The sequence below is a fragment of the Streptomyces sp. NPDC059255 genome, from assembly GCF_042752355.1.
In the GTDB taxonomy this organism is placed as follows: Bacteria; Actinomycetota; Actinomycetes; order Streptomycetales; family Streptomycetaceae; genus Streptomyces.
Window position 1 is genome coordinate 56,085 of record NZ_JBHYZP010000010.1, and the last position, 56,866, is coordinate 112,950.

The window sequence follows — 56,866 nt, forward strand, 5'->3', positions numbered from 1 at the left end:
GCGGTGACGACCCAGGAGAGGTGCTCCAGACCTCCGAGGTCGCTGACGATGGTCGGCAGGGCGGTGGAGACGATGGTCTGGTCGAGCGCGGCGAGCAGCAGGCCCATGAGCAGGGCGCCGATGGCGACGAGGACGGTGCGCGGGCGCTGGGCCGTTCCGGGGGCCGGGCTCACGGCCGGGGTGGTCACTTCCTGAGCCATGGGACAACTCCTCGGGTCCACGGGGTCCGCTCGGTCCGCGCTCGGGGCCGCGCCCGGTCCGCGCCCGGTCCGCGCCCGGTCCGTCGGCGGACCGCACCGGCCCGTTGTGCGTACGTCGTCGGCCCGCTGGATATCCATCCTGGCCGCTCTGTCCCGTTATGGCCTGCCGAGCGCAGGCCGATGCCGTTCGGGCGCGCGTACGCCCTTCATACGAGGGCTGCATAATCGGCGGCAGTTCAAGGGGAGGGGAACCCAAGGTGTCAGGAGAGCTCTGTCCCGGATGCGGTACGCCGCCGGCCGCGGAGGGCAGACCCGGCTGCGACTGCGCGGAGCCCGCGGCACGTCCGGCCCACGACACGGCGCAGGACACGGAGCCCGCGCGGGGGGCGCGGGACTCCGGGGTGCCGAAGGCCGGAGCAGCCGCCGAAGGCGGCGAAGCCGGCCGGGCCGCGGATCCGGCGGAAGGGCCGGAGCAGGAGCGACCGCCACAGGCGCAACCGCCGCGGACGCAGGCGCAACCGCCACAGGCGCAGGAGCAGGAGCAACCGCCGCAGGAGCAGACTCCACAGGAGCAGACCCAGGAGCAGGCGCCGCGGACGCAACCGCCGCAGGCTCAGACCCGGAGCCCGCAGGACGCCCGGGCGGCGCAGGACGCCGAGATCGCCGAGGCCGAGGACTTCCATCCGCTGCGCGTACGGCCGTACGTGAAGCTCGGCGACAAGGAGGCGGAGTCGGAGGCGGTGCCGGCCGCCTTCCGTACGGCGGGCCCGCTGCCGCCCCTCGCCCCCGTCGCCCCGCCCGGGCCCGCCGAGGTCTCCGCCGAGCCGTCGGCCGTGGGGGCCGCGCCCGCCGCTCCGTCGCGGGGGCGGCGTACGGCGCTGCGGGCCCTGGCGATCGGCACGGCGGCGGTGGCGGTGATCGGTACGGCCGCCTTCGCCGGGGGGCTGTTCTCGGGGGCCGAGCGCGAGGAACACGCGGTGCCGGACAGGATCAGCACATGGCTGCCGTCGGCCGCCGACGAGGCGACGGAGGAGGCACCGTCCCCGTCGGCCTCCCCGTCCCCCACCGCCTCGGCGGCGCCCCCGGCCGCGGTGGAGTCCCCGGCGGCCGAGGCCACGCCCTCGCGGCGGCCGTCGACGAGTGCACCGCCGCCGGAGGCTCCGGAGAAGCCGTCGGCGACGCCGAGCGAGCAGGCCGAGAACTCGGCGTCCGCGGAGCCGGGCGGGGCGACGGGCGGCACGCTGTCGCCGGGCGACTCCGGCGACGAGGTCGTGGAGCTGCAGTTCCGGCTGGCGTGGACCGGTCTGTTCTACGGGCAGCCGAACGGCCGGTACGACCAGAAGGTCGAGGAGGCCGTACGCCGCTTCCAGCAGACGCGGAACGTCCCGGACGACTCCTCGGGCGTCTACGGCCCCCGGACCCGCCTCGCGCTGGAGGCCGAGACCCAGGGGTACGGGCAGGGATACGGACAGGGGTACGGGCGGAGCGGCGGGCAGGGCTCCGGGTCGCGGCGCTGAGAACTCTTTGTACAATGACGAAACAAAGTGGCTTCGCCCGTTCACCTGACCGACGGGTGGAGTCACTTTGTCCGGCCCCCTCCGGCCCGCCACGCCCCGTAACGTCGCGTGCCGTACCGCCCTGTACCGCCCCTTCCGCCCAGCCCGGAGACTCTTGTGAAGCTCGACGCCGTGAAGGCCCTGCTCCTCGACATGGACGGCACCCTCGTCAACTCCGACGCCTCCGTCGAGCGCTGCTGGGGCCGCTGGGCGCGGACCCACGGCCTGGACCCCCAGGAGATCCTCAAGGTCGTCCACGGCCGCCAGGGGTACGCCACCATGGCCGTCCTGCTCCCCGACCGCCCGATGGAGCAGAACCACGCCGACAACCGGTTGATGCTCGCCGAGGAGATCGCGGACACGGAGGGCGTGGTCCCCGTACCGGGCGCCCCGGAGTTCATGGCGGCGCTCGCCACCCTGCCGCACGCCCTGGTGACCTCGGCGAACGTACCGCTGGCCGAGGCCAGGATGACCGCCGCAGGCCTGCCGATGCCGAAGATCCGCGTCACCGCCGAGGACGTCACGGCGAGCAAGCCGGACCCGGAGGGCTTCCTGCTGGGCGCGGCGACGCTCGGCGTGCCCCCGGAGGCGTGCGTGGCGTTCGAGGACTCCGAGGCGGGCATCGCGGCGGCGCGGGCGGCGGGTATGCGCGTGGTCGGCGTGGGACCGCGCGCGGCGGCCATGGCGCCGGACGCCCATGTCGAGGACCTCACGCGGCTTCGGGTGGAGCCCCTGCCGGACGGCTCGCTGGCCCTGCACATCGACCACATCGACCACATCGACGCGTGAGCGGACCCGCCGGGGGGAGGCGCGGCACGCCGTAGCGCCACACGCCGTGGCCCCCGGGGCACGCCACCCACACCTGCGTCCGAGCCCAGGCGCCCCGCTCAGGCGTCCCTGTTCAGCCGCCCCAGCGCCACCAGTTCCAGCACCACGGTCACCGCCACCGCCTGCACCGCCAGCAGCGCGACCAGCACGAAGAGCTGGACCGCCCCCGCCAGCACCGGTGACGCGCCGCCCAGCAGCATCCCCACGAACGCCCCCGGCAGCGTGACGAGCCCCACCGTCCGCGTCTGGTCGAGCCCCGGCAGCAGCGCGTCCGACGCGACCGGTCTCGCCACCTCCATCCGCGCCTCGCGGTCGAGCAGCCCGAGCGCCATGCCCGCCTCGACCTCGCCGCGCCGCGCGTGGAGTTCGTCGAGCGCCCGGCGCCCGCCCAGCACCGTCGCGGTGAGCGCGCCGCCGATGAGGATGCCCGTCGTGGGGATGATGGCGATGCCCTTGGCGGGGACGACCCCGGTGAGCAGCAGCACCGCCATCACCGGCGCCACCCCCGCCCCGATCGGCAGGGCGGCCCACCACCAGGTGCGGTTCGGGGTGACGCGGCGCCCGGCGGTCCGTACGGCGACGGCGTACATCAGGACGACGAAGCCGACCAGCGGCGGTACGGAGCCGATCACCCAGCCGATCACCAGGGAGACCGCGCCGAGTTGGAGCGCGGCCCGCACCCCGGCGACGCCGATCTCGCGGGCCCGCCCGAGCCGGGCGAGTCCGGCCACGGCCACTGCGGCGATCAGCAGCAGACCGAGCACGACTCCGAACGTGATATCGACCCGCAGCAGCACGTGCCCATCCTAGCCGCCACCTAAGTCAACTTTGCCCCTGTAGGCCCGAATTGTTTTTCCATCAGAAACAACCGGATCACACCAACCCCTTGATGTGACGTGTCCATGTCGTCACCCTGTTACCTGAAGCCCACCTGCCGGAAACCCGCCGACGCCACGATGACGACCGGGCCCACCGGCCGAGCCCCCACTCGGCCGCCACCCAGCCCTCAGCTCCGCACGGTCATCTCAGGTTCCACAGGTTCCCCCCACTCCAAGGGAGTTCGCATGTCTGGTGTCTACGCGCGTCGAATGCGCCGCTTCGCCGTTCTCGCGGCGACGGCCGCCATCGCCACCGCCACCACCCTGCTCACCGCCCCCGCCGCGCAGGCCGCCATGCCCACGCCGGTCAGCGCCGCCACGGCCCGCACGTACCTCAGCTCGCTGACCGTGCAGGCGGAAGGTTCCTCCAGCGGTTACAGCCGCGACCTGTTCCCCCACTGGATCACCCAGTCCGGCACCTGCAACACCCGCGAGGTCGTCCTCAAGCGCGACGGCACGAACGTCGTCCAGGACTCCTCCTGTGCCGCCACCAGCGGCAAGTGGTACTCCCCGTACGACGGCGCCACCTGGAGCGCCGCCTCCGACGTCGACATCGACCACATGGTGCCGCTCTCCGAGGCGTGGAAGTCGGGCGCCAGCAGCTGGACCACCGCCCAGCGCCAGGCGTTCGCCAACGACCTGACCCGCCCGCAGCTCATCGCCGTCACGGACAACGTGAACCAGTCCAAGGGCGACAAGGACCCGGCCAACTGGATGCCGCCGCTGGCCTCCTACAAGTGCACGTACGTCCGCGCCTGGGTCCAGGTGAAGTACTACTACAGCCTCAAGGTGGACTCCGCCGAGAAGACCGCGCTCACCAACGCCCTGAGCGGCTGCTGAGCCACGGCCCACCCGGCCGCCGGCCAACCTCTCCCCCCCACCCCCTCCGTCGTTCCGTACGGGGCTTCCGTACCGTACGGGGCGACGGGGGACGGGTGAGGACAGCGGAGAGGACACCTATGACCGGTCTGCGCGTGGGACCACTGCTGCGGTACGTCGACGGGGAGGGCGCGGGGACGGCGACCGTCTGGGTCGAGGCGGACCGGCCGGCCGGGGCCGAGGTCCGGTGCGCCGACGGGGCGGGCGGCGCCTCCCGTACATTTCATGTCGCGGGCCACCACTACGCGTTGATCCCGGTGACCGGCCTCATGCCCGGCACCGAAACCCCGTACGAGGTGTTCTTCGACGGCCGGCGCGTCTGGCCGCCCGAGGACAGCCGGTTCCCGCCGAGCACGATCCGCAGCCCTGCGGCGCCCTCCTCGGAAGCCGGCGCCCCGCCCGCCGAACTGCGTGTCGCCTTCGGCTCCTGCCGCTGGGCGTCGCCCCCGCACGGCGAGCCCGACCCGGTCGGCCCCGACGCGCTCGACACCCTGGCCACCCGCCTCGCCGCCGACCCCGCCGCACCCCGCCCCGACGTCCTGCTGCTCCTGGGCGACCAGGTGTACGCGGACGAGACGTCGAAGGCGACCCGGCGCAGACTGGCCGCGCGCCGGGACCTGAGCGAGGCGCCGGGCGCGGAGGTCGCGGACTACGAGGAGTACACCCACCTCTACGACGAGTCCTGGACGGACCCGGACGTACGGTGGCTGCTCTCCACCGTGCCCAGCTGCATGATCTTCGACGATCACGACCTGATCGACGACTGGAACACCAGCGACTCCTGGCTCGCCGAGATGCGGGAGCTGCCGTGGTGGCAGGAGCGGGTGCTCGGCGGGCTGATGTCGTACTGGGTCTACCAGCACCTCGGCAACCTCTCCCCCGCCGAACTCGCCGCCGACGAGCTGTACGCGGCCGTCCGCGCCGCGCCCGACGCCACCGAGCTGCTGCGGGCGTTCGCCGCCGAGGCGGACCGGGAACCGGCGGGCGTGCGCTGGAGCTACCGGCGCGACTTCGGGCGGACCCGGCTGCTGATGGTCGACTCGCGCGCCGCCCGCGTCCTGGACGAGCGGCGGCGCGCGATGCTCGACGAGGACGAGGCCCGCTGGGTGCGGGAGCAGGCGCTGGCCGGCCGGGGCACGTACGACCATCTCCTCATCGGCACCTCGCTGCCCTGGCTGCTGCCACCCTTCATCCATGACGTGGAGGCCTGGGACGCCGCGCTCTGCCGGGGCGAACGCGGGCCGCGCTGGGCGCGCTTCGGTGAACGGCTGCGCAGGGCGGCGGATCTGGAGCACTGGGCCGCCTTCCCCGACTCCTTCGAGGAGCTGGCCGCGCTGATCGCGGAGGCGGGCGGCGGGGACGAGGCGCCGGCCACCGTGTGCGTGCTCTCCGGGGACGTGCACCACGCCTATGCCGCCGAGCCGTCCTGGCGGGGCGGTACGGGGCCGGGCGCCCGGGTCCTGCAGCTCACCTGCTCCCCCGTGCACAACTCGGTCCCGGCCGTCATACGGCTCGGCTTCCGGTTCGGCTGGAGCCGCGCCGGGCGGTGGCTGGGGCGCGCCGTGGCCCGGCACGGCCGGGTCGGGAAGCCGGGGGTCTCCTGGCGCAGGACGGGCGGGCCGTGGTTCGGCAACCAGCTGATGACGCTCACCCTGCGCGGCCGTACGGCCGGGCTCACCCTGGAGCGGGCCCGCACGAAGGACGACGGGCGGGGGGCGGAGTTGGTGGTCGTCACGGAGCGGGCCTTGACGCCGTAGCCGGGGGACTTCGGTCGTCACCGGCTGTCGAGCTGTCGAGCTGTCGGCGGAGCTCAACGCCGCCGTCCGCGTTCGCGTTCGCGATATGCGTCCGCGATGTGCGATCTCCGCACCATCCCTTCAAATTCCCCACACTATCCGCCCGTTGGGATGTGAGTACCCTTCGCGTGATCATTCCCACAGGACGTGATCCTTCACCCAAGGGTTCGAACTCATCTCACTGCAACGGCATGATGTTGCGGACCATCCGCTTCCCCGCACCCCCCATGCCCCGGGAGTCACCGCTTTGTCCGATGCACGGCAGTACCCGCACCGTTCTCTCGCCGTCGTCGGCGTCGGCCCCCGTGGCACCTCCGTCCTGGAGAGACTCTGCGCGTCCGTGCCCGAACTGGCGCCGGACGTGGCACTGACCGTGCATCTCGTCGACCCCGCGCCGCCGGGCGCGGGCCAGGTCTGGCGTACCGACCAGTCCGCCGAGCTGCTGATGAACACGGTGGCCTCGCAGGTGACCGTGTTCACCGACGAGAGCGTGGAGTGCGCGGGGCCGATACGCCCGGGGCCGAGCCTGTACGAGTGGGCGGCGGGCCGCCCCGCCGAGCGGCTCGGCCCCGACGACTATCCGAGCCGGGCCGCCTACGGCCGCTACCTGGAGTGGGCGTTCCGTACGACGGTGGAGGGTGCGCCCGGCAATGTGACGGCCGTGGTGCACCGGGCGCGTGCGGTGCGTCTGGATGACGACGCCGCCGAAGGGGCCGGCGGGCGGACCGCCCCCGGCGGCGCCCGCGTTTCACCCGTTGTGACCGGTGTGCCCGGTGCGTACGCCCCGGACCGGCCGACGCAGAGTCTCACGCTCGACGATGGCACGACGATTTCCGGTCTCTGTGCGGTGGTGCTCGCGCAGGGCCATCTTCCGGTGGTTTCCGGTCAGACCCAGGCAACGCTGGCGGAGTTCGCCGTCCGTCACCGGCTGCGATATCTGCCGCCGGCCAACCCGGCCGATCTCGACCTGTCCGGGATCGCCGCGGGCGAGCCGGTCCTGCTGCGCGGGCTCGGGCTGAATTTCTTCGACCACATGGCGCTGCTGACGGCCGGCCGCGGCGGAATCTTCGCGCGGGACGCGGGGGGCGTTCTCGTATACCACCCGTCGGGGCGCGAGCCGCAGTTGTACGCCGGGTCCCGGCGCGGGGTGCCGTACCAGGCGCGCGGCGACAACGAGAAGGGGCCTTCGGGCCGGCACGAGCCGCTGATGCTGACGCCGGACGTGATCGCGATGTTCCGCAAGCGCGCGGACGCGGGCGATCCGCCGGACTTCCGCCGGGAGATATGGCCCCTGGTCGCCAAGGAGGTGGAGGCCGTCTTCTACGGTGCCGCCCTCCGGCGGCCGGCCACCGGGCCCGGTTCCCTGCTGGACCGGTTCCTGTCCGCGCCGGGCGGCAGTCCGGAGGAGGCCGCCGTCCTGGACGACGCCGGGATCGCCGCCGCCGACCGCTGGTCGTGGGAGCGGATCTCGCGTCCGTACGGCGACGAGACCTTCCGCGACCCGGCGGACCACCGCGCCTGGCTCCTGGCCCATCTGCGGAGGGACGCGGCCGAGGCGGCGCTCGGCAATGTCGCCGGCCCGGTCAAGGCCGCGCTGGACGTCCTGCGTGATCTCCGTAACGAGCTGCGGCTGATCGTGGACCACGCCGGTCTCTCCGGCATCTCCCGTCGCGACCATCTGGACCGCTGGTACACGCCGCTGAACGCGTTCCTCTCCATCGGGCCGCCGCGCCGCCGTATCGAGGAGATGGCCGCCCTGGTCGAGGCGGGCGTGCTGGATGTGATCGGCCCTCGGACGACCGTACGGGCGGTGGACGGCGCCTTCCTCGCCGAGTCCCCCGACATACCGGGTTCCGCCGTCCGGGCCACCACGCTCGTCGAGGCACGGCTGCCGGAACCGGATCTGCGGCGGAGCTGTGATCCGCTGCTCTCCCGGTTGCTGAAGACCGGTCAGTGCCGGCCACACACACTCGACGGTTACGAGACGGGTGGGATGGATGTAACACGGCGGCCATACCGTCTGATAGATCGTCAAGGGGGCGTGCATTCACGGAGGTTCGCCCTCGGGGTCCCCACGGAGGGTGTGCACTGGGTGACCGCCGCGGGCGCCAGACCGGGGGTCGACTCGGTCATGCTCTCGGACACGGACGCGGTTGCACGTGCCATCTTGCGGGCCGCGACCAGCGACGGCGCACCACACACGACGCGAATTGATCCCCGACAGAATGTTGAACTTGCAAGCATGATGAGGCCTGCCTAACGTTGCGGGGTGTCACTCGTCGGTCCAGACCGCGCCCCCACGCGCGCTGTCCAGACCAAGACCGAAGGAGTACAACCCCCCATGCGCACTCGTCTGAATACAGCTCAGCCCTACGTCCTGGGCCTGTTCCGGATCGTGGTCGGACTGCTCTTCACCTGCCACGGCGCCGGTTCGCTCTTCGGCGCCTTCTCCCGTGAGACGGTCTCCGCCGGCACCTGGCCCGGCTGGTTCGCGGCCGTCATCGAACTCGTCGGCGGCGCGCTGGTGCTGCTGGGTCTCGGCACCCGCCCCGCCGCCTTCGTCTCCTCCGGCGCCATGGCGTACGCGTACTTCACGGTCCACCAGCCCGACGGGCTCTTCCCCATCGCGAACAGCGGCGAGCTGGCCGTGATGTTCTGCTGGTCGTTCCTGCTGATCGTCTTCATGGGCCCCGGCGCGTTCGCCCTGGACCGATTCCTCCCGTCGCGCGGCTCGGCCGCCGCGTCCGAGGAGGAGCGGCACGGCGAGCGCGCGAAGGTCGCCGCCTGACCGAACCAAGTGAGTCCGGGGCGCCGACATGCCGCCCCGGACGAACGCTCCGTACCGCACACGCGTACGCTGTGTGGCTCAGCAGCCGCTGCCGCCCTCCATGCGACATCAACGCGCTGCCACGGTACGGGCGGGGAGTCGGAAAAGTGCTGGAGAGTCTGGGGTCGCTGACCGGCAGCCCATGGATCTACGCCGTCGTGGCCCTCTCCGTGCTGCTGGACGTGTTCCTGCCGGTGCTGCCCAGCGGCGTGCTGGTCATCACGGCGGCCACGGCCGCGGCGGCGGGATCCACGACGGTCGCGGGCGCGGCCGGGAAGGTGGCCCAAGTACCGCAGGAAGTCCCGTCGTTGATCCTGCTGATGCTCTGTGCGTTCACCGCGTCCGTCCTCGGCGACCTGGTCGCGTTCCGGCTCGGGCGGCGCGGCGGCGACCGGCTCGGCCGGGCCATCGCCCGCTCGCGCCGGCTCACCACCGCGCAGGAACGGCTCGGCAGCGCGCTCGGCGGGGGCGGCGGCCTCCTGGTGGTCATCGCCCGCTTCGCGCCCGCGGGACGCTCGGTGGTCTCGCTGGGCGCGGGCGCCGCGCACCGCAAGGTGAAGGAGTTCCTGCCGTGGTCGGCGCTGGCCGGCGTGGCCTGGACGGGGTACAGCGCGGGGCTCGGCTACTTCGGCGCGCAGTGGCTCGGCTCGACCTGGGTCGGTGTGGCCCTCTCCGTCCTGGCGCTGTTCGCGGCGGGCTCGCTGGCCGCGTACGTGATACGCCGCCCGGGTCCCGGCAGGAGCCCGGCCACCGCGTAGGGCGGCGGGCCGGACGGGGTTCGGAGGCGGACGGGTTCGAGTCCGACTCCGGGCGCATCTCGCTCACCAGCGTTGGCCAGTGGAAGCAACTGATTCCCGCTGTTACCCGGTGTGTACTTAGAACTCCTAACGAAATGATCTTCGAGGTGATTGGATCACTCCGGAACTAGTGATCCAGGGCGGAGTGGCGCGGCCGAAGCGGTAAAAGGTTGACGACGAACTGTGGACGGTGATCGAGCCGCTGCTGCCGAAGGTGGAGCGCCGAGCCCGCCATCCCGGGCGGAAGCGGCATCCGGACCGGCTGGTGTTCCAGGGCATCCTGTTCGTGCTCCATACCGGGATCGCCTGGGAACACCTGCCGCAGGAGCTTGGCTTCGGTTCGGGGATGACGTGCTGGAGGCGCCTGGCCCAGTGGACCGAGGCCGGTGTGTGGCCCCGGCTGGACGAGGTCCTCCTCGCCAAGCTTCACAGCGCGGACGCCCTGGATTTCTCCCGGGCCGCAGTCGACGACTCCCATATCCGCGTGCTAAAGGGGGCCCCAAGACAGGACGAAGCCCTGTTGATCGGGGCAGAAGCGGCAGCAAGCACCGCCTGGTTACCGACGCCACCGGCATCCCGCTCGCGGTCACCCTGACCGGCGGCAACCGCAATGACGTCACCCAGCTCTTCCCGCTGCTTCAAGCGGTACCACCCGTGCGCGGCAAGCGCGGTCGACCGCGCCGAAGCCCGGACGTCGTACTCGGAGACCGCGGTTACGACCACGACAAGTACCGCCGGCTCGTCTGGGACCTCGGCGTGAAGCCGGTCATCGCCCGCCGCGGCACCGAGCACGGCTCTGGCCTCGGAACCCAACGCTGGGTCGTGGAGCGCGCGTTCGCCCACCTGCACTGGTTTCGCCGCCTGCGGATCGGCTGGGAGATACGGGACGACATCCACGAGGCTTTCCTCACCCTGGGCTGCGCAATCGTCTGCTGGCGGCGCCTCAAAAGCAGTGCTGATCTGAGCTCTCAGCCCGTACCGGCGACCAGCGCCTCGCCGAGCGGGGTGCGGCGGTAGAGCACGGATCGTCCGGACCGGGCGCGGACGAGCAGCCCCCCGCCTCGCAGGATGGCGAGGTGGTCTCCTACTGCGCCGGGTGTCATGGCGAGGCTTCGGGCGAGGTGGCTGGTACTGGCCGGGGCGTCCAGCGCCAACAGCAGCCGGGCTCGGGACCGGCCGACCAGGGCGGTCAGGGCGTCCGGTCGGGGGACGCTCTCCTGTTCGCCCCACAGGGCGGCGGTGCCACGGGCACGATAGATCAAGGTCCTGGGCCAGGGGTCTTCCAGGTGCGCGGCGATATTCGCGACGAAGACCGAAGGGATCAGCAGGAGCCCGTCGCCGGCGAGGTGGACTGTTCCGACTTGAGGGAAGTGGCCGATCTCGATACCGCCGGCTTGCCAGGCGATGCTCGGGTGCAGGCTCTCGATGGTCGTGACCCATCCGTGTTCGCCGATCACACCCACCCGGTGCACGACGTCGCGCTCACAGATCGCGCGCAGTTGCGGCCAGTCCGTGGCGAGCAGCTCGTGCCAGGCCTGGTCCATCGCCTCGGCGATCCTGGAGACGGCGTCCGTCGAGTCCAGCACTGCGCGGACGCGGGGATCACGGACGGACGGGCCGGTCGCGTTGGTGGCGATTTCGTGGCGGGCCGCTTCCAGCGGTGTGGCCCGGATCATGGCCAGGTCGTCTGCCCAGGTCTGGTTGAGGCCGCGCGGGGGCGGGGCGACGAAGTTCGGTCCGGATTGCGGGGTGTGCAGGGCGAGGGCGGCGTTCAGTTCGCTCTCGCGGCGAAGCCGTTCAAAGGCCGGCAGGAGCCGGGTGGCCCAGGCTCGTGGCAGCGGCCTGTCTTGGCCGGCGAGCGAGCGCAGCAGGAAGCACAGGTCCATCGCGGGCGACAGCGCGAAGCGGCTGCGCAGCAGGTCCTCGACGGAGACTTCGAAGCGGAGCACCGCACCATGCTACCGAGGGGCGTCTGTTCCGATTCGTCCAGCGACGAATCATTGGTGAGTGGCGTGGGCGCACGGCGAGGCTGCGCGTCATGACCCCAACCGCCGAGCCCGCGCAGGGCAACCACCGTGCCACCTACCGGGAGGTGCTGGCCGAGCCGCGATTCCGGCTGCTCTTCTCAACCCGCACCGTCGCGATCACCGCGGACGCGCTGCGGATCACCACGTTCTCGGTGCTGGTCTTCTCGGCCACCGGCTCCGCACTGCTGAGCGCACTGGCCTTCGGCATCGGCTTCATTCCGCAGCTGTTCGGCTCGCTGCTGCTGGGCTCACTGGCCGACCGGCTGCCGCCCCGCGCGCTCATCACCGGCGGCTACGCCTTGACGTGCGCCGCCGCCCTGCTGCTCGCCCTGGTACGGATGCCGATCGTGCCAAGCCTTGGTGTCGTGGCGCTGGTCGCCCTCGCCACACCGGTGTTTCACGGCGCGTCGAGTCGGCTGGTCGCGCAGTCTCTGGAGGGCGACGCCTATGTACTGGGCCGTTCACTGAACAACATCGCTGCCTCCGGCGCGCAATTGTTCGGGCTGGCACTGGGAGGTGCGGTCGTCGCGGTACTCGGCCCGCACCGGGCGCTCGCGGTCAGCGCAGCCCTTTACCTCGGCTGCGCGCTTGCTATCCGCATCCGGCTACCCCGGCTGCAGCCCGGAGAGTTCGGCGACACACCCGGCAGCGCTCGGGGCGATGGCGGCACCGTCCGGGCAAGCCTGCACGGTGCCGGCCTGCTGCTGCGCGGACACACCGTGCGACGACTGATGCTGGCCCAGTGGCTCCCGCCCGCATTCGTCGCGGGCGCGGAAGGCCTGATCGTCGCCTACGCCGGAGGACGCCACTTCGCGCCCGGCTGGTACGCGGTGCTGATGGGCTGTCTGCCGGTCGGCATGCTGGTCGGTGACCTGCTGGTGGGCCGACTCCTACGGCCACTCACCCGGGAGCGTCTGGTAGTCCCGTTGATTGCGCTGATGGGACTGCCGCTGGTCGGCTTCGCTGCCGAGCCCGGAGTGGGCGTCTCGTCCTGTCTGCTGCTGCTCTGCGGCTTCGGATTCGCCTACGGTCTCGGCCTGCAACGGCCGTTCCTGGACGCCCTACCGCCAGATGGCCAGGGCCAGGCCTTCGGCCTGCTCGGCTCCGGCAGCATGACGCTGCAGGGCGTCGGGCCGGCCTGCTTCGGCGCGGTGGCCGCAGGCATCGGAACAGGCGGCGCAATCGCCCTGGCAGGCGGCGCGGCGGCGCTTACCGCCGGCTGGATCCTCACCTGGCACCCGCCCACCTCCCCGGTCCCCGTCCCGAACTGCTCAACGGGATCAGAGAACGGCACCGAACAGCATGCGTGTACCTCTCCTGCGCAGTAACCGTCGCAGGTCGGGTCGGCCGCAAACCGTCACGCCCCCAGCTCCACCCCCATGTCTCCCTGACAGACAGTCATTGCCGATAGTTCATTGTGTTAGGAGTTCTTAGGCGCACCGTGGGCGCACGCTGCCTCTGCGCTCCGTTTACGGCGTACATCGCGAAGCGAAAGAACCGGCTCGGTGTGATCACGAGCTATCAGGTGAAGTGGTATCCGGGCGGCGCGAGAACGGGCGCAGGTCAGGTTGAGCGGTTCGACGACGAGCCGTCGGCCGAGATCTTGGTGAGGGCTGCCGACGAGAACGGGCGGCAATGGCCCTTCGGGCGGATGAAGGCAAGAAGTACATCGACCCAATGGCCGGCATGGCCGACAACGACGCACGGTCGGTCTTCGCGACGTACCCGCGGGAGTCGGTTACCTTCGCCGCCGGATGGAAGGCGAAGCACACACCGCGCACGGACGAAGGCGCCACAAGCGGCGGTCAGAGGAGGCGACCGGCATTCCGGCTCTTGACGTAGTGCTGGTCCGGGGCGGCACACTTACCGTCCTCGTCGGTGTCGGTACCGGCGTGTGGCGGGTCTTGCGGGGCGTTCTTCACCTTGCGCGCAGGGTCGAGGAGTTCATGGATGACTGAGCCGGAGAGGAGGAGCGGCCGGGGATACCGGGGGCACGGGAGAATAGAGCATGCGGGGCGATTGAGAAGCGGTTGAGCTGCGTTGAGCACGAGCTTTATCCCAGCTTGTGGGAGTCGCTGCGGGACGCCGTTGACCTGGTAAATGAGCAGTTGGCTCGGCTCTGCCTGGATCCAGAAGAGGGCACTGCTACGTGCTGCACTGTCGGCGGCCTGGAGCCTCGTCGCCCCCCGTGTCCGGAGCGGCTCCGGAGTGTGCTTCCTGACGATGAAGCGGGGAGGAGTTGGTCAGACCCGGGGGGGGTGTGAACGCCGCACGCAGTTTTCCGCAGGTCCACGCAGTGGCGATGGCCCGGGAGCGAGAGACAACGCCGATGCCTGGCGTTGAGGTTACGGGGCAGCGGGTAGTCGAAGAACCATGGCGTCGTAGAGCGGCGCTTCCTCCCAAGGGTGGGAAACGCCAACCTTTCGGTACCCCCACGCCCGGTAGGCGGACTGGGCAGGAGCAGCCGTCGCCTCCCGCCGCATTGTGAGCGTGACTCGTTCGGCGGAAAGCCCACCGATCAGAGCGGCGTGGAGGCGGGCGGCGACACTGCGGCGACGCCATTCCTTCCGCACCGCAAGTTCAATGATGACGTACGTACGGGTGCCGTCTTCCCGCGTGTAATCCGCGGGCAGCGGCTCCTTTAGGTTGCTCCACCAGCGAGTGTCAGCGGGAAGGAAGTAGCCGAAGGTGAAGCCGATTACCTCGTCGCCCTCGCGAGCGAGGACCAGACGCATGCCGGGGCGCTTTGCCTGGAGCTGGTATCGGTCGATGAACTCGGCGACGTCACGGGGGCCTTCACAGTAAGGGGGCTCGATGTACACCTCTTCGTACGCGGGGAGGAACGCGTCGAGCTGTGCGCTTGCCTCGTGTCCCTCGTACCTCTCGAACGTCACTTCGTGCATCCGCTCTCTCCCTTCGCCCGTACGTATTCCGTCAACTCCCGAGCCGACTCTCGGGCGCAGGTTGCGTCGACGCGGTCGAGGAGGCCTACCGCCTCGGACAGCCGCCGCATGACGCGGCCGGACTCGACCTCTTCGAGGTGTTCCAGGCTTTTTACGGCGTGGGCCGCGCCCTCGTCGACTTCCCCGGCATTGATCAGGCCACGGGCGAGGGTGAGACGATACAGAATCGGGCAAGCGGTACGGCAACGAAACCATCCGCATCACTCCCGACGGGCAGCTCTCCCTCAAGCTTCCCGCTCCGCCGGACGGCGCGCCCAGGGACATTCGGTCCGGCGACGGACGGCACCGCCCCGCAACGACCGGAGTGATCGTTACGGGAATCGGACCGTCCAGGCCCCACCGGCCATCCCCGGGCTTGAGGGACCCCGCCCCCGTATTCCCGGACCATGGACCCGATCCGTGCCGCCCGGACACGGAGCGAACGCGGGCAACCAGAACACCCAACACCGTTCGGGACGTTCGGCTGAACACGAGTCCTGGCAACAGGACTCACTCCCGCTCAGCCTTTAGGAACGGTAGAAATCGTGATCCGGCCAAGATCCGGGTCGTGGAGGCTCGCCGCCCCTGGGGTTCGGAGCCGGACGGGGTCAGGGACCGGGTCAGGAGGCTGCGCGGGTGGCGGCGCCGCGTACCTCCAGGTCCTGGAGGAGCTTCGCGGTCGACGCGGCGATCTCGTCGACGGCCCGGTCGAACGCCTCGCGGTTGTGCGCGGCGGGGGCGCGGAAGCCGGAGACCTTGCGTACGTACTGGAGCGCGGCGGCGCGGATGTCCTCCTCGGTGGCCTCTTCGGGGAGTACGGGCGGGCGGAGGGTCTTGATGCTGCGGCACATGCCTCCAGTGTGGACCCGCTCGCTCAGGGCAGGTCGTATTCCGCCGAGAGATGACGGCCGGGGCCGAGGAAATCGGTGGCGTACTCCGTAACTGCCCCGTCCTCGTCCCAGTAACGATTGGCCATGACCAGGGCGGGGGCGCCCACCTCGACACCCAGGAGTTCCGCGTCACCGGCAGGCACCGGCCGCAGGGACACCACATCGCTTCTGCGGACCGTACGCCTTCCGGTGCGTTCCTCCACCAGCCCGAACGTCATTTTCGGCAACGGCGCCGACTCGACCAGCTCGGGAGCTGCGTCCGCGAACTCCCCCGGAAGCCACGACGTGGACAGCGCCACCACGCCGCCGTCGTCCAGATACCGCCGCCGCCTCGTGACGACACCCGCGCCTTCCTCCAGCCCCAGCGCCTCGGCCACATCGGCGGGCGCCGGAACCACCTCGGCACCGACGATCTCCACCCGCTCACCGGGCCGGAACCCGGTGCCGCCGACCCGCAGCATCTGAAGCCGGTCCGCACCCGTGGTCTGCTTCGCCCCCAGGTCCACGAAGGTCCCCTGGGTCGACGACCGTACGTATCCCTCCGCCTGCAGTTGCTTGATCCCTTTAGCCGCGGTGGCCGTGGCTACGCCCCACTCCTCGGAAATCGCTGCGATGGAAGGGAGCTTCGCCTCGGGCGCGAGTTCCCCATCGATAATCTGCTGTCGAAAATGGTCCGCAATCTGAACGAACGGCGGCGGTTCCCGCCGCACTCGTGGCGCCATGTCCCCTCCAGCATCGCTTGCTAGCTCACGAACAACACTACCGCGCACACTCGGACGGGGTTGATTCACCGAGTTGAGGGCTGGATGGGTTCCGGTCAAGATTTCGACGGAGCCCCTGGGTGAGCGGTCGGCCACCACGGACCTGGTACCGCCGCCTCAGCGGATTCCTCCCCGCATCGACCGGCCGACGTGAACCTGAGCCGCCCAGGCACTGGCAGACGATGGGCAGCGTAAGCTAGCATACGAATGTTACTCGTGAGCTAGTACGCGATGAGGAAGGGTCTCCGTATGCCAGGCCATCCGGTGCCGTACATCACCCAGTGGAGCGCCGAACAGGTCCCCCGCCTGCGCGTCGTCGCAAGGGGCCAAGGCATCGGCTACGCGGACGAGCGGCCCTACGACCGCGACACCGGCGGTGTGCTGTGGACCCGCGTTCCGTGTCTCCCCGGCAAAGGGCGGCCGGAATTCGGCATGGTCCATGCGCTGAGGCAGCTACGGGCAATGCGGGAACTGCTCTGTCAGGTCTGCGGGCAGCCGTCCGACCGTGACGCGAACGGCGTGCTGTGGCTCCTGGGTGAGGACCCTGGCGATCCTGCTCTCCGGACCACCGGGCTCACTACCGCTCACCCGCCCCTGTGCATGCCATGCGCGCTGAAGTCGGTCCGCGTCTGCCCGCACCTGCGCGAGCGATACGTAGCCCTTCGGGCCCGGACCTTCGAACCGGTCGGAGTGCGAGGCGCGCTCTACCGCCCCGGTCATCCAGCACCCACCGTCGCGGACGTGACCGGAGTCGCCTTCGGCGATCCCCGCATCCACTGGATGCGGGCCGGACAACTCCTCATGCGGCTGAACGAATTCACCATCACGCGACTGGAACCGGCGACTCTCCACGAGCCGGCCGGCTGACCCGAAACGAGGACGTATGCCCATCACGACAACACCCCGGCGCCGCACTCCCACCGGGGCGGACAGCCCGCTCCGAAGCCGCCCGGCCGTCCGGAATCTGCTGGAGCCGGGGACCCTGACCCCCGCCGATCTCTCCATGGTGCTGCTCGTCACCACGGAACCCGCCGACAGGCCCATGCCCACGGTGACAGTCCAGCGGATTCCCGCCGTCATGCGTGAGGCCGAAACCCTGGGCATCCGGTCCGTGAAGCTGTTCGCCGAGTCGGCCGACCGTGACACCACGGGGGAGAACTCTCTCGCCCCCGACTCCTTGATGGTTCGTGCCATCCACGCGGCCAAAGACGCGTCACCATCCATCGCCGTCATGACGGAAACATGCCTGTGTTCCTACACCAGCGATGGGCTCTGCTACCTCGCCGGAGCCCACGGGCGGCCGAACGTGACGGCGACGGTGGAGGTGACCGGCAGGCAGGCAGTCGCTCACGCGGAAGCCGGCGCGGACATCGTCGGCCCCGCGTCCATGCTGCTGGGCACCACGGCAGGGGCACGGCGGGCGCTGGACGAGAGCGGGCACGAAGGCGTGTCCGTCATGCCGCATGTGATCTTCTGGTCCAGCTTGTACGACGGGTTCCGGCTGACCATGAGGGCGACCCCGAAATCGGGTACCGACCGGGAGTTCCAGATCCACCCCGGCCGCGCCGATCAATTCGTCGACACCGCGTTACGGTTGGAGGCGGACGGGGCGGACATGCTGCTGTTGGAACCTGCCATGTTCACCGCGGATGTGCTCGCCACACTCCGGACCCTGACCCGGGCACCCCTGTTCCCGTTCTCCGTCTCCGGGGAGTACAACTCGCTGACGTACGTGGATCCGAGCACGGGAAAGCGCGATGTCCGTCGACTGGTGGAACTCTTCACGATGCTCAAGCGTGCGGGAGCGAGCGCAGGCTTGACCTACGCCGCGCTCGATGTCGCCCGTTCGCTCACCTGACCTTGGTCGCAGCACGCGCCGCGTCAAGGATCGTCCGCGCACCCTGGCCGATGAGATCGGCGGCCAGGGCCGCGCCCAGCTTCTCCGGCTCGGCGGACGGGCCGACAGCCTTGCCCGAAACACGCTCCGTTCCGTCCAAGGACGTCACCTGGCCGAACAGCGACAACTTTCCGTCCGGCGAAGTCTCCGCGTACGCGCCCAAAGGAACACTGCACCCGCCGTGCAGTTCCGCGAGCAGTGAGCGTTCCGCCCGCACCTGAGAGTCGACATCGAGATCTCCTGTGGAGGAGAAAACCTCACGTGCGATCGAATTGTCTTCCTGAATCTGGATTCCCAGCGCGCCCTGTCCGGGGCTCGGCGGAAAAAGATCGAGGGGCAGAATTTCCCCGATCGCATCCTCCAAGCCGAGTCGGCGCAACCCCGCGACCGCAAGGACGACCCCGTCCAGGCCCATGGTCTCGATCTTCTTCAGGCGCGGCGGGACGTTGCCCCGGATGGGCACCATCTCGAGGTCGGGGCGTGCGGCGAGGAGCTGGGCGATCCTCCGGGGCGCACCCGTTCCGACCCGCGCGCCCCGCCGCAGGCCGGCGAGGGTCGATCCGCACAGTGCGTCCCGTATGTCCGCACGTCCGGGCGGGGGCAGGAGCCCCAGGCCGGGCGGGTTGGCGGTCGGCAGGTCCTTCAGGGAATGAACGACAACATCCACTTCCCTCCGCGCCAGAGCCGCTTCCTGCGCGGAGCTGAATGCGGAGCCACCGCTGAGCGCCGATACGCCGGGAAGCAGCGATCTTCGATCCCTGTCGCCCCCTTCGAGAATCACCCGATGGGTAAATCGGACATCCGGAAATCGTTCGCGAAGCGGGGCAAGGAATGCGCGCACCTGAGATTTCGCAAGATTACTGGCACGCGAACCGACGACGAAGGTTTTCACTGACGATCGGTCGACTTTCGGAAGCCTGACAAGGTCACCATCAGAGTACGTTCAGCAACCGATCGCTCGTACAGACAGCGGGTCGGTAACAGCGGCTACTCCAATGGCGGGGCCGTGCTGTCCCGCACGACCAGCCGCGTACCGAACTCGATGCGGGTGTCCGCCTGGTCCGCGTGGCCGGTCGGGTCGCCCTGGCCCTGGTCGGCGCGGCGCAGCCGCAGGAGCATCCGGGCCGCCTCCTCCGCCATCTCCACCAGCGGCTGGTTGACGGTGGTGAGCGCCGGGCTCGACCACTGGGCGAGCGGGATGTCGTCGTACCCCACCAGGGAGAAGTCCTGGGGGATCCGCAGGCCGAGCACGCGCGCCGCCTCCAGCACCCCGAGCGCCTGGAGGTCACTGCCCGCGAAGATCGCGGTGGGCCGGTCGGGGCCCTGGAGCAGTTCCACCGCGTGCGCGTGTCCCGAGCGGACGTGGAAGTCGCCGAAGCGCACCAGCGCGGGGTCGACGTCGACGCCCGCCATGCCCATGGCCGAGCGGAAGCCGTCGAGGCGGGCCAGGGAGCAGAGCATGTCCTCGGGGCCGGTGATGACGGCGATCCTGCGGTGGCCGAGGTCGAGCAGGTGGCGGGTGGCGGCGAGGCCGCCGGCCCAGTTGGCGGAGCCGACGGAGGGCACGTCGGGTTCCGGGTCGCCCGCCGGGTCGATGATCACGAAGGGGATGGCCCGGGACCACAGCTTCTTCTTGAGGTCGTCGGGGAGTGTGGAGAAGACGAGGACGACGCCGAGCGGGCGGCGCCGCAGGACGCCCTCGACCCAGTCGGCGCCCGGGGAGTGGCGGGTGCCGGTCTCGGTGAGGACCACGCTCAGACCGGTCTCCTTGGCGACGTTCTGGACGCCCCTGATCAGCTCCATCGACCAGGTGCTGTCCAGTTCGTGGAAGACGATCTCGATGAGCGGGGCCTCGGGGGCGGTGGGGCTGGAGCGGCGGTAGCCGTGGGCCTCCAGCAGTTCCTCGACCCTGCCGCGGGTGGGTGCGGAGACATCAGGTCGCCCATTGAGCACTTTCGAAACTGTCGAAAGAGAAACCCCGGCTTGCGAAGCCACCTGCGCCAGGGTGACCCGGCCTGCGCTTGTCTCGTCTCGCATGGACTGAAGGATAAGGCACCGGAAGTAGGGCGGAAATCGGTAACGGTTTGGCTGAGCGCCGACCGCACTGTTGACCGCTTCGGAGAGGAGTCCTACGGTCACACGCCAGATACTTTCGGCAATGTGGCCGATACTTTCGAGAGGTCTAGAGGTCGACGATGAAGGCGATGAAGACTCGCACGACTCGCGCACGGTTCTCCCGGACCGTCGCCGGCTGCGCGGCGCTCCTCCTGAGCCTGGGCCTCACGGCCTGCGGCGGTGGCGGCAGCTCCTCGGGCGGTGGCGACGAGTTCCACGTACTCGTCTACGGCGACGCCACCAACAAGGTGGAGAAGCAGATCGTCGAGACGTTCAACAAGACCTCGAAGGTCAAGGCGGTCCTGGACACGGTCCCCGGCGCCGACTACCAGAAGAAGCTCCAGACCACCATCAGTACCCCGCAGGCGCCCGATGTCTTCTTCAACTGGGGCGGCGGTTCCATCCAGCCCTTCGTGAAGTCGGGCCTGCTGCTGCCGCTCGACGACCTGGTGGCGAAGGACCCGGGGCTCAAGTCGAACTTCCTGCCGTCCGTGTACGACACGGCGACGATCGACGGCAAGGCGTACGGCGTGCCCATGCGCGGCACCCAGCCGGTGCTGCTCTTCCACAACAAGAAGGTGCTCGCGGACGCGGGCGTCGAGGCGCCGAAGACCTGGGACGACCTGCTCGGCGCGGTCGCCCGGCTCAAGGCGAAGGGTGTCACGCCGATCGCGCTGGGCGGCGGGGACAAGTGGCCGACACTGATGTGGTTCGAGTACCTGTACGACCGGGTGGCGGGCCCGGGTCTCTTCAAGGAGGCGCTGGCCGGCGACAAGAGCGTCTGGGAGAGCCCGGAGAGCAAGCGGGCGCTGGCCATGCTGAAGGAGCTGGTCGACGCGGGCGCGTTCGGCACCAACTACGACTCGGTGAAGTTCACCGACGGCGGCTCCCCGGCCCTGGTGGCGGCCGGCAAGGCCGGCTTCGAGCTGATGGGCTCGTGGGTGTACTCGACCCAGCGGGACGTCAACCCGGAGTTCGCCAGGACCGGCCTGGGGTACACCGCCTTCCCGACGGTCGACGGCGGCAAGGGCGACCCGGCCGATGTCGTCGGCAACACCAACAACTTCTACTCGGTGCTGAAGAAGACCGAACACGCGGACGCGATAGCCGAGTTCCTGAAGCTCATGTACTCGGACGAGTTCGTCAAGGCGCAGCTCGCCATCGGCAACCTGCCGACCACCACGAACACCGAGAAGTTCCTGGACTCGACGGAGGACCCGGCGTACCTGAAGTACCAGTTCGACATGGTCAGCGAGGCGCCCTCGTTCCAGCTCTCGTGGAACCAGGCGTACCCGCCGGCGGCCGACGCCCCGATGATGCAGGCCGTCCAGGAGTTCTTCAACGGCTCGACGGACGCCGACGGCTTCGTCAAGGCCATGCAGGCCCTGTCCACCGACTGAGAGCGACGGACACCGGACATGACCGACACAGCCGACACGGCGGCGGCTCCCACCGGCCGGGGCCCCGCCGGACATACGGTGGCCCGGCCCGGGATCCTCTGGGCGCTGCCCGCCGCCGCCTTCTTCGCCCTGTTCGCGATGGTCCCGCTGGTGCTGGTCGCGGTCCTCTCGTTCGCCGAGTGGAACGGGCTCGAAGCGCCGCGCTTCGCGGGGGCCGACAACTGGACCGCGCTGCTCCACGACCCGGTGATGATCAAGAGCCTGTGGCTGAGCGTGCTGCTGACCGTGCTCGGGGTGGTCACCCAGACCCCGCTGGCGATCCTGCTCGGGGTCTGGGCCGCCGGGCCGCAGCGCAACCGGGCGGTGCTCTCCGCGGTCTTCTTCGTGCCGCTGCTGCTCTCCGCCACGGCGATCTCCGTCCTGTGGCGGGCGCTGCTCGACCCGAACTTCGGGGTGCCGGCGGAGCTGACGTGGCTCTTCGGCGACGGCAATCTGCTGGGCACCAGGACCGGGGCGATCTGTGTGCTCGTGTCCGTGGCGGCCTGGCAGTTCACCCCGTTCCACGCGCTGATCTACCAGGGCGCGGCGCGGGCCGTCCCGCCGGTGCTCTACCAGGCGGCGGCGATCGACGGGGCCGGACGCGTACGCCGGTTCTTCCACATCACGCTGCCGCAGCTCCGTAACTCGATCATCACGTCGGTGATCCTGATGGTGGTCGGCGGCCTCACCACCTTCGACACCGTGCTGATCCTGACCCAGGGCGGCCCCGGCACCGACACCAGCATCAGTGCCTACTACATGTACCAGAAGGGGTTCCGGGAGTTCGACTTCGGCCAGAGCGCGGCCATCGCGCTGCTGCTGGTCGTGGTCGCCACGGTGATCTCGCTGGTCATGGTGCGGATCTCGGGCTACGACAAGATGGCCGGCACCAAGGAGGGAATGTGACGGGCCGTTCCGTGAACGGAGGGCGGGTTTCGGGCCGTTCCGTGACGAAGGGGCGTCCTAACCATCTCGCGGGGCTGGGCGCCCTGCTGTGGCTCGGGCTGGTGGCGCTCCCGCTGTACGTGATGCTCGGGGCGACCGTCCAGAGCCGCGCCGAGTACAGCGCGAACGGCCCGCTCGCCTTTCCGCGCTCCTTCTCCCTCGACAACTACGCGCAGGACTTCTCCAACGGCTTCGGCCGCTACTTCCTCAACACGGTGGCCGTCACGGCGAGCGTGGTGGCGATCGTGCTGCTGCTGGTGCCCCCGCTGGCGTTCTCGATCGTACGGAACCGGGGGCGGGGCACCGTCCGGATCTTCCGGCTCTTCCTTCTCGGGCTCGCCATCCCCGCCCAGGCCGTGATCGTCCCGATGTTCTACGCGATCAGCAAGGCGGGCCTGTACGACAATCTCATCGGGGTCATTCTGCCGACCGCCGCGTTCTGTCTGCCCGTCTGCGCGCTGATCCTCACCGGGACGATGCGCGACATCACCGGCGACCTCTTCGAGGCGATGGCCATCGACGGGGCGAGCACGCGCCGGGTCTTCTTCCAGCTCGTCGTGCCGCTCTCCCGGGGCGGCATCGCGACGATCGTGGTGTTCTCCGCCCTCCAGGCGTGGAACGGCTTCCTCTTCCCGCTCGTGCTGACGCAGTCGGAGGAGACCAAGGTGCTCACCCTCGGGCTGTACAACTTCCAGACCGAGCACGGCGTCGACATCCCCGGTCTGCTGGCGGCCGTGGTGCTGTCCACGCTGCCCGTCCTGTTCGTCTACCTGTTCGCCCGCCGAGCCCTGGTCCAGGGGCTCATGGGGGTCGGAGGAAAGTGATCGACAACGTGAGCACCGAGACCACGGCCGTGCCCGGGTCCGCCCTCCTGTCCGAGGCGCGGGCCCGCCGCGTCGAGGAGCTGATCGCGGCCATGACCACGGAGGAGAAGCTGGCGCAGCTCTACGGGCTGTGGGCGGGCGCCTCCGCCGACGGCGCCGAAGTCGCCCCGCACCAGCACGACATGGACGCCCCGCCCGCCCTGGCCGAGCTGCTGCCGTACGGCCTCGGCCAGCTGACCCGGCCGTTCGGCACCGTACCGGTCGATCCCGCGCTGGGCGCCCTCTCCCTGATGCGTACGCAGGAGCGCGTCGTGGCGGCGAGCCGCTTCGGCGTGCCCGCCATGGCCCACGACGAGTGCCTCGCCGGTTTCGCCGCCTGGGGCGCCACCACGTACCCCGTCCCGCTCTCCTGGGGCGCGTCCTTCGACCCGGAGCTGGTCACGGAGATGGCGGGCGCGATCGGACGGGACATGCGCTCGGTCGGGCTGCACCAGGGGCTCGCGCCGGTGCTCGACGTGGTGCGCGACGCCCGCTGGGGGCGGGTCGAGGAGACCATCGGCGAGGACCCGTATCTGGTCGGCACCGTCGCCACGGCCTATGTGCGGGGCCTGGAGTCGGCGGGCATCGTGGCGACGCTGAAGCACTTCGCCGGGTACGCGGCCTCGCGCGGCGGACGCAATCTGGCCCCCGTGGGCATCGGCCCCAGGGAGCTGGCGGACGTGGTGCTGCCGCCGTTCGAGATGGCCGTGCGGGAGGGCGGCGTACGGTCCGTCATGTCCGCCTACAACGATCTCGACGGGGTGCCGTGCGCGGCGGACGAGCGGCTGCTGACCGGGCTCCTCAGGGACGTCTGGGGGTTCGGGGGCACCGTGGTCGCCGACTACTTCGGGATCGCCTTCCTGGCCACCCTGCACGGGGTGGCGGGCGACCGCGCGGAGGCCGCGACGGCCGCGCTCACGGCGGGCGTCGATGTCGAGCTGCCCACCGTCAACACGTTCGGACGGCCGCTGCGGGACGCGGTCGCCGGCGGGCGGCTGCCGGGCGAGGTGGTCGACCGCGCGGTACGCCGGGTCCTGACCCAGAAGGCCGGGCTCGGGCTGCTCGACCCGGGGTGGAGCGCCCGGCCGGCGGCCCTGGCCGGGCTGGAGCTCGACGGCATCGGCCCGGACGGCACGGAGCGGCTGCGCGGCACGGTCACCCTGGACTCCCCCGCGCACCGGGACATCTCCCGCCGGCTCGCGGAGCGTTCGGTGATCCTGCTGCGCAACGACGGGACGCTGCCGCTCGCCGGCCCGACCGAGGCTGGTTCCATGGGCGTTGGGCGCCCGGTGGCCGGGGCCGCGGGACCGGCGAGGATCGCGCTGATCGGCCCGCAGGCCGAGACCCGTACGGCCGTGCTGGGCTGCTACTCCTTCCCCGTCCATGTCGGCTCCCGGCATCCGGACACCCCCGTCGGCATTGAACTGCCCACGCTGTACGAGGCGTTGGCGGCGGAGTTCCCGCGGAGCGAGATCGTGACGGTGGCGGCCACCGGCATCGACGACCCCGTCGTCCCCGGCGCGGATCTCCCGGACGGCTTCGCGGAGGCGGTACGGGCGGTCCGCGCCGCGGATGTCGCCGTCCTCGCGCTCGGCGACCGCGCGGGACTCTTCGGGCGCGGCACCAGCGGGGAGGGGTGCGACGCCGAGACACTCGATCTGCCGGGCGCACAGGGCCTGTTGCTGGACACCGTGCTCGACGCGGCGCGGGCGGCCGGCACCCGGGTGGTGGTCACCCTGCTCGCCGGCCGGCCGTACGTCCTCGGCCGGGCGGTCACCGAGGCCGGGGCGATCGTGCAGGCGTTCTTCCCGGGGCAGGAGGGCACCCCGGCGGTGGCGGGCGTGCTCAGCGGCCGGATCAACCCCTCCGGCCGGCTCCCGGTGAGCGTCCCCCGGCTGGCGGGCGCGCAGCCGTCCACGTATCTCGCGGCGCCGCTGGCCCGCGCGAGCGACGTCTCCAGCATCGACCCGACACCGGCCTTCGGGTTCGGCCACGGGCTGACGTACACGTCGTTCACCTGGTCGGAGCTGGAGGTCACGACGGAGGGCGCGACCCTGCCCACGGACGGCGCGGCGGAGCTGGCGTTCACCGTCACCAACACGGGCGGGCGCGCGGGCGTCGAGGTGGTCCAGCTCTATCTGCACGACCCGGTCGCCTCGGTCGTCCAGCCCGCGCAGCGCCTGATCGGCTACGTACGGCTCCCGCTGGCGGCGGGCGAGCGGGCCGGGGTCGGCGTCACCGTACCCGCCGATCTGGCGTCGTTCACCGGGCGCGACGGGCGCCGGATCGTCGAACCGGGGGCGCTGGAGCTGCGGTTGGCGGCCTCCAGCACCGATGTGCGGCTGACCGCCGCGCTCACCCTGACCGGGCCCGTACGGTACGTCGACCACACCCGCGCCCTGCACGCCACGTTCACCGTCGGGACGTGAGACCGGCCACGGGAAAACGACGGGATGTGAAGATCCTGTAGCCGCCCGGGGGCCCAGCGGATAGCGTGACGGCACGTCGCCACGGATACGACGCACGCGGTGGAGCGCGGCGGACACGACGGACGCGCATCGGCTCGGGCGGCCGGGTGGGAGACAGATCAGATATGACGCCGACTCAGCTCCGGGCATACGCCGCGGTCGTCCGCCTGGGTTCGGTCAAGGGGGCCGCGGCCGATCTCTCGGTGTCCGAGGCCGCCGTCTCCATGCATGTCGCCCAGCTCCGCAAGGAGTTGGGCGACAAGCTGTTCGCCAGGACGGGCGCGGGCCTCGCGTTCACCCCCGGCGGGCTGCGGCTGGCCAGCCGGGCAACGGAGCTGCTGGGGCTCCAGGACCGGACCATCCTGGAGGTCAGCCAGGCCGGTTCGGGCCGCAGGCTGCTGCGCGTCGCCACGTCGAGCCTCTTCGCGGAGCACGCGGCGCCCGGTCTCATCGAGCTGTTCGCGGGCCGGGCCGACGACCTGGACGTCGAGTTGAGCGTGCACAGCCCGCAGCGGTTCGCCACCCTGCTGCGCAACCGCACCGTGGACGTGGCGATCGGCCCGCGCCCCGCGGTCGTGGACGACGGCATGAAGTGCACGCCGTTCCTCAACTACCAGATGGTGGGCGTCGTCGGACCGGACCACCCGCTCGCCGCCCGGCGTCCGGGACCGGGCGAACTGCGCCGCCAGACCTGGCTGCTCGGCCCGTCGGCCGCGGACCGCGCGGGCCTCGTCCCCTCCGTACTCCAGCAGCTCCAGGTGGACGAGGAGAACCAGCGGATCTTCCAGAGCCACGCGGCGGCCCTGGAGGAGGCGAAGCACGGCAAGGGAGTGGCGCTGGCGCTCTCCTTCTCCGTCACCCGGGCGCTCTCCGGCGGGGAACTCAAACAGCTCCTGAGCCCCGCGCTGCCCGCCAAGGGCTCCTGGAACGCCCTCGCCCTCCCGGGGCGTGACGCGCCGCCCGCGGCCGCCGAGTTGATGCGTTTCGTCACGACGCCGCGCGCCCTTCAGGCGATGCTGCGCGGGGAGGGTGTGACGGCGGGGAGGTTCCGCCCGGCGATCCATGTGACGCTGTGGAGCTGACGGGGCTCCCCGGTACGCCGGCGGGCTTGCGCGCTCAGCCGGGTGCGTTCTGCTTCTCCCTCGCCGCGGCGGAGGCGCCTTCCGGTGGGTTGGCGCCGACCAGGCGGTGTGCGCCGATCCGCTTCAGCAGCGGGCCGGTGAGGACGGTGGTCACCACGGCCATCACCACCATGATCGAGTAGAACTTCTGGTCGATCAGGGCCATTTCCAGGCCGACGGAGACGATGACGATCTCGGTGAGCCCGCGCGTGTTCATCAGGACGGACGCCGTCAGCGCCTGGCCGTGGTCCGCGCCGGCCAGGCGTCCGGCGGCGTAGACCCCGAGCGCCTTGGTGACGATGGCGACGGTGATGACCAGCACGAGGGTGAGGAGGACCCCACCGCCGAATCCGGCGAGGTCGACCTTCATGCCGGCGACGACGAAGTAGAGCGGCAGCAGCAGATAGCCGGTCTGCTGCATCTGGTTCACGACGAGGACGCGCAGCGACTCGGACATCGCGCGGGGCATGATCGCGCCGAAGGCGAACGCGCCGAAGATGAAGTGGATGCCGAGCCACTCGGTGGCGGCACTGGACAGCAGCACGCCGGCGATCAGCACGGGGAAGAGGACCGTGGCCTGCTTGTCGTTGTGTTCGGCGTACTGAACGGTCTTCTTGAGCGCGGGCCGGACCAGGAAGGCCATCGCCAGTACGTAGAGCGGCAGCAGCACGAAGCGCCACTCGCCGGTCGCGCCGGTGAACGCGATGACACCGGCCAGGCAGATCCAGGCGACGATGTCACCGATGGCCGCCGCGACGAGCACGATGGCGCCCGTCGCCGTACGGTTCAGCTCGCGGTCGGACAGGATGCGCGCCAGCACGGGGAAGGCCGTCACGGACATGGCCACACCGACGAAGAGCACGAAGCCGGTGTGACTCTCGGGCGCGTAGGTGGAGGCGAGCGGTATCGCCAGGGCGACTCCGCCCGCGAGCGGGAGCACGACCGAGCCCACCGCGATGCTCAGGGGGATGCGCTTGCGGCCGCGCAGCAGCGCCCCGTCCATCTCGTAACCGACGAGGAACATGAAGGTCGCGAGGCCGACGTTGGCCAGGCCGGAGAAGACGGGCTGCACACTCTCCGGGAAGATCTTCTCGCTCACGGTCGCCGACAGCACCATGGGGCTGACGAGGATGCCGGCGAGGATCTCTCCCACGACGGCGGGCTGTCCGATCCGTCGGAGTGCGGCTCCCAGCAGTTTGGCTGCGGTGATGGCGAGTGTCAGCGCCAGGAAGAAGTCTGATACGGCGTTACCAGTCATCAGTATCGGCCTCTGGTGGGGGGCCGGGCGTGTCGCGGCCGGCCGGGCACGGTGGGTGGACCGGTGGGCCTGCTGTGACCGCAGGCCCACCGCGGTGTGTTCAACACGCGTGCTGCACAGGGGTGGTGCGTGGGACCGCGTGACGGGCGGGCAGTGTGTCCGGCGCCGGTGGTCGCCTCACCCGTGACGCCTCACCCGTGACGCCTCACCCGTGACGCCTCACACCGACAGGAAGTCCTTCGCGGCGATCAGCACGCGCCGGTGGGCCTCCTCGGTCCCCACGGAGATCCGGACACCGTCGCCGGAGTACGACCTGACCCGCACTCCGGCCCGCAGCGCCGCGGCGGCGAAGCGGTCCGAGTCCGGTCCGAGGGGAAGCCAGACGAAGTTGGCCGACGACGGCAGCGGCACCAGCCCCTGCGCGCCGAGATCCGACCGGAGGTCCGCGCGCATGCGCCGTACCGTAGCCAGCCGTTCGGCCAGGTCGCTCCCCTGGGCCAGCGAGATCACGGCCGCCCGCTCGCCGGAGCGTGTGACGGAGAAGGGGATGACCGTCTTACGGGCGCGCACGGCGATCTCCGACGAGGCGAAGGCGTAGCCGACCCGCAGCCCCGCCAGGCCGTACGCCTTGGAGAACGTCCGCAGCAGAACGACGTTCGGGTACTCCCGGATCAGGCCGAGGTCGTGCGGATCCTCCTCCTCGTCGAACTCCATGTACGCCTGGTCGAGAATGGCGACCACGTGGGACGGGAGGCTGTCCAGGAACCCCAGCAGATCACCCGTGGGGATCCGGCGGCCGGTGGGGTTGTGCGGGGAGCACAGGATGACCGCCCTTGTACGGGGGTTCACCCGCTCCAGCAGCCCCGCCAGGTCGTGCTCACCGGTGGTGGTGAGCGGTACCGGTACCCCCTTGGCGCCGGTGACGGCGATCAGCAGGGGGTAGGCGTCGAAGCCCGGCCAGGCGTGGAGGACTTCGTCGCCGCGGCCGGCCAGGACCAGGAGCAGTTGCTGGAGGACGCCGCCGCTGCCGGGGCCGACCACCGTCTCCTCGGTCTCGGCGCCGAAGTGCCGGGCCAGTGTGGTCTTGAGTACGCGGGCGGTGGGGTCGGGGTACAGATTGACCTGGAGGCTGCTCCGGCGCAGCGAGTCCACCACCGCCGGCAGCGGTGGCAGCATGAGTTCGTTGTTGGAGAGGTCCAGGATGTCCTCGGCCCTGCCGGGTTCCGTCGCCTCCGTCGCCTCTGTTCCCTGCGTCGCCTCCGTTCCCAGCGTCGCTTCCGTTCCCTGCGTCGCCTCCGTCGCCTCCGTCCCTTCCGTGGCGCGGTAGGCGGAGAACCTGTCCAGCTCGGACGTCCTGAAGGATGGCTGCGTGACTTGGCGTGCCGTCATCAGTGCCCTGTTTCTGTGAGTAGCGGTTTCGGTCCCGGACCGGGGCCGTGAGACGTGCCGCGGGGAAGGGCGGGGGCTCACGGCCCCGGTTCACACCGGTGTCGGGCGGTTCACGCCGGGTTCAGCCGCGGCTGCTCCGAGCCCCGTAGGCAGGCTCCGAGCCCTGCCGCGCGGGCTCCGAACCCTGTAGCGCGGGCTCCGAGCCCTGCCGCGCGGGCCGCGGTCCGACGCCTCCGTCCAACGGCAGCGGCCAGGCGGCGAAGGAGCGCAGGCCGTACAGCAACGGGGTGCCGTCGGTCTGGGCGATTCTCGCGACCTCACCGAAGACCACGGTGTGATCGCCCACCTCCTGGGTGCCGCTGACCCGGCACTCCGCCACCGCGAACGCGTCCTTGGACAGCCATGGCAGACCCGACCGGCACTGCTTCCACTGCACGCGCGAGAAGCGGTTCGGGTCGGGGCCCGAGAACACCTCCGCCGCGTGCCGTCCACCGTCGTGCAGCAGGTTGACGGCGAACCCGCGGGTGGCCGAGACCGCGTCCAGGGTGGCGCTGCCGTTGCGCAGGCAGACCAGCAGCGTCGGCGGGGACAGGGTGGCGCTGGTGACCGACGAGCAGGTCATGCCGCGCGGCACACCCTGGGCGTCGAGGCTGGTCACCACCGCGATCCCGGTGGGGAAGGCGCTCATCAGATCGCGGTAGTGCTGCTGCGCGGTCGTCACGCCGCCCGCCGCACCCGTCACGACGCACCGTGCAACTGACGCAGCAGGTCGTAGGTCGACGGCAGCGACTCGACCAGGGTGTCCTGCTTGCGCTTGACGTCGGCGAACAGCAACTCGGCCTCCGCGATCGACTGCGGCTTGTAGGCGAGCGCCGGCAGCGGGTTGCGCGGCATCAGGCCCAGCCCGGCGAAGATGCAGTAGTAGCTGCCGTTGGTCCAGAAGTTCCGGAACTCGGCCTCGAAGTTGCCGTAGTAGGTCCCCTCGTCGGTGACCGGCAGGTTGACCGGGAGCCCGGCCCGGTACGTCTCGACCTTGTCCTTGATGGAGTCGGCCAGCTTCAGTTCCTTGTTCGCCTGCCAGAACGGCGTGTCGACGCGCGGCGAGAAGTAGTAGTGCGCCTGGAGGAAGTCCCGGGTGTCGTCGAACATCTCCTCGATCTCCCGGTTGAACCGGTCGACGAGCACCTTGTCGAAGGTCTTGTCGGGGAAGTGCTTGGCCAGCATGTGGATGGCCGCGTAGATGAAGTAGATGCCGCTGGACTCCAGCGGCTCCACGAAGCACGACGCGAGGCCGACGCTGACGCAGTTGCGCACCCAGGCCCTGCGGTTGCGGCCGACCCGGAAGCGGACGTGGTTGAACTCGGTGTTGTCCGGGTCGAGGCCCCACAGCTTCGAGAAGGCCAGGGTGGCCTCGTCCTGGGTGGCGAAGTGGTTGGAGTAGACATGACCGCTGCCGAACCGGCCCAGCATGGGGATCTTCCAGGTCCAGCCGGCCTCCATGGCGATCGAGGAGGTGTACGGCTCGACACCGTTCTTCTCGTCGTCGTGCGGTACGGCCGTGGCGACGGCGCTGTTGCACAGGAGGTGGTCGCTCATGTCGATGAACGGCTCCTCCATGGCCTTGTTGATCAGCAGCCCGCGGAAGCCGGAGCAGTCGACGAAGAGGTCACCGTGCAGGAGCCGCCCCGACTTGGTGCGCAGGGCGGTGATGAAGCCCCGTTCGTCGGTGAGGACCTCGGTCATCTCGTCCTCGACGTGTTCGACCGCCTGCTTGGTGACGGCGAAGTTGCGCAGGAACGCGGCGACCTTGCTGGCGTCGAAGTGCCAGGCGTAGTTGGTCGCCCGCCGCATGTCGAGGAAGCGGGGCGCCTTCTTGGCGTTCATGATCGCGGTGTCGGCGAAACACGCCTCGTCGAAGTTCTCGTCGGTCTCGCCCTGGAGCCGCTTGGCCGCCCAGTAGTGGGACAGCGGTATCTGGTCTGCGGACGGCAGCAGTCCGAAGGGGTGGTGGAAGGTGTCGGTGTGACCGTCGTCGAGCGTCCGGGCATCGGGACTGCCCTCGCCCGGTGTACGCCAGTTGATGAACTTCACCGCCATCTTGTAACTGGCGTTGCACTCGCGCATCCACTCCTCCTCGGGGATGCCGAGGTAGTCGAAGAACGCGCGCTGCAGGTTGGGGACGGTGGCTTCGCCCACACCGATCCGCGGGATGGTGGGCGCCTCCAGGACCACGATCTTCACCGTGTTCTGCAGCGCCTTGCCGAGATACGCCGCAGTCATCCAGCCGGCGGTGCCGCCGCCCAGGATCACGACTGTCTTGATTCGATTGTCCACGTTGTTCTCCTTCAGAGATTCGAGCAAAGTGGGCTTTTCGGTGGTCCGGGCACGCCGCTTCTGCCTCTTGAGGGAGGCGGGTTCTTCGGAAGGGCGAGTTCTCGGGGCCCCGCGGGCGCCTCGGTGGGCGCCCGCGGGTGACGGCGTCAGGCGGAGAGAAGTCCGCGGGCGCGCAGGTCTTCGACGACCGTGTCGGTCAGGCCCGCGGCGCGGGCCTCGGGGAGGGTGAGGGATCCCGGGATGCTCTGTTCGAAGGCGAAGACGTTGTCGGGGTCGTACCGCCTCTTCACGTCCATCAGCCGCGGGAGGCTCCCCCCGTAGTAGGCGTGCAGCCAGTTCCCCAGATCGCGGTCCGGGCTGTTGACGTAGGCTCCGCCCGTCATGAAGGCGTCCATCTCCTCGCGGACGCCGGACAGCCAGCCGAGGTGTTCCCGGTCGTGTTCCGCCCCCTGCCAGTGGCCGAGGTACTCGACGCAGATGGACGCGTCGCGGTGGGCGAACGCCGAGCTGTCCGGCGACACACTGCCGAGCACCTCGCCGCCGAGCCCGTAGAGCCCCGTCTTGACCCCGGTCGGTGCGTCCTTGTGCCAGCGCTCCAGGGTCTTCAGTGCGTCGGCGTCGAGCGGTCCCGCCGAGAGCGCGGGCACGAACTTGGCTCGTATGGAGGGGACTTGCTCACTGAACGTCCCCACGCACTCCATGTAGGGCATGGTGCGTACGAAGGAGTCACGCGGCGGGAACTTCTCGACCAGCGGCTGGAGGATCGACTTCAGCTCGTCGGCCGAACCCTCGAACAGGCCGACCGTCATGACCGTACCGACGGTACTGGAGAAGACGTTGAACCGGGCGTTGACCCGGGAGTCCGCCGAGAGGAGCCAGTGCTGCCAGGCGTCGAGCACCGCCATGCCGCCCTGCCAGTCCCACTCCAGCTTGAAGATCGTCACGTCGGAGATGGGCCGCATCTCGAAGGTGTACGAGGTGGCGATCCCGTAGTTGCCGCCGCCGCCTCCCTTGCAGGCCCAGAAGAGATCCGGGTGGTGGTCCGCGTCGACCTGGAGCCTCTCCCCCCGCGCGTCGACCACGGTGAGGCCCACCAGGTTGTCGATGAGCAGGCCCCGCGAGCGGACGAGCATGCCGATGCCGCCGCCGAGCACGTGCCCGCCGATCCTGATGTCCGGGCAGACCCCGGCAGGGATGGTGCCGCCCACGGACCAGAGGTTCGCGTACACCTCACCGAGCATGACACCGGGGCTGATGACGGCCCGGGTCCGGTCGTTGTTCACGGCGATCGAGCCGAGCTTCGACAGGTCGATGATGATGCCGTCGTCGACCGTGCAGAAACCCTCGCTGTTGTGACCGCCGGAGCGGATACGGAACGGGACCTCGTTGTCCCGCGCGTATCCCAGCGCGGCCGCCGCCTCCGCTTCGTCGCGCGGGTACATGATGGCGCGGGGCCGGCAGTCGAAGCGGTTGTTCCAGATGCGTCGTGCCCGTTCGTAGTCCGGGTCGGCCGGCGAGACCACCGTGCCGGCGTTCCGGGGATACCTGTCCATTCGTCGTCCTCCACCTTCGGCCAGCCTGGGAGTTCCGGTGCGTCACAGCACCTGGCACGTCACGGCATGCGTCGTGCCACGGCATGCGTCACGTCATGGCACCTGGCACGTCATGGCACCTGGCACGTCACTCGGAGCCGACGTGGCCGTGTGCGAAGTGCCTGACGGTGACCTTCCTGGCCCGCCCCGACGGATCGTCGAGGGCGGGCGGACGCCACGCGGCGTACGTATGGGTGATACCGCCGCCCCGGCTCTCCAGGTAGCAGATGATGTTGAGCGGCCAGCCCGCGTTACGGAAGAGGTACTCGTCCATCCGGCTGGGGTTCTCGCTCAGGTTCTCCGTGCCCCGTTCGTGCGCGGGCCCGATGCGGTGCCAGTCCGGGTGCATATGGACCGATCCGAGCATCTCCAGACCGGCGTTCTCGAACTCCCGGACAATCTTGAGGAGTTCACGCGAGTCGCACCAGAACCCGCGCTCGCCGTCGTCGTACTGCTTGCCGAACTGGGGGACGATGTTCTCCTTGAACTCCTCCAGGGGGACGGACTCGACGGCCCGGACGTTGGTGGCGAAGGCGACCTGCTTCACGATCATCGCGTCGCCCTCGAACGTGCCGCCCAGCAGTCCGAAGCTGTTGGGCCGGTGCAGCCGCGAACCGGCCGCCTTCACCGACGCCAGACCGAGGCTGTACTGCTCTATCGCGTCCTCGACGAAGGGCGCGAAGGTCTCGGTGTCGATGACCACCACGTCGATGTTCTCCAGGAATCCACCGGGGTCGCTCTCGCCCAGCGGGACCGTGCTCTCCAGCATTGTGGTGCTCCTCTCCGGGAATGACGGGGACGTCACACGATTCCGCCGTTGGCGTGCAGCACCTGCCCGTTGATCCAGCCGCCCTGCTCGCCGAGCAGGAAGTCCACCACCGCCGCGATGTCGTCCGGCCGGCCGATCCTGCCCAGCGGGATCTGCCCGGCCAGCGCCTCGATCGCCTCCGGCGGCCGGCCGCTGAGGAACAGTTCGGTGCCGGTGGGTCCCGGGGCGATCGCGTTGACCGTGATGTCCCGGCCGGCCAGTTCCTTGGCCAGCTGCCGCGTCAGCACCTCGACGGCGGCCTTGGAGGCGTTGTAGACCGCCTGGCCGGGCGCCCCCAGGGCCAGAGCGGAGCTGGAGAAGGTGATGATCCGTCCGCCCGTGCGGACCCGGGTCGCCGCCGCCCGCAGCATGTGGAACGTGCCGCGGAAGTTGACGTCCACGACCCGGCGGAAGTCGTCGTCGTCGGTGGCCGCGAGGGGGCCGCGCCGCGCGGCGTGGGCACCCGCGCAGGTGACAACGATGTCCACCCCGCCGAAGGCCTGTTCCGCCTCGTCGAAGAGGCGCACGGCACCGTCCGGTTCCGCGATGTCGGCGAGCACGGCCTTCGCCTGTCCGGCTCCGGGACCACTCCCGGTTCCGGCTCCGGCTCCGGAGATCTCCCCCACCAGCTTCTCGGCGGCCACGGTGTCATGGGCGAAGCCGATGACCACATCCATGCCGGCGGCCGCGAGGTGCCGGGAGATCTCCGCCCCGATGCCGCGGCTGCCACCGGCCACGATCGCCACCGTACGTGGCGTGGCGGCCGTCACTTGTCCGACTCCGCACGGACGCGCAGCTCACCGATGGCCGCCCGGCCCTTCTCCGACCAGCGGGACTCCTCCGCGTCCTCGAACCGCTGTCCGTACGACTCCAGGAACTTGATGCGGTCGGGCACGGGATCGTCGACCCGGTTCAGGAACGGCAGGTCGGAGTCGACCATGTGCCGGATGGCCAGCAGCGGAATCGGACTGCGCAGCGGCCGGAACCCCGGGTTGTGGAGCCCGCCCTGCTCGCTGCGCGGGTGGAACTTCCCGATCATGAGACCGGAGGCGACGAACTCCGCCTTCAGCCTGCGGTGTGTTTCGTCCACCACCTCGGCCGCGTCCTCCTCGCTCACATCGGGGAGGATCACCATGATCGCCTTGTCGATGGCCTCCTGCCCCGACCGGGGTTCCATGTCGAGGATGGTCTGCCGGTACGAGGCGATGATCCCGTCGATCTCGGCCTCGGTGCGGTTCGCCGTGTGCAGGACGACGAACGAGACCCGGTTCATGGCCAGGGCACGCGGAATGAAGGGACAGACCGAACCGCCCCGCCCGAGATCGGGATGCGGCTTCGAAAGGAACTCCGTACACCAGTCGGCGATGGTCCGGATGAACGGCAGATCCTCCGTGATGCGGGCCAGGTCCTCCGGGCGGTAGAGCACGGGGCTCCCGTCCGGCACGGAACTCTTCTCCGCAGAACTCTTCTCTTCGGAACTCTTCTCTTCGGAACTCATATCGACCTCACCTCCGGTTCACCAGGTAATCGGGAGCTCCGCGATGGCATGCGTCATCATGTCCGGCTTCCAGACGATCTCCTCGGCGGGCACCGCCAGCCGCAGATCCGGGAAGGTGCGCACGATCACGTCGTACGCCTCCTGGAGCTGCACCCGCGCGAGATACGCGCCGATGCAGTAGTGCGCGCCCTTCCCGAAAGCGATGTGCGCGTTGTCCACCCGGTGGATGTCGAACCGGTCGGGGTCCGCGAACTTCTTCGTGTCGCGGTGCGCCGAGGAGATGAGCGGCATGACCCCCTCACCGCGGCGGATCTGACCGGACGGCAGGTCGACGTCCTGCGTCGCGACACGGAGGAAGCCCACATCGGCGGGGAAGTCGTGCCGGAGCACCTCCTCGACCGCCGCGGGCACCAGCGACGGATCCGCCACGAGCTGCGCGTACTGCTCGGGGTGGCGCAGCAGCGTGAAGATCCCGCGCCCGATCGACGTCATGGTGGTCTCGTGCCCGGCGAGCAGCAGCGAGCGCGCGGTGTCGCACAGCTCCGCCTCGCTCAGCCGGTCGCCGTCCTCGGTCGCCTGGATCATGGCGTCGAGGAGATCCGTTCCCGGTTCCCTGCGGTGCTGCTCGATGAGGTCGACCAGGTACGCGAAGAACTCCTCGCGCCCCGTGACGCGCTCGTCCGCCATGTCGGGCGTGATGCTCATGGCCACGTACGACCAGTGGCGGAACTGGGCGAGATCGCTGTCGGCGACCCCGAGCACCCCCGCGATCACCCGCATGGGCAGCGGTTCGGCGAGGCCGGCCATCAGGTCGGCGGGGCCCGGGGCGGTGGCCGCCATGTCGTCGACGAGTTCCTGGACGATCTCGCGGATGCGCGGCCGCAGCTTCTCGATGTTCCGCACGGTGAACGCGCGGCTGAGGAGGCGGCGGACCCGGGTGTGCCGCGGCGGGTCCATGTTGATGAGCGTGTCGCGGTCGTCGGACATGTCCGCGCCGGACTGCAGCCGGGGGCATCCGGGCTTGCTCAGGTCGCGGCTGAACCGCGGGTCGGTCAGGACGGCCTCGACGTCGTCGAAGCGCACCGCGAGCCGTACGGCGTCACCGCTGGGCAGGGTGACCTGCCCGAGTGGATCGGACTCACGCCGCCAGGCGCAGCTCTGCGGAATCGCGCCGAGCGGCTCTTCGGGAAAGGGAAAGAATTCAGCGGACATGGCTCTCAGCTTTCGAAGGTGAGCAGGGGCACGTCGTACAGCTCGGTCTTCACCGGACGACGCATGTGCGGGGAGGCGACCTCGACGATCAGCATCTCGGTCAGGTACTGGACCGTGGCCGATATCAGATGACTGGAATAGGCGAGGGCCGACTGCTGCTTCAGTCCGACCGTGACATGCACGTGCGGCACGACGATGTCCCGGTCGGGGTCGTAGGAGAAGGTGCCGCTGCCGACGGCCTCGACCTTCTCCAGGTATACGGGGAGGCGGACGGGGGCTTCCGGGTCCTCGACCCGGTCGCACGTTCCCGCGATCTCGGTCTCGGCGAAAGCCGCGAGGAACATCGGGATGTAACCCTGCCGGACATCGTTTTCCTTGCAGAAGTCGGCCAGCGTCTGGAAGAAATCCTCCTTGTGGTCGAAATTGAGTCCGAAGGACCTTCCGATCGTGAGCTCGCTGCTGCGCATGCTGAAACCACTCCCGTCGTACGTGTGGGCAGGGAAAATGCGGAGGGAAGGAGGAAAGGCGAAGAGGGAAGCGAGGAGAGAGGAGAAGGGAAGGAGAGTCCGGCGCGCGGGGCGTCAGACGTCGACGCGCAGCTCCTGGGACTCCAGCCAGGAGTTCAGGTCGAGCACCATCTCCAGGCTGATGCGCGTCACCGTGGACGCGGTGTCCTCGACCGGCGACTTGAGGAGGGTCCGTACGGCCTCACCGTCCAGCAGCGGCAGTACGGGGGCGGTCCCGTCCGCGATCAGGTCGCTGAGCGTGCCGCGCAGCGCCTTCCCGTACGCGGGGTCCTGGGTGGCGGGGTACGGGCTCTTGCGCCGCTCCAGGATCGACGCCGGTACGAGGTCGGAGACCGCGGCGCGCAGCAGGCTCTTCTCGCGTCCGTCGAAGGTCTTGAAGGCCCAGGGCGTGTTGAAGACGTACTCCACCAGCCGGTGGTCGCAGAACGGCACCCGGACCTCCAGGCCGTGCGCCATGCTCAGCCGGTCCTTGCGGTCGAGCAGCATGTTCACGAAGCGGGTGAGGTGGAGGTAGGAGACCTCCCTCATCCGGCGCTCGCGGGCGCTGACCATCGGCAGGTACGGCACCTCGGCCAGCGCGTCGCTGTACCGGTCCCGCTCGTACGCGAGGACGTCGAGCTTTTTGCGCAGCTCGGGGTCGAAGAGGTCCTCGGGCCGCTGCTTCTGCATCATGAAGACGAGCCAGGGGAAGGTGCCGGAATCCACCGCCTTCGGCAGGTGGAACCAGGCGTACCCGCCGAAGACCTCGTCCGCGGACTCCCCTGACAGCGCGACGGTCGAGTGTCCCTGGATCGCGCGGAACAGCATGTACAGCGAGGTGTTCATGTCGCCGCTGAACTGGGGGTATTCCCAGGCGTCCATCACACTGGCGCGCAGCCGTGGATCGGTGAGCTCGGTGGTGTCGAGTGTGATGTCGGTGTGATCGGGGCGCAGGTGTGCCACCGCGTCGCGTACGAAGGGCCCGTCGGCGCTGCCGCGCATCTCGTCGGGCTGGAAGTGGTCGGCGTAGCCGGCGAAGTCGACGGCGAACGACCGGGTGTCCCCGTGTTTCAGGGCCAGGGCGGTGAGCGCGCTCGAATCGAGGCCGCCCGACAGCAGGCTGCACAGCGGGACGTCCGAGACGAGCTGCCGCTCGACGATGTCCTCCAGGAGTTCGCGCACCGTACGGACCGTCGTGTCCAGGTCGTCGGTGTGTTCCTGGGCCGTGAGCCGCCAGTACTGCCGCTTGGTCAGGCCCTGGCGCCGTACCTTCACCACTTGTCCCGCGCGCACTTCGTGCATGCCCTTGTAGAGGGAGAGCCCGGGCGTCTGCGTGATGGTGAAGATCTCCCGCAGTCCGTCGGCGTCCACGGCCCGGTCGGCCTGCGGATGGGCGAGGATGGCCTTCGGTTCGGATCCGAAGAGCACACCGCCGCCGGGGAGCGGGTAGTAGAAGAGCGGCTTGACACCCATCCTGTCGCGGATGAGCAGGAGTTCCTCGCGCCGGACGTCCCACAGCGCGAAGGCGTAGATCCCGTTGAGCTTGTCGGCGAGGTCCTCGCCCCACTCCAGGTAGCCGCGCAGGACGACCTCGGTGTCGCTGTGGGTGCGGAAGCGGTGTCCTCTCGCCTCCAACTGAACCCTTAGTTCACGGAAGTTGTAGACTTCGCCACTGTAGGTGAGGACGGCCACGTCATCCGCGGCCATCGGCTGGCGGCCCCCTTCGACATCGATGACCGCGAGCCGGCGGTGGCCGAGCGCCGCATGGGGAGAAAGCCAGATACCGGTGTCGTCCGGCCCTCGTAAGGCCATGGTGTCCGTCATGGCCAGCACTGTCGGCCGCTCTCCGGTCAGGTCGCGGTTGAAATCTACCCAGCCTGCGATACCGCACATATGGCTTCCCATTCTCGGTTCGATCGCTTCGACCCCGACCCCACCGGTACGCCAGGCCCCGGTCCCGGCAAATCGGCATGCCAAGGCCGTCTGTGAGAGATGGGCGCACGTCGGTAAGGCCGGAACGCGGGACAACGCGGGACTACGGATTCAGGGTCTCTACGGAGTGGTCTGTGCCGGGGTCAGCAGAGGTCAGCAGTAAGGGTCAGATTGAAACAATTACCCGATGACGCGCCGGAAAGGGCGGCGGGTTGGATTCGGCGGAAGGGGTGCTCGATGACAGTGGGCCTGCAGATCCGATGTCTTTCAGAGGTATATGGTCGCGCATCCGTGGGGTGAATGCGGAGATTCGCTCTGTGCAAGCGGCCGGCGAGAGCAAACACCGGCCGAGGTGCTTGGTGACGGTCAATCACATGAATACGGTCAAGCACTGCGTCGGGGCCAGATCCTGCCATGGCCTCTTCTCGTGGTCCAGACCGGCTTCTTAGTGCCTGTGCATTCCAGCCTCACCGCGTGACGAACCGGCCATGAGCCACTGCCCGTTCGGCCACAGTCAGGCCACTCGAAAGCCTTGTCCGGGCCACCGGCGGTCCATTGGACACGGAGCGCCGGCCAGTGGGCGAACACCCGCAGAAACGATTCTCCTACCGGCCCGCACTGCTTCGGAGCCCTGACACGCGGCGTCGCACCGAGGGCGGGCACGGTGTGAGGATCGGTCGGTCCCCGTGGCCATCCGGGCTCGTCCTGGTTGGCCGAATAGAGCTCATTTCATACGCCGTTAATACTCCGAGAGGCATTCCGCGCGACGGGGAAAGAGCTCCGGAAACACTCGGTGGCGATTCGGCGTCTTTCGCGCGAACTGCACCTTTGACCAGTTTGTTTGCCCTTGAGGACAGCCGGTGTGCCCTCTGACGTCTTGATGGACACAACAGCCGGGAACGCGCCAGGAATTCCGTCCGGCGGAGGCAGGAAGCAGCCACCGCGACCGGACGGCGCCGGCGCGGTATCAGCGCCTGGAGGTCACACCCCGTCCGGGTGCATTCCGGCGTCGCGGGCGAGCAGCGCCGCCTGTACCCGGTTCTCGCACCCGAGCTTGGTCAGGATGCGGCTCACGTAGGTCTTCACGGTGGCTTCGCTCATGTGCAGCCGCCTGCCCGCGTCCGCGTTGGAGAGGCCCTCGCCGAGCAGCGCGAGCACGTCGCGCTCCCGGGCCGACAGCCGGTCGACGCGCTGTCTGGCCTCGTCGGCGCGGGTGGTGGCCCCCGGGGAGGCGAGGGCGTCCACCACGTGCCGGGTGGCCGCGGGCGAGAGATAGGCGTTCCCGGCCGCCGCCGCCCGCACCGCGTGGATCAGTTCGTCGGGGGCGGAGTCCTTGAGCAGGAAGCCGACGCCGCCGTGGCCGAGCGCGCGCAGCACGTTGTCCCGCTCGCCGAAGGTGGTGAGGATCAGCACCCGCACGTCCGGCACGGCGCGGCGCAGCTCGGTGAGGGCCGCCAGTCCGTCCATCACCGGCATCTGAATGTCCAGCAGGGCCACGTCCACGGCGGTGCCCCGGGCGGTCTCCACCGCTTCACGGCCGTCACCCGCCTCGGCGACGACGTCGATGTCGTCGGCCGAGGTGAGGATCATCCTGATGCCGGCCCGGATGAGCGGCTCGTCGTCGGCGACGAGGACCCGGATCACACAGCCTCCTGCGCGGTGTCGGTCATGGAGCGGATGGCGTGGCCCCGCCATCATGCCCTGACCCGATCGGGTACGCCGCACCGAGGTCCTGCGCCACCCTCCTTACGTCACGCGGAGGTTGTGCGGCACCGACCGTACGTCACGCGGAAGCCGGTCCGCACCGGCCGTACGCAACGCGGAGGCCGGTCCGCACCGCGCGCCGGGTCACGTCGCCTGGAAGGTGTCCTTCGCGATCAGCCTCCCGTCGCGGAAGCAGAACCTGAAGACGGTCAGGCTGTCGAGGCTCTCGTCCTCGTCGGAGGTGAAGTGGCGGCAGGTCGCGCCCTCGGGCGCGTCAGGCCCCTGGTCAGCGAGATCCGAGGTCATCCACGAGTCCCCGTCGGGCAGTTTCTCCTGTACGTCCGCCTCGGCATCGCCCACCTTCACCGACTCGTACACGCTCGGCGATATCTCGGCCTTCTCCAGGTCCTTCATCACCTCCTTCGTCCCCCATACACCCATGGCGACGATGCCCCCGACCAGGAGGACGGCGATAGCGGCACAGCCGATGGCCACATTCTTCTTGTTGGTCATGGTGGTGGTGAACTCCGTTGGCGGATCGATGCGGTTGATGACCGCTCCACCGTCGCCCGCCGCGCCCCTCCTCCTCTGCCCCACAAAGTCGCTGCCGGGACCGACGGAAGTCGCGCCGTCCGGGCCGGGCCCCGGCTCGCCGTCCCCGGTGCCGTACGGCAGCATGCCGGCGATACGGAATCCACCGTCCGCGGTGGGACCGGTGTGCACCATGCCGCCGACGAGCCGGGCCCGTTCCCGCAGGCCCTTCAGTCCCTGGCCGCCGCTGACCACGGCCGGCCCCCGCGCCGCCCCGGCCGGTACGGGCCCGTTGGCGACCTCCACCACCAGGCTGTCCGGCTCGTAGCGCAGGGCCAGGCTGATCGGGGCGCCCGGCGCGTGCTTGTGGGCGTTGGTCAGGCCTTCCTGGGCAATGCGGTACGCCGTGTGCTCGACGGCGGGCATCAGCGGCCGGCGGACGCCGGACCGGTGCAGTTCCACGGCCGCGCCCGCGGCCCGGGAGGACTCGACCAGACCGTCGACGGAGGCGGCCGGCCGCCGGACCGGCCGCCCGTCGCCCGGGCCGGCGGCCGCATGGGGACCGTCCCGGTCGTCGCGGTCGTCGCGGTCGTCGCGGAGGATCCCGACGGCCTCGCGCAGCTCCCCCATCGCGGTCACGGAGGCCTCCCGCAGGATCCGTACCCCTTCCCGCTGGCGGTCGGTCAGCTCCGGATCGACCTGCAGGGCGCCCGAGTGCACGGATATCAGGGCGAGTTGGTGGCCGAGGCTGTCGTGCATGTCCCTGGCTATACGGTGGCGCTCCAACAGGCGCGCCTCCCGTGCCACCATCGCCTGCTCCCGCAGGAGCTGGGCGTTGTTGCTCCGCAGCGCACCGAGCAGCGCACGGCGCTGGGCGCGGTAGCGGGCGGCCAGCCCCGGCACGATCGCCAGCGCCAGAAACACCCCCGCGCCCAGCGCGCCCGTGGTGACCGGCGACACGACGGAGCCGGCGTCGATCTCGTCGTGGGCGGTGAACGCCGTATGGGCCACGAGCGCGGCGGCGTACGCGGCGGCCACCCGCCAGGGTTTCACGATGCGGCTGCCCGCCGACCAGCTCGCGTAGACCAGCAGCGGCACCGCGGCGATCAGCGTCCCCGCCGCTGCGGCGGAGAGGACCAGCACCGTCGCCGGCAGGGCGCGCCGGGTCAGCGACAGCAGGGCGACGCCCGCGACGACGGCGAAGGTCCGGCCACCGAATCCGGAGCCCACGGCGTCGAACAGCCCCGCGATCCCGGCGAGGGCAACGGTGAGCACGGCCTCCCCGGCGATCCGGTAACGGCCCCAGGGCGACGCGGCGGCAAGCCGGGTCAGGAGCGTCCGGGCGGTACGAGGGGTGTCTGCTTCTTCCACTTCCACGGACCGACGATAGGCAACGAGCGGGAGCGCCCGCATCATCCCCCCGTCGTACGGGCGAACGACGAAAGTTGACAACTCTTGCCAGGACGGCGGCTGTTCGAGACCCCGGTGCCGTCGCCTTCGGTCGTTCCGGACCGCGACTTCCGGGAACTGCGCCGGGCCGGCCGCCACGGCGACGATGGACCGGTCGCGCTGGAGATCCGGCAGGCGGTACGCGGCCGAACCGTCCGTACGAGAAGAAGACAACGGGAGACGTCACATGAACAGCACACACGTACAGGCACACGAGCGGTTCACCATCCGGCAGAAGATGTCCCTCAAGGCCAAGGAGTACGTGGTGACCGCGGTCCGGCCGGACGGCTCCGAGGGCGAGGTCGTCGCCTTCGCCCACCAGAAGCGGATGACGCTCGGCGAACAGATGACCTTCTACACCGACGAGTCCAGGAAGCACGTCCTGTGCACCTTCGAGGCCCGCGAGCTCCTCGATCCCGAAGTCGGCTACGACGTGCGGGACGCGGTTGGCCAGCCCATCGGGTCCTTCGGCAACGAGGCCGTCGCCTCCCTCTTCCGCTCCACCTGGACCATGCGGCAGCCGGGCACGATCAAACTCACCGGGCGCGAGCGCAACCGGGTGGTGGCCGGGGTGCGCCGGATCTGGGAGTGGCTGCCGTTCACGGACTTCGTGCCCTTCCTCTGGCCGTACCACTTCGACTTCACCGAGGGCGACAAGCGGCTGATGGCGGTCGACAAGAAGTTCGGGCTGCGGGACCGGTACGTCCTCGACATCCTCGCCCCGGACCTCGACCGCCGCCTCGCCATCGCCCAGGCGGTGGCGCTCGACGCGCTGGAGGAGCGCTGACGGCTCCCACCGACCGTCTCGGAACCGGGACCCGCTCCCCCGCGGACCGAGCATGCGGGAGGGCTGTTACGCCTGGGACATCAACCACCCGTGCAAGGACACGTGGCGGAAGTCGCGAGGCGAGAGACCGTACGCGCTGTGGAATGCGCGCGTGAAGGTGGTGTGACTGGGAAATCCCCATCGCGCCGCGATGTCCTGAATGGTGGTGCCGCTCTGCGCCGGATCGGCGAGGTCCTTCCGGGCGCCTCGCAGTCGCAGGCCGCGGATCATGGCCGCGACCGTGGTGTCCTGGTCCCGGAAGAGCTGGTGCAGGTAACTGGTCGAGATGTGATGGGCCACGGCGACCGCGCGCGGGGTCAGCTCCGGGTCACGCACATGACGGCGGATGAACGCCTGGATCTCCATGGTCAGGGCTCGTCGGCGCGTCTCAGGGCCGAGTTCGTCGTCGGTGGCGAGATGGTGGGTGAACAGCGCCGAGAGCAGATCGACCACGATCGCGGCCAGTCGCGGCCCGTCCGTCGACCGGTAGGCGGAGGCGTCCCGGGCGATCTGGGTCAGGAAGGCCACGAGCAGGCCCCCGAACCCTTCTCGCCCGGACAGCCGGTAACGGCTCAGCTTTTCCAGCCCGTTCCCGGACAGCGGCAGCAGGGCTTTCGGAACGTCCAGCCCGATGCCGGTCTGAGGGGTGAGCGTCCGGACCTCGATGGTCCGCGAACTGTCCACGACACACAGGGCGTCGGGGCCGTACGCCACCTCATGGCCGTCCCGGGTGGCGTACAGCGTGCCCCGCAGAGGAATCGAGATGTTGACCTGCTCCGGGTCGGACTGCCGGATCAGCCGTGGAGTCCGCCGGAAGGAAACCGGCTGGAAGCGCGTGGGCCATACCGAGATCCCGTCGAGCTCCAGCAGCCGCTGCGACGCCCTGAATTCGCTCCGGTACTCGCTGTCCAGCTCAAGAGGCGCGGTGCACTGCCGCATCAGCTCACGCCAGCGGTCGAACCGGTCCGCCGCCGGAACGTCCTCGCTCCTGAACACCGTCTCGATCATCGGCACCGTTCCCGTCGCCCGTCCCCGGCGGCCGTGCGTATGCCCGAACGGCAGGCCCCGCCGATGGGACACTATGCCAACGCCGAAGAGGAAGTAAACGAGGCGAAGTCCACCGCGCGGACGGGCCCCGAACTTCAGGCGGTGCACCGTCTGGCAGTGTCAGATCTTCCTCGCAGTCGGCAACTTCACCGTGCGCCGACGGAGTTGGCGTCGTACGGTCGCCACATGCCCGTAGACGAACCCAAGACGGCCCCGTCCGCCCTGCGCCTGCGGCGCCGGGCCGCCGCGACCCAGGAGATCCTGGACACCGCCGAGTCCCACATCGCCGAACACGGACCGGTGGCCCTGTCCCTGCGCGCGGTCGCGCGCAGCCTCGGAATGACCGTGCAGGCGCTCTACCACTACTTCCCCAGCCGGGACGCCCTCGTCACCGCACTCGTCGCCAAGGCGCACAACGACCTGGCCGACGCCGTACAGGCCGCCGTCGACACCACGACGGAGGTCGCGGCCGTACCACGGCTGGTGGCCGCGGCCGAGGGGTACCGCCGATGGGCCGTCGCCCGTCCCGAGCACTTCAAGCTCATCTACGGAACGCCGCTGCGGTCCTACGAGGCCCCCGCCGGGGGCTCGTCCACCCAGGCGGTCCTCCGGATGAGCGCGGTCTTCGAGCGCGAACTGTTCGGCGGTTACACCGAGGCGCAACTCGCCGCGGCGGACACCCCCGCGCTCTCACCACCGCTCCGGGCCCATCTGGAGCAGCTGTCACCGGAGGGCCAGGAGGGACTGCCGCCCGCCGCGACCGCGCTCCTGATGAGCGCGTGGGGACACCTGCACGGCCTCGTCGTCCTGGAGGTGTTCGGGCACACCTCGTTCCTCGGCGACCATCAGGCCGAGATCTTCCGCACGGCGATGACGAACATGGCCGAGGAGATCCACGGCCGGATACCCCGCGCGTGAGCAACTCGCCGCCGCCCGGCGGAGAGCCGGCAACCGTTCGTCAACGGAGCCTCACTCACGACGCACGTGAGGCCCCGCGACGGGATCAGACGGTGAGGACGAGCTTGCCCTGGAGGTGACCGCCGTCGAGCAGCCGGTGCGCGTCGGCGACGCGCTCGAACGGGAACGTCTCCTGCACGTGGACCCGGAGCCTGCCCTGTTCGACCAGTTCGACGAGACCTCGCAGGGCGACCGGATCGGGGTCGACCGCGATGCGGCTGAAGCGCATACCGGCCGCCTCGTATGCGGCGACGAGCTGCGCGTCCTCCTCGGCGACCGCCGTCACCAGGTGACCGTCCGGGCGGAGCACGTCGAGCGACCGCTCGACGGTGTCGCCGCCGATCGTGTCGAGCACGAGGTCGATGTCGCGGACCGCCTCGGTGAAGTCGACCGCCGTGTAGTCGATCACCTCGTCGGCGCCGAGCCCCTCGACGAACTTCCGCTTGCTCGCGCCGGCGGTCGCGATCACGTGCGCGCCGAGCGCTTTGGCGATCTGGATCGCGACGTGGCCGACCCCGCCGCCACCGCCGTGGACCAGGACGCGGTCGCCCTCGGTCACGCCGCCGAGGTCGACGAGGCCCTGCCACGCCGTCAGCCCGACGACCGGCAGCGCCGCCGCCTCGACGTGCGAGAGCGACGCCGGCTTGCGCGCCAGGTGCAACGCCGGCGCCGACACGACCTCGGCGTACGCGCTCGCCGCCCGCGGGAACAGCGGCATCCCGAACACCTCGTCGCCCGGCCTGAACCGATACGTCAGCGACCCCTCCTCGACCACGCCGCTGATGTCCCAGCCGAGGACGAACGGCGGCCGGCCGATCAGCGGGGGGAACTCGCCGGCGCGCAGGAGCGCCTCCAGCGGGTTCAGCCCGATCGCCTTCACGCGGACGAGGACCTCGGTCGGGAGCGGCCGGGGCTCGGGCGCGTCCACGATGGTGAGCACCTCGGGACCGCCGAGCGTCTGCTGGGTGATGACGCGCATGACTCTCCTGTTGCTTTGGAAGGGGAATTACCCAGGCTAGGTTTCCGACAGGAACCGGCAGGTACCTTTGGCCCCATGAGCGGTTTCGGTCCCGGCGACCCCTTTCTCGCCGACTGCCCGGGGCGTCTGACGATCGAGCTGATCGCCGACAAGTGGACGGCGGTCGTGCTCTACGGCCTCAGCAAGGGCCCGGTGCGCCATGGCGAGCTGATCGAGCTGATCGGCGGCATCTCCCGCAAGATGCTCACCCAGACGCTCCGACGCCTCGAAGCGCACGGCCTCATCCACCGCCACGCGTACGCCGAGGTGCCGCCCCGCGTCGAGTACGAACTCACCCCGCTCGGGGCGACGCTGATCGGTCCGATCCACATGCTGACCGAGTGGGCGAGGACGAACGGCGACGCGGTACTCGACGCACTCGACGCCGCCCCCGAGCACGTCTCTCACCCAGGGACGAGCCGGCTGGTGTAGCCCGCGCGGCACAGCCGGTCGTACGCGGCGGTCACGTCGTCGGGCACCGACTGGGCGGTCATGAATCCTTGCCCCGGGTAGATCAGCAGCCGTTGCAGCGCGCCGACGAGCATGTCGAGCACGAGGCGCGGGTCCCCGATGGACTCGACGTACGCCTCGAAGGTCATCGGCGTGGACGCGCTGACGACCTCGACGCCGGGCCAGAGCTTGCGTGCCGTGGCGTACGCGCGTCGTTCCTCGTAGGGCTTGCTGACCAGCAGTACGGAGGTGACATCGGCCCCGGCGTCTTCGAGCAGCGCTCGCGAGAAGCGGATGTTCTCCCCGGTGTTGCGTGCGCGCGCCTCCACGAGCACGACCCCTTCGGGGACACCGAGTTCGAGGGCACGCTCCCGGTAGTGGACGGCCTCACCACGCGGCATGCGGTCCTGCGTCGTACGGCTGGTGGCCCCGGTGAACACGATCAGCGGCGCCATGCCACGCCGGTAGAGCTCCACGGTCGTATCGGCCACGCCCAGGTCATGACTGCCGAGGCCGACGGCGACGGAGCAGGGCCGTGGCTCGTGGCGCATCCGGTGGAAGTCCCACAACCGCTCGGCGTCCGCCCATGCCTGTGCCGAGATCACTGTATGTTCCTTCCGTACCGGGCTGTGCCAGGAATCGTGAAGCTGTACGCCGCCACGCGGCATGGCTACCGGGTGGCGCCGTCGGGCCAGAGGACGGTGACCGGTACGCCGACGCGCATGAAGAGTCTCCTTCGGCCATCACTCATGCGGCGGTGACCAGTTCGCGGGCCTGCTCGTTGAAGTCCGCGACAAGCCGGTTGCTCCCGAACGGGCGCATGCGCCGCTGGAGGTCCTGCACCGCCTCCACGCAGCGCGAGGACTTCACCCGGCGCGACAGAGTCAGCGTCCGGACACCGGCGGCGCAGGCCGATTCGAGGTCGCTTCGCTGGAGATGCGCGACAGCGAGTGCGGCATGCGACATTGCTCCCCGCCTGGCGCGCTGCTGCTTCCTGGCGTGCTCGATGGACCGGCGCGCGTGCTCCTCGGCCGCCCCGGAGTCGCCCAGGTCCCGAAAGGTGTTCGCGTGTTCGCCGTGGAGATACGCCGGATCGATGAAAGCGGCCCATTCCTGTTCCGTTTCCGGACGTGCCCGCTCGAACGCATTCTCCGACTCGGCCACCGCGCGTGCCGCTGCCGTCTTGTCCCCGAGCACGGCAAGAGCCCGCGCCTCCAGGCACCACAGGTCTGCCAGGCAGGCCGGTGAGTCCGTCCGGGACAACCCGTGGCGCCCGGCCTGGGCCAGGCGACGGCCTTCGGCGGGATCACCAAGCAGCGTCGCCTGGTCCGCCATTCCGGCAAGAACATGCGCGCCGAGCCCTGAATTCCTCGACTCCTCGGCGAGGCGGAGCGCCTGGATCAAGTAGCGCTGCGCCGTGCCGTGTTCCCCGTTGTCGTAGGACATCCACCCCAGGAGGTACGTCTGCTCTGCCGCCGCTTCGCACAAGGCGCGCCGCACGGCGGCGCCATGGGTGCGGCGCAGCAGCGGATAGACATGTTGCGTCATGTATTCGGCCAGAACGAGACGGCCCGAACCGCCGCCCTGGAGGACATCCATGCGCTGGAAGGTGGCGAACATGTTCCGCACGGCGGAGACATCTTCGAGCCTCACCCGGGGACCCGGCTCCGGCTGCTGGTCAAGGGTGTTCATCAGCCAGTCCCGGGAGGGACCCACTCCGGCGACGGCGGTGAAAGGTGCGGCGGAAAGGAACTTGCGTCGGTCCACGTCAGCTCTCCCCAGGTCTGCGACGACTTCCACGGTAGCCGTGTACGAGGCGTTGTACATGAGTGCCGCGTCCGTGGAACTGCCCTCGCCGAGCCCGAGATCGTAGGTCGTGACGCGGAACCCGAAGTGGTCTGAGAAGACCGCAGCGAGGATGTCCGGGATCGGCGTCCGAGGCATTTCGCCTTGGAGCCAGCACCGGATACGGGTCGTATCCGGTGAGATGTGGGGCTGCTGCCACGCAACGGCCTTGGATCTGACGCGTCGAGCTAACTCACCGCGGCTCATTGTGGACCGGCCGAGCCACCGTGCGAGCTTGTCGTTCGGCGTCTTCATGCTCACCACTTCCTTCGACGGGGAGTAACGGAAGCAACACTCTTCGACACCCCTTGAGACGGTACCCCCACCCGGCGCACCCGTGTTGTCTGTCCACAGGAACCAATAGGTCACGGGGAGTTATCACCATGACGAATGAAGCACGCCAGGGCAACTCGCCGAACTCACCGAACCCGACGGCAGGGGAGCCGCACGCGGCCTGCGCGCAATCGGACGCGTTACGCGCCTGCCGCTGTCGGCCGCTGCCCGGCATCCCGGCGCAGGCCATGTTTCCCAGCGCCCCGGAAATTGTGTCCGCCGCACGGCACTTCGTCCGCGACGCACTGGCCCATGATGCCACCGGCCTCCACGAGGATCTGGTGGACGATGTACGGCTGATCGTTTCGGAGTTGGTGACGAACGCGGTGCGGTACGGGACCGAGCCCGGGGACTCCGTGCTGGTCCTGCTCGCGGTCACCGACACCTGCGTACGGATCGAGGTACGGGACCCGGTGCGGCGGCGGCCCCGGTTCCGAGCCGTGTCCCAGGAACGCGACCGGGGGCGCGGGCTGTTCATCGTGCAGGCGCTGGCGGAGTGCTGGGGCGTGGCCGACCGGCCCTTCGGGAAAGCCGTCTGGGCCCAGGTTGCCCGGTGAACGGGACACCTGGTCAACCCTCCTCGCCCGGGGTGCGGTTCATCGGCGACCCGGGCGTCATCGCCATGTGCATACGGCTGCGTGCCGTCGCCGGAAGCGCGCTCGCGGGCGACACCGGCATACGAGACGCGTAGTGGGACGTGGATACCGCCGTCCCCCGCTGGTCCTCGTCCTCGCTTCGGCCGCGCTGGTCGTATTTGTCCTGACCCTCGTCGGCGAGCACTTCGACCGATAAGCCGTCAGGCCCCCGGTTCAGCGCACCGTCCAGGCCGCTCGCCCCTCGTGGCTGTGACGTCGTCCGCCGGTGCCCCGACACGCGCGGCACCGGCCAGGGGCGCCCCGTACCGCACACCTCTCAGACTCCCGCTCCAGCCGGCACTCCCGGCGAAGGAACAACCGGCCGGAACGGGACCAGGGCCCGGCCAACACGATCCGGGCCCGGCAACTGCACCCAACGGCACAGGAGGCCACCATGCGACACCCCACCGACCCCGTCAACCACGACGGAGAGGACGACAACGGCAGCGGCGACGACGGAGACGGCAACCCATCCGGCGGCTGCGGGGACGGCGACGGCTGCGGACGCCGATAACACCCCCACCGGCAACACCACGCGGCCCCGCCCGAACCTCCCCCGGGCGGGGCCGCCCCCAAGGAGACCCCAGCAGCCCCAGGAGCCCCCATGTCACCTCACCACCACGCCTACCTCTGGCACGGCCACGGCACCCTGCTCATCAGACCCGGCGACGCCCACCGCCGACCCGGTCACCCCGAATTCCCCACCACCCCCCTCATGCCCCTCGAACCCGCCCACTGGCTCCTCAAAACACCCGCACACATCCATGTCACCTTCAACCAAACCGAAACCGAAGACGCCGCCCACTGGTACACCCACCAGCACGAGCGGCACACCGACATCCTCACCGGGACCTACGCCCCCACACCCGACATCGCCGCGCTCACCCGCCAACTCGCCGCACGCAACGACATCACCGGCGGCTGGTGGACCACCGGCGGACGCTTCCTCTCCCTCAACCTCATCGCCTGCAGCCCCCACCCCCAACACCCCCAACACCCCTGCCCCACCACCAGACGCTGAACAGGAGTCGCGCCGACCGATGCCGTTCCGGCCAGGGGGGGCTCCCGGTTGCGAGTCCACCCGGGCGGCACAAGACTGAATTGAGGGACCCTCCCTGGTCTGTATCGCTCGCGTCGACGAGTTGGAGGGTGGCCATGCGAACTGACCTGAACCAACTTCTGGACGGCCGCCGGTGGCTGTTGCGGGAGTTCCCGTTCCGTCACATATGGGCTGAGTCCGTTTTCGCTCCTGCGCTGTACGAGCAGATGATCGCGGAGTTCCGTCACCTGCTCGGCGCGCCCGACGGGCATGGATTCCAGCGGAACATGCCCGGATACGACGCAACGGGACACAGCTTCCGCCCTGGCTACCGAGGGGCCTTCGACATCTTCTTCTCGGCGGAATTCCGTCGGCTGATGTCAACTGTTTCCGGTGCACCCATCACCTGCGATATGGATGCCGGCCTGCATCACCACAGACCCGGCGCCCGAAGCGGCCGCGTGCACAACGACCTCAGTCCGGGGTGGTTCCTCGCCCGGTCGTCCAGCCCCTCACCTGACGCCACGGTGAATCTGTCGGATTCCGCGCGATGCAATTACCGATCCGGAGAAACGCCGGAACCGGGTGTGGAGGTCGTGGAGATGGTGCGCGCCCTGGCACTGATCTACTACTTGGACAACGGGCCATGGCTCCCTGGGAACGGCGGTGAAACGGGGCTCTATCTCAGTAACACCGTTCCCGTCACGGAACCGGCCTCCCTGGTGCCCCCGAAGGACAACTCCATGCTCGCCTTCGAGTGCACACCTCGTTCTTTTCATACGTATCTGGAGAGCCGTAGAACACGCAACTCACCGGTCTTGTGGTGGCACCGCCCCAAGGAGGACGCGACGAGCCGGTGGGGCGAAGAGGCAATCGCGTCGTGGCCGAGGGGGCAGCGGAGATGACGGGCAAGGAACTCGGGAACGAATCGAGAGTGTGCCTGCTCCTGGGTGCCGGAGGGCGGATGGGAAGGAGTTTCTGCCGACATCTCGGAACGCGCTATCAAATAGCCGCAGTTTACCGTGACGGTAATTCAACGGGCATACGGCGGCAGGAACGGGTGATTGATCCTCTGGCCCCGGAGCGACCCACCCCCGAGATACGGACGCACTTCTACCCGATCGCCGCCGACCTGACCGATCCGACCAGCGGAGAGCGCATTGCAGAGCTTGCTCTTGCTGCCTTCGGTCACATCGACCTTGTCGTCAACAGCGCTGTGCACTACGACTGGGGACCGGGCACCTCGCCCGAATTCCTTGAGCGTCTCCCGCACCAACTGACCATCAACGTCGTACGCCCCCTTCAGATTGTCGCGGAGGTGTACCGAAAATCGTGGCAGGCGACCCCAGAGGACAATCGCCGAGCCAATCGGAACGTCGTCAACCTGTCATCGGTGGCAGCGTTCAACATTTATCCCGATTCGGGCCAGATCGGCTACAGTTCCTGCAAAGCTGCCCTCACTGTGGCAAGCCGTCACCTGGCCGTGGAACTCGAACCGGTGGGAGTACGGGTCAACGTCATCGCGCCCAACACCTTCCCCGGAATCGTCAGCGTGGAGCAGGTACTTGCAACGCTGTGCGAATTGGATTCCGGTTCTGCGACCGGCGAGGTCCGCGTCCTCGATCGGGGGTCGAAGACCATCGAGTGAAAGAAAGGAAGGGAAGGGGCATGTCAAATGGCGCCGTAACACTCTTTCAAGTCCCTGTTTCAGGTTCACCGGACGCGCAACTGGTCCAGGACAGGCTGAATCAATCGGGCAAGCTGGCCGAGCAGATCCAAAGTGCTGCTCAGCTCACCAGCAGTCCGCAAATCGCCGACATCGGCACGTCGTTCGCGAACGTACTCAGTTCGGTCGCCCAGGGTAAGTCGATGCAGGATGTGAAGAGCCGTGTTCAGGACCTGCAGACCTCACTTGCGCAGAACGGTGGCGTTCTCGGCAGTGCGGCCGCGGTCGTGCTTCAGCACGCGATAGACGCAGAAGCCGCAACCGAGAAGGCTTTCGACATGATCGGGAGAACGAACATCAGCAGTCTCTCCAGCATTGCCGATGCCCTGAGTGCGATTGTGGCTGCGTTCGTGGCGATAGGCCGTGTGGCTGTCGACGTGGGAATCGCCTTCCTGGGGGCGAGCGCCGCGCCGTTGGGCCTGGCGATCTCCGCTGCCGACAACACGCTGAAGCAGTCGGCCGACACCGTGACCACGGTCGCGAACACGATCGACCCGGGCGCCGAACCTGGTCCCGAACCCGGACCAGATCCTGGACCCGATCCTGGACCCGAACCCGGACCTGACCCTGGGCCCGAACCTGGTCCCGACCCCGGGCCCGGACCAGACCCTGGGCCCGAACCTGGTCCCGACCCCGACCCCGGGCCTGACCCTGGACCGGAACCCGGACCCGAACCCGGACCCGGACCTGACCCTGGACCCGAACCCGGACCTGACCCTGGACCCGAACCTGGTCCTGATCCCGGCCCCGACCCCGGGCCTGATCCGGGACCCGACCCCGGGCCTGACCCCGGTCCCGACCCTGGCCCTGACCCCGGCCCCGGTCCCGACCCTGGTCCCGGGCCAGGTGAGCCCATTCTCGAGCGCTTGCCGGAGTGACCAGCGGTGGCTGCCGACCGGGCACGGGCACGGGCAACGGAGTGAACGAACGAATCAAGGGGATGTCATGAGTTTCGAGAGCGAGTTCACATTTTGCATGCACAGCTCCAGCCTGCCGACGCCTGCAGAGGCGTTGGACTCGGCAGAAGAGGTTCTCCACTTCCTTGAGGAACTTCACCATGCCGCGGAGGCTGCCGGAGGGATGGAGGTCACACTGACCGCTCTGGAGGCATCGGGATTCACCGGACTCGGCACCATCGCGGCGGACGCGGGGGCCGTGACAGCCGCCGCATACGCCGGGGCGGTGGCCGGGTGCCTCATCGGAGCAACCGGCGCCACGGTCTGGGACCTGCTGGCGCAGAACGACACCGACTCGGCGGTGGTGCAGGACGTCGTCGTGGCGGCCAACGATGCCGGAATGACCGTACCTTCGGAATTCGCGGTCGCATAACGGCTCCGAGTCGCACGGCCGAACTGCTGTCAGTGGTCTCTCCGTGCGACTCATACCGAACTGTCCAAGAACTATCGGTACTCGACCACCACCAGATCGTCATCGACGCCGACACCCGCCAAAGACGCCGTCGGCAGAACACTCACGATCGCCGACGGCGGCTATGAAAGTACGCGGTGCACCAGGTCTTCGAGAAGTCCACCCATCCGATCCACGAGGGCCCGCGGTCTGTGTCGTAACCGGTCTTCAACTGCACGAACATGAGACGTCGAGGCATGCGCTCAGGGTCCCGCACAGGCCGCACCTTTGACCAGCCTGGCCTTTTCACACGTAGTGGTTCTGATCCGTCCTGGAGTATCTGGACCAGTGCGGTCCCTGGGGGTGACGGCTGAAGACGTAGGTAAGAGTTACCGATGCGAGCGCGTACCGAGGGCCTTCACCTTTGTAGTTACAGATGGTGTGGGCGGAAAGCCCGCATGAGGAGGCACCTCACGTATGCATACAGAACGCGAACCCGGTGAAGCCCGGACTTCCCATCGGCCCGGACGTCCCGCGAGCGCCAACCGTACCCCGGCCGTCCGGCAGGCATTATCAGCGGAAGAACCGCTGAGGCCCGCGCAGATACCGGGGCTCCAGGCGGCGGTCGGCAATGCCGCTGTCGTCCAGCGCATCACCCAGGACAGGAGCCAGGGCGAGCACGGCGCGGGGTGCGGGCGGGGATGCGGGCACACACCATCCGTACAGCGCTCGACCGTGCCGGACGTCATCAAGTCCCCCGGCACGAACTTCGACGGCCCGATACGTAAGGAGGCGGAGTCGGTCTACGGTGTCAGCCTGTCGCATCTGCGGGTGCACACCGACGAAGCCGCCCGGCGGTCCGCCCGGGAGATCGGGGCCGAGGCGTACACCTCCCGCAACCACATGGTGTTCGACGGTCCCATGACGCGTAAGAGGGTGCTGCACGAGGTGGCGCACACCTTCCAGCAGGCGGCCGGGTCCGTCTCGGGCAATGCCACCGGCCACGGGTTCACGGTGTCCGATCCGAATTCGCCGGAGGAGGTGCAGGCCGCCTCCATGGAGAACGCCAGTGCGCCGACGGCCGGCGTCGAGCGGCTGGTCTCGGCGGCCACCGCATCCCGCCAGGCTTCCGCGGACGCTGAAGCACCGGTCCAGCGGATGGGCGGGAAGCACAACCGCAAGGGCAAGGAGGTGATGACGGAGGCGGAATGGGCGGAGGAACAGGCGAGGGAAGCACGCGTGGCAGCGATTGTCGATAGGCTGCGCAGGGCGGAGGAGCGGGCCGAGGCGCCAAGCAAGGATTACGGCCAGCGCAGTAACCAGTTCGGCGGCTACAGCACCAAGGCAGGCCGGGGCGGTGCCCCGTACATCCAGTCGAACAAGCAAAACCACCGTGGTGCTTCGGACATCAGCACCAAGTACTACGAAGAAATCGACGGCCAGCCCTCGGGGATGATCACGCACTTGACCGACTCGGACTTCAGCGCCGTCGCGGACGCGACGCGGGGCCGGGATGTGCGGGACCATGTGCCGGGGATGGAGCCCACCCGGCGTCGTGCGGCCACCATGGTCACCGCTGTCGTCGACGAAGCGGAGGCAACCCGCCACGGGGCGGCGAAGAAGGCGTTTCGCGCTGCGGCCAAGAAGCAGGCGTCCGGTGAACGTTCGCGTGCGGAATTCCTCGAAGACTTCCCCATGGCCATACCCTCAAAAAAAACAACTCCGAGTAAACCCGGAGGCGCGCAGCATCTCAAAAAGGTCATGTCCGGCAGGGTGCGGATGGGTACGGAGGAACTGGAGACGCTGGAACAGATGTCGGCGTCTTCGGACGAGGGACGGGGGCGGCCCGCCAAGCGCAGGCCCTCGGTGTCGGCGCCCTTGGACGATGTGTCGCTCAGGCCCCGCCGCCAATCGTTTGCCGGGCCGAGTTCGAACCCGCCGCTCCCGCAGCCGAACCCCCTCGCGCCTGCCCCGCCGAAGAAGTCGTCGAAGCACTATCCACCGTCGAGTTCGCGCTCGAAGAACCTTCCGGGTGGATCGGGGCCGGTGCCCTACGACGATGTGCCGCTCAGGCCCAGCCGCTCCTCCAGGTCCCGTACCCGGGCGCCGGATCCGGCACCGGGTTTCGACGACAATCCGTTCAAGCCCCGCAGCTCCTCCAGGTCCCGTACCCGGGCGCCGGCTCCGTTGCCGGAGTTGGA

The 56,866-nt window shown here is 69.5% G+C and carries 52 protein-coding genes and 1 pseudogene (2 of these 53 only partly in view); 27 read left to right on the plus strand and 26 right to left on the minus strand.

Annotated features, from left to right (window positions below):
• Window positions 1-200: the 5' portion of an MFS transporter gene (locus ACFXKG_RS14960; protein ID WP_384837695.1), read on the minus strand. Its footprint begins 1,849 nt before the window's first position; 200 of the gene's 2,049 nt are visible here — the first part of the coding sequence; it begins with the start codon at window positions 198-200; the stop codon falls past the left edge of the window.
• A gap of 257 nt (window positions 201-457) precedes the next feature.
• Here ACFXKG_RS14960 and ACFXKG_RS14965 point away from each other — a divergent pair, with 257 nt between their 5' ends.
• Window positions 458-1,717 (plus strand): peptidoglycan-binding protein, encoded by a 1,260-nt coding sequence (locus tag ACFXKG_RS14965; RefSeq protein ID WP_384837698.1) that lies wholly within the window; start codon window positions 458-460, stop codon window positions 1,715-1,717.
• A gap of 156 nt (window positions 1,718-1,873) precedes the next feature.
• A complete protein-coding gene (locus tag ACFXKG_RS14970) occupies window positions 1,874-2,545 on the plus strand; it encodes an HAD-IA family hydrolase (RefSeq protein WP_384837701.1) in 672 nt (223 codons plus the stop codon).
• Window positions 2,546-2,643: 98 nt separating this feature from the next.
• Here ACFXKG_RS14970 and ACFXKG_RS14975 read toward each other — a convergent pair whose 3' ends face one another.
• Window positions 2,644-3,381, minus strand: coding sequence for an ABC transporter permease (locus ACFXKG_RS14975; protein WP_384837704.1), 738 nt, complete (start codon window positions 3,379-3,381; stop codon window positions 2,644-2,646).
• 267 nt (window positions 3,382-3,648) lie between these two features.
• Here ACFXKG_RS14975 and ACFXKG_RS14980 point away from each other — a divergent pair, with 267 nt between their 5' ends.
• From ACFXKG_RS14980 to ACFXKG_RS15005, 6 genes are all read left to right on the plus strand, one after another.
• Entirely contained in the window at window positions 3,649-4,302 is a 654-nt protein-coding gene (locus ACFXKG_RS14980) for an HNH endonuclease family protein (RefSeq protein WP_384837707.1), read from the plus strand.
• 119 nt (window positions 4,303-4,421) lie between these two features.
• A complete protein-coding gene (locus tag ACFXKG_RS14985) occupies window positions 4,422-6,098 on the plus strand; it encodes an alkaline phosphatase D family protein (protein ID WP_384837710.1) in 1,677 nt (558 codons plus the stop codon).
• 286 nt (window positions 6,099-6,384) lie between these two features.
• Window positions 6,385-8,397: an FAD/NAD(P)-binding protein gene (locus ACFXKG_RS14990; protein ID WP_384837713.1), complete on the plus strand. Its 2,013-nt coding sequence runs from the start codon at window positions 6,385-6,387 to the stop codon at window positions 8,395-8,397.
• Window positions 8,398-8,478: 81 nt separating this feature from the next.
• Window positions 8,479-8,925: a DoxX family protein gene (locus ACFXKG_RS14995; RefSeq protein WP_384837716.1), complete on the plus strand. Its 447-nt coding sequence runs from the start codon at window positions 8,479-8,481 to the stop codon at window positions 8,923-8,925.
• Window positions 8,926-9,071: 146 nt separating this feature from the next.
• Window positions 9,072-9,722 carry a DedA family protein gene (locus ACFXKG_RS15000; protein WP_384837719.1) on the plus strand — a complete coding sequence of 217 codons (651 nt, stop codon included), beginning with the start codon at window positions 9,072-9,074 and terminating at the stop codon, window positions 9,720-9,722.
• Between the two features lie 220 nt (window positions 9,723-9,942).
• A protein-coding gene (locus tag ACFXKG_RS15005) for an IS5 family transposase (protein WP_384838016.1) occupies window positions 9,943-10,778 on the plus strand; the annotation gives its coding sequence in 2 pieces (ribosomal slippage) (window positions 9,943-10,252 and window positions 10,252-10,778; 837 coding nt in all).
• Here the strand turns inward: ACFXKG_RS15005 and ACFXKG_RS15010 are convergent.
• Complete coding sequence (locus ACFXKG_RS15010) at window positions 10,730-11,710, minus strand: ArsR/SmtB family transcription factor (protein ID WP_384837722.1); 981 nt, start codon at window positions 11,708-11,710, stop codon at window positions 10,730-10,732. The genes ACFXKG_RS15005 and ACFXKG_RS15010 overlap by 49 nt on opposite strands.
• An 89-nt stretch (window positions 11,711-11,799) precedes the next feature.
• On the opposite strand from ACFXKG_RS15010, the gene ACFXKG_RS15015 reads away from it, so the two are divergent.
• Complete coding sequence (locus ACFXKG_RS15015; protein WP_384837725.1) at window positions 11,800-13,116, plus strand: MFS transporter; 1,317 nt, start codon at window positions 11,800-11,802, stop codon at window positions 13,114-13,116.
• Window positions 13,117-14,133: 1,017 nt separating this feature from the next.
• Here ACFXKG_RS15015 and ACFXKG_RS15020 read toward each other — a convergent pair.
• Window positions 14,134-14,691, minus strand: coding sequence for a GNAT family N-acetyltransferase (locus tag ACFXKG_RS15020; protein WP_384837728.1), 558 nt, complete (start codon window positions 14,689-14,691; stop codon window positions 14,134-14,136).
• Window positions 14,692-14,979: 288 nt separating this feature from the next.
• Here ACFXKG_RS15020 and ACFXKG_RS15025 point away from each other — a divergent pair.
• A pseudogene (locus tag ACFXKG_RS15025) lies at window positions 14,980-15,261 on the plus strand (IS200/IS605 family accessory protein TnpB-related protein); the annotation flags it as partial.
• A gap of 89 nt (window positions 15,262-15,350) precedes the next feature.
• Here ACFXKG_RS15025 and ACFXKG_RS15030 read toward each other — a convergent pair.
• Together ACFXKG_RS15030 and ACFXKG_RS15035 are read right to left on the minus strand one after the other, a co-directional pair.
• Window positions 15,351-15,581, minus strand: a complete 231-nt coding sequence (locus ACFXKG_RS15030) for a DUF2277 domain-containing protein (RefSeq protein ID WP_384837731.1) — start codon at window positions 15,579-15,581, stop codon at window positions 15,351-15,353.
• 23 nt (window positions 15,582-15,604) lie between these two features.
• Complete coding sequence (locus ACFXKG_RS15035) at window positions 15,605-16,330, minus strand: GntR family transcriptional regulator (protein WP_384837734.1); 726 nt, start codon at window positions 16,328-16,330, stop codon at window positions 15,605-15,607.
• A 300-nt stretch (window positions 16,331-16,630) separates the two neighbouring features.
• On the opposite strand from ACFXKG_RS15035, the gene ACFXKG_RS15040 reads away from it, so the two are divergent.
• Both ACFXKG_RS15040 and ACFXKG_RS15045 read left to right on the plus strand, forming a co-directional pair.
• Window positions 16,631-17,248, plus strand: a complete 618-nt coding sequence (locus ACFXKG_RS15040; RefSeq protein WP_384837737.1) for a hypothetical protein — start codon at window positions 16,631-16,633, stop codon at window positions 17,246-17,248.
• 16 nt (window positions 17,249-17,264) lie between these two features.
• Complete coding sequence (locus ACFXKG_RS15045; protein ID WP_384837740.1) at window positions 17,265-18,239, plus strand: hypothetical protein; 975 nt, start codon at window positions 17,265-17,267, stop codon at window positions 18,237-18,239.
• On the opposite strand, the gene hemC is transcribed toward ACFXKG_RS15045, so the two are convergent.
• Window positions 18,232-19,170, minus strand: coding sequence for a hydroxymethylbilane synthase (hemC, locus tag ACFXKG_RS15050; RefSeq protein ID WP_384837743.1), 939 nt, complete (start codon window positions 19,168-19,170; stop codon window positions 18,232-18,234). The two genes, ACFXKG_RS15045 and hemC, sit on opposite strands and share 8 nt — an antisense overlap.
• 95 nt (window positions 19,171-19,265) lie before the next feature.
• On the minus strand, window positions 19,266-20,315 hold the full coding sequence (locus ACFXKG_RS15055) for a LacI family DNA-binding transcriptional regulator (protein WP_384837745.1): 1,050 nt from the start codon (window positions 20,313-20,315) through the stop codon (window positions 19,266-19,268).
• A gap of 167 nt (window positions 20,316-20,482) precedes the next feature.
• Here ACFXKG_RS15055 and ACFXKG_RS15060 point away from each other — a divergent pair, with 167 nt between their 5' ends.
• The 5 genes from ACFXKG_RS15060 to ACFXKG_RS15080 all read left to right on the plus strand — a co-directional run bounded on the left by ACFXKG_RS15060 (window position 20,483) and on the right by ACFXKG_RS15080 (window position 27,190).
• Window positions 20,483-21,793 (plus strand): ABC transporter substrate-binding protein, encoded by a 1,311-nt coding sequence (locus ACFXKG_RS15060; RefSeq protein WP_384837748.1) that lies wholly within the window; start codon window positions 20,483-20,485, stop codon window positions 21,791-21,793.
• Between the two features lie 18 nt (window positions 21,794-21,811).
• On the plus strand, window positions 21,812-22,738 hold the full coding sequence (locus tag ACFXKG_RS15065) for a carbohydrate ABC transporter permease (protein ID WP_384837751.1): 927 nt from the start codon (window positions 21,812-21,814) through the stop codon (window positions 22,736-22,738).
• 41 nt (window positions 22,739-22,779) lie between these two features.
• Window positions 22,780-23,601: a carbohydrate ABC transporter permease gene (locus ACFXKG_RS15070; protein ID WP_365812874.1), complete on the plus strand. Its 822-nt coding sequence runs from the start codon at window positions 22,780-22,782 to the stop codon at window positions 23,599-23,601.
• A complete protein-coding gene (locus ACFXKG_RS15075) occupies window positions 23,598-26,069 on the plus strand; it encodes a beta-glucosidase (protein WP_384837754.1) in 2,472 nt (823 codons plus the stop codon). The genes ACFXKG_RS15070 and ACFXKG_RS15075 overlap by 4 nt, the downstream gene beginning before the upstream one ends.
• A 164-nt stretch (window positions 26,070-26,233) precedes the next feature.
• Window positions 26,234-27,190, plus strand: a complete 957-nt coding sequence (locus ACFXKG_RS15080) for a LysR family transcriptional regulator (RefSeq protein WP_384837757.1) — start codon at window positions 26,234-26,236, stop codon at window positions 27,188-27,190.
• A gap of 34 nt (window positions 27,191-27,224) precedes the next feature.
• On the opposite strand, the gene ACFXKG_RS15085 is transcribed toward ACFXKG_RS15080, so the two are convergent.
• The 13 genes from ACFXKG_RS15085 to ACFXKG_RS15145 all read right to left on the minus strand — a co-directional run bounded on the left by ACFXKG_RS15085 (window position 27,225) and on the right by ACFXKG_RS15145 (window position 43,364).
• Window positions 27,225-28,487: a cation:proton antiporter gene (locus ACFXKG_RS15085; RefSeq protein WP_384837760.1), complete on the minus strand. Its 1,263-nt coding sequence runs from the start codon at window positions 28,485-28,487 to the stop codon at window positions 27,225-27,227.
• A gap of 219 nt (window positions 28,488-28,706) precedes the next feature.
• Entirely contained in the window at window positions 28,707-29,876 is a 1,170-nt protein-coding gene (locus tag ACFXKG_RS15090; protein ID WP_384837763.1) for an aminotransferase class I/II-fold pyridoxal phosphate-dependent enzyme, read from the minus strand.
• Between the two features lie 121 nt (window positions 29,877-29,997).
• A complete protein-coding gene (locus ACFXKG_RS15095) occupies window positions 29,998-30,618 on the minus strand; it encodes a flavin reductase family protein (protein WP_384837766.1) in 621 nt (206 codons plus the stop codon).
• Complete coding sequence (locus ACFXKG_RS15100) at window positions 30,615-32,210, minus strand: tryptophan halogenase family protein (protein ID WP_384837769.1); 1,596 nt, start codon at window positions 32,208-32,210, stop codon at window positions 30,615-30,617. Before ACFXKG_RS15100 ends, ACFXKG_RS15095 begins: the two co-directional genes overlap by 4 nt.
• 146 nt (window positions 32,211-32,356) lie before the next feature.
• Complete coding sequence (locus tag ACFXKG_RS15105; protein WP_384837772.1) at window positions 32,357-33,763, minus strand: FAD-binding oxidoreductase; 1,407 nt, start codon at window positions 33,761-33,763, stop codon at window positions 32,357-32,359.
• Window positions 33,764-33,890: 127 nt separating this feature from the next.
• Window positions 33,891-34,571 carry a hypothetical protein gene (locus ACFXKG_RS15110; RefSeq protein WP_384837775.1) on the minus strand — a complete coding sequence of 227 codons (681 nt, stop codon included), beginning with the start codon at window positions 34,569-34,571 and terminating at the stop codon, window positions 33,891-33,893.
• Between the two features lie 32 nt (window positions 34,572-34,603).
• The gene (locus tag ACFXKG_RS15115) at window positions 34,604-35,347 is read right to left on the minus strand and encodes an SDR family oxidoreductase (RefSeq protein ID WP_384837777.1); all 744 of its coding nucleotides are present in this window, start codon (window positions 35,345-35,347) and stop codon (window positions 34,604-34,606) included.
• A gap of 29 nt (window positions 35,348-35,376) precedes the next feature.
• Window positions 35,377-36,108 carry a DUF6875 domain-containing protein gene (locus ACFXKG_RS15120; protein WP_384837780.1) on the minus strand — a complete coding sequence of 244 codons (732 nt, stop codon included), beginning with the start codon at window positions 36,106-36,108 and terminating at the stop codon, window positions 35,377-35,379.
• A gap of 18 nt (window positions 36,109-36,126) precedes the next feature.
• Entirely contained in the window at window positions 36,127-37,320 is a 1,194-nt protein-coding gene (locus ACFXKG_RS15125; RefSeq protein WP_384837783.1) for a cytochrome P450, read from the minus strand.
• A 5-nt stretch (window positions 37,321-37,325) separates the two neighbouring features.
• Window positions 37,326-37,787, minus strand: coding sequence for a PPC domain-containing DNA-binding protein (locus ACFXKG_RS15130; protein WP_365812853.1), 462 nt, complete (start codon window positions 37,785-37,787; stop codon window positions 37,326-37,328).
• Between the two features lie 114 nt (window positions 37,788-37,901).
• Window positions 37,902-39,719, minus strand: a complete 1,818-nt coding sequence (asnB, locus tag ACFXKG_RS15135) for an asparagine synthase (glutamine-hydrolyzing) (RefSeq protein WP_384837787.1) — start codon at window positions 39,717-39,719, stop codon at window positions 37,902-37,904.
• A 1,020-nt stretch (window positions 39,720-40,739) separates the two neighbouring features.
• Entirely contained in the window at window positions 40,740-41,402 is a 663-nt protein-coding gene (locus ACFXKG_RS15140; RefSeq protein ID WP_384837790.1) for a response regulator, read from the minus strand.
• A 204-nt stretch (window positions 41,403-41,606) separates the two neighbouring features.
• Window positions 41,607-43,364, minus strand: a complete 1,758-nt coding sequence (locus ACFXKG_RS15145; protein ID WP_384838018.1) for a sensor histidine kinase — start codon at window positions 43,362-43,364, stop codon at window positions 41,607-41,609.
• Between the two features lie 265 nt (window positions 43,365-43,629).
• Here ACFXKG_RS15145 and ACFXKG_RS15150 point away from each other — a divergent pair, with 265 nt between their 5' ends.
• Window positions 43,630-44,229: a hypothetical protein gene (locus tag ACFXKG_RS15150; protein WP_384837793.1), complete on the plus strand. Its 600-nt coding sequence runs from the start codon at window positions 43,630-43,632 to the stop codon at window positions 44,227-44,229.
• A gap of 66 nt (window positions 44,230-44,295) precedes the next feature.
• Here the strand turns inward: ACFXKG_RS15150 and ACFXKG_RS15155 are convergent, their stop codons facing one another.
• The gene (locus ACFXKG_RS15155; RefSeq protein WP_384837796.1) at window positions 44,296-45,276 is read right to left on the minus strand and encodes a helix-turn-helix domain-containing protein; all 981 of its coding nucleotides are present in this window, start codon (window positions 45,274-45,276) and stop codon (window positions 44,296-44,298) included.
• A 225-nt stretch (window positions 45,277-45,501) separates the two neighbouring features.
• On the opposite strand from ACFXKG_RS15155, the gene ACFXKG_RS15160 reads away from it, so the two are divergent.
• Window positions 45,502-46,233 carry a TetR/AcrR family transcriptional regulator gene (locus ACFXKG_RS15160; protein WP_384837799.1) on the plus strand — a complete coding sequence of 244 codons (732 nt, stop codon included), beginning with the start codon at window positions 45,502-45,504 and terminating at the stop codon, window positions 46,231-46,233.
• A gap of 85 nt (window positions 46,234-46,318) precedes the next feature.
• On the opposite strand, the gene ACFXKG_RS15165 is transcribed toward ACFXKG_RS15160, so the two are convergent.
• Window positions 46,319-47,251, minus strand: a complete 933-nt coding sequence (locus tag ACFXKG_RS15165; protein ID WP_384837802.1) for an NADP-dependent oxidoreductase — start codon at window positions 47,249-47,251, stop codon at window positions 46,319-46,321.
• A 75-nt stretch (window positions 47,252-47,326) separates the two neighbouring features.
• Between ACFXKG_RS15165 and ACFXKG_RS15170 the strand changes: the two genes are divergently transcribed.
• Window positions 47,327-47,722 carry a winged helix-turn-helix transcriptional regulator gene (locus ACFXKG_RS15170; protein WP_384837805.1) on the plus strand — a complete coding sequence of 132 codons (396 nt, stop codon included), beginning with the start codon at window positions 47,327-47,329 and terminating at the stop codon, window positions 47,720-47,722.
• Here ACFXKG_RS15170 and ACFXKG_RS15175 read toward each other — a convergent pair.
• Both ACFXKG_RS15175 and ACFXKG_RS15180 read right to left on the minus strand, forming a co-directional pair.
• Window positions 47,695-48,345, minus strand: coding sequence for a YdcF family protein (locus ACFXKG_RS15175; protein WP_384837808.1), 651 nt, complete (start codon window positions 48,343-48,345; stop codon window positions 47,695-47,697). The genes ACFXKG_RS15170 and ACFXKG_RS15175 overlap by 28 nt on opposite strands.
• A gap of 142 nt (window positions 48,346-48,487) precedes the next feature.
• Window positions 48,488-49,840 (minus strand): transcriptional regulator, encoded by a 1,353-nt coding sequence (locus ACFXKG_RS15180; protein ID WP_384837811.1) that lies wholly within the window; start codon window positions 49,838-49,840, stop codon window positions 48,488-48,490.
• 128 nt (window positions 49,841-49,968) lie between these two features.
• Between ACFXKG_RS15180 and ACFXKG_RS15185 the strand changes: the two genes are divergently transcribed.
• The 6 genes from ACFXKG_RS15185 (at window position 49,969) to ACFXKG_RS15210 (ending at window position 54,647) form a co-directional block, all read left to right on the plus strand.
• Window positions 49,969-50,475, plus strand: coding sequence for an ATP-binding protein (locus tag ACFXKG_RS15185; RefSeq protein ID WP_384837814.1), 507 nt, complete (start codon window positions 49,969-49,971; stop codon window positions 50,473-50,475).
• Window positions 50,472-50,609: a hypothetical protein gene (locus ACFXKG_RS15190; RefSeq protein WP_384837817.1), complete on the plus strand. Its 138-nt coding sequence runs from the start codon at window positions 50,472-50,474 to the stop codon at window positions 50,607-50,609. The genes ACFXKG_RS15185 and ACFXKG_RS15190 overlap by 4 nt, the downstream gene beginning before the upstream one ends.
• 548 nt (window positions 50,610-51,157) lie before the next feature.
• Window positions 51,158-51,574, plus strand: a complete 417-nt coding sequence (locus tag ACFXKG_RS15195; protein WP_384837820.1) for a hypothetical protein — start codon at window positions 51,158-51,160, stop codon at window positions 51,572-51,574.
• 134 nt (window positions 51,575-51,708) lie between these two features.
• Window positions 51,709-52,497: a 2OG-Fe(II) oxygenase gene (locus ACFXKG_RS15200; protein WP_384837823.1), complete on the plus strand. Its 789-nt coding sequence runs from the start codon at window positions 51,709-51,711 to the stop codon at window positions 52,495-52,497.
• Window positions 52,494-53,240, plus strand: a complete 747-nt coding sequence (locus tag ACFXKG_RS15205) for an SDR family NAD(P)-dependent oxidoreductase (protein ID WP_384837826.1) — start codon at window positions 52,494-52,496, stop codon at window positions 53,238-53,240. The genes ACFXKG_RS15200 and ACFXKG_RS15205 overlap by 4 nt, the downstream gene beginning before the upstream one ends.
• A gap of 1,023 nt (window positions 53,241-54,263) precedes the next feature.
• The gene (locus ACFXKG_RS15210) at window positions 54,264-54,647 is read left to right on the plus strand and encodes a hypothetical protein (protein ID WP_384837829.1); all 384 of its coding nucleotides are present in this window, start codon (window positions 54,264-54,266) and stop codon (window positions 54,645-54,647) included.
• A 591-nt stretch (window positions 54,648-55,238) separates the two neighbouring features.
• Here ACFXKG_RS15210 and ACFXKG_RS15215 read toward each other — a convergent pair.
• A complete protein-coding gene (locus ACFXKG_RS15215) occupies window positions 55,239-55,376 on the minus strand; it encodes a hypothetical protein (protein ID WP_384837832.1) in 138 nt (45 codons plus the stop codon).
• Between the two features lie 24 nt (window positions 55,377-55,400).
• Between ACFXKG_RS15215 and ACFXKG_RS15220 the strand changes: the two genes are divergently transcribed.
• Window positions 55,401-56,866 carry the 5' portion of a DUF4157 domain-containing protein gene (locus tag ACFXKG_RS15220; protein WP_384837835.1) on the plus strand. 280 nt of this gene lie beyond the right edge of the window, so the window shows 1,466 of its 1,746 coding nt (coding positions 1-1,466); it begins with the start codon at window positions 55,401-55,403; its stop codon lies off the right edge, out of view.

What these genes read in the sequence shown, in the direction of transcription:
- ACFXKG_RS14980 (WP_384837707.1), top strand. Translation starts at nt 3,649, where the DNA reads ATGTCTGGTGTCTACGCGCGTCGAATGCGCCGCTTCGCCGTTCTCGCG.
- ACFXKG_RS14985 (WP_384837710.1), top strand. Translation starts at nt 4,422, where the DNA reads ATGACCGGTCTGCGCGTGGGACCACTGCTGCGGTACGTCGACGGGGAG.
- ACFXKG_RS14995 (WP_384837716.1), top strand. Translation starts at nt 8,479, where the DNA reads ATGCGCACTCGTCTGAATACAGCTCAGCCCTACGTCCTGGGCCTGTTC.
- ACFXKG_RS15015 (WP_384837725.1), top strand. Translation starts at nt 11,800, where the DNA reads ATGACCCCAACCGCCGAGCCCGCGCAGGGCAACCACCGTGCCACCTAC.
- ACFXKG_RS15020 (WP_384837728.1), bottom strand. Translation starts at nt 14,691, where the DNA reads ATGCACGAAGTGACGTTCGAGAGGTACGAGGGACACGAGGCAAGCGCA.
- ACFXKG_RS15030 (WP_384837731.1), bottom strand. Translation starts at nt 15,581, where the DNA reads ATGTGCCGCAGCATCAAGACCCTCCGCCCGCCCGTACTCCCCGAAGAG.
- ACFXKG_RS15040 (WP_384837737.1), top strand. Translation starts at nt 16,631, where the DNA reads ATGCCAGGCCATCCGGTGCCGTACATCACCCAGTGGAGCGCCGAACAG.
- ACFXKG_RS15045 (WP_384837740.1), top strand. Translation starts at nt 17,265, where the DNA reads ATGCCCATCACGACAACACCCCGGCGCCGCACTCCCACCGGGGCGGAC.
- ACFXKG_RS15055 (WP_384837745.1), bottom strand. Translation starts at nt 20,315, where the DNA reads ATGCGAGACGAGACAAGCGCAGGCCGGGTCACCCTGGCGCAGGTGGCT.
- ACFXKG_RS15060 (WP_384837748.1), top strand. Translation starts at nt 20,483, where the DNA reads ATGAAGACTCGCACGACTCGCGCACGGTTCTCCCGGACCGTCGCCGGC.
- ACFXKG_RS15065 (WP_384837751.1), top strand. Translation starts at nt 21,812, where the DNA reads ATGACCGACACAGCCGACACGGCGGCGGCTCCCACCGGCCGGGGCCCC.
- ACFXKG_RS15080 (WP_384837757.1), top strand. Translation starts at nt 26,234, where the DNA reads ATGACGCCGACTCAGCTCCGGGCATACGCCGCGGTCGTCCGCCTGGGT.
- ACFXKG_RS15085 (WP_384837760.1), bottom strand. Translation starts at nt 28,487, where the DNA reads ATGACTGGTAACGCCGTATCAGACTTCTTCCTGGCGCTGACACTCGCC.
- ACFXKG_RS15090 (WP_384837763.1), bottom strand. Translation starts at nt 29,876, where the DNA reads ATGACGGCACGCCAAGTCACGCAGCCATCCTTCAGGACGTCCGAGCTG.
- ACFXKG_RS15105 (WP_384837772.1), bottom strand. Translation starts at nt 33,763, where the DNA reads ATGGACAGGTATCCCCGGAACGCCGGCACGGTGGTCTCGCCGGCCGAC.
- ACFXKG_RS15110 (WP_384837775.1), bottom strand. Translation starts at nt 34,571, where the DNA reads ATGCTGGAGAGCACGGTCCCGCTGGGCGAGAGCGACCCCGGTGGATTC.
- ACFXKG_RS15120 (WP_384837780.1), bottom strand. Translation starts at nt 36,108, where the DNA reads ATGAGTTCCGAAGAGAAGAGTTCCGAAGAGAAGAGTTCTGCGGAGAAG.
- ACFXKG_RS15125 (WP_384837783.1), bottom strand. Translation starts at nt 37,320, where the DNA reads ATGTCCGCTGAATTCTTTCCCTTTCCCGAAGAGCCGCTCGGCGCGATT.
- ACFXKG_RS15130 (WP_365812853.1), bottom strand. Translation starts at nt 37,787, where the DNA reads ATGCGCAGCAGCGAGCTCACGATCGGAAGGTCCTTCGGACTCAATTTC.
- asnB (WP_384837787.1), bottom strand. Translation starts at nt 39,719, where the DNA reads ATGTGCGGTATCGCAGGCTGGGTAGATTTCAACCGCGACCTGACCGGA.
- ACFXKG_RS15150 (WP_384837793.1), top strand. Translation starts at nt 43,630, where the DNA reads ATGAACAGCACACACGTACAGGCACACGAGCGGTTCACCATCCGGCAG.
- ACFXKG_RS15155 (WP_384837796.1), bottom strand. Translation starts at nt 45,276, where the DNA reads ATGATCGAGACGGTGTTCAGGAGCGAGGACGTTCCGGCGGCGGACCGG.
- ACFXKG_RS15160 (WP_384837799.1), top strand. Translation starts at nt 45,502, where the DNA reads ATGCCCGTAGACGAACCCAAGACGGCCCCGTCCGCCCTGCGCCTGCGG.
- ACFXKG_RS15165 (WP_384837802.1), bottom strand. Translation starts at nt 47,251, where the DNA reads ATGCGCGTCATCACCCAGCAGACGCTCGGCGGTCCCGAGGTGCTCACC.
- ACFXKG_RS15170 (WP_384837805.1), top strand. Translation starts at nt 47,327, where the DNA reads ATGAGCGGTTTCGGTCCCGGCGACCCCTTTCTCGCCGACTGCCCGGGG.
- ACFXKG_RS15180 (WP_384837811.1), bottom strand. Translation starts at nt 49,840, where the DNA reads ATGAAGACGCCGAACGACAAGCTCGCACGGTGGCTCGGCCGGTCCACA.
- ACFXKG_RS15185 (WP_384837814.1), top strand. Translation starts at nt 49,969, where the DNA reads ATGACGAATGAAGCACGCCAGGGCAACTCGCCGAACTCACCGAACCCG.
- ACFXKG_RS15195 (WP_384837820.1), top strand. Translation starts at nt 51,158, where the DNA reads ATGTCACCTCACCACCACGCCTACCTCTGGCACGGCCACGGCACCCTG.
- ACFXKG_RS15200 (WP_384837823.1), top strand. Translation starts at nt 51,709, where the DNA reads ATGCGAACTGACCTGAACCAACTTCTGGACGGCCGCCGGTGGCTGTTG.
- ACFXKG_RS15205 (WP_384837826.1), top strand. Translation starts at nt 52,494, where the DNA reads ATGACGGGCAAGGAACTCGGGAACGAATCGAGAGTGTGCCTGCTCCTG.
- ACFXKG_RS15210 (WP_384837829.1), top strand. Translation starts at nt 54,264, where the DNA reads ATGAGTTTCGAGAGCGAGTTCACATTTTGCATGCACAGCTCCAGCCTG.